This is a genomic window from Nostoc sp. NMS2 (genome assembly GCF_017115105.1).
GTDB lineage: Bacteria > Cyanobacteriota > Cyanobacteriia > Cyanobacteriales > Nostocaceae > Nostoc.
On sequence record NZ_JABXKH010000159.1, the window covers coordinates 1 to 57671 of the forward strand.

At 42.3% G+C, this 57671-nt stretch carries 46 protein-coding genes; 20 read left to right on the plus strand and 26 right to left on the minus strand.

The genetic code is table 11. From position 1 onward, the window contains the following. Positions 1-436 precede the first annotated feature (436 nt). From HWQ36_RS28680 to HWQ36_RS28690, 3 genes are all read right to left on the minus strand, one after another. The gene (locus tag HWQ36_RS28680) at positions 437-1792 is read right to left on the minus strand and encodes a Rieske 2Fe-2S domain-containing protein (RefSeq protein WP_292709160.1); all 1356 of its coding nucleotides are present in this window, start codon (positions 1790-1792) and stop codon (positions 437-439) included. A 72-nt stretch (positions 1793-1864) separates the two neighbouring features. Beyond that, positions 1865-2008 carry a hypothetical protein gene (locus tag HWQ36_RS28685; RefSeq protein ID WP_292709162.1) on the minus strand — a complete coding sequence of 48 codons (144 nt, stop codon included), beginning with the start codon at positions 2006-2008 and terminating at the stop codon, positions 1865-1867. 113 nt (positions 2009-2121) lie between these two features. After that, the gene (locus HWQ36_RS28690; protein WP_292709163.1) at positions 2122-3021 is read right to left on the minus strand and encodes a LysR family transcriptional regulator; all 900 of its coding nucleotides are present in this window, start codon (positions 3019-3021) and stop codon (positions 2122-2124) included. 109 nt (positions 3022-3130) lie between these two features. Between HWQ36_RS28690 and HWQ36_RS28695 the strand changes: the two genes are divergently transcribed. Then, complete coding sequence (locus HWQ36_RS28695) at positions 3131-3994, plus strand: NAD(P)-dependent oxidoreductase (protein WP_292709165.1); 864 nt, start codon at positions 3131-3133, stop codon at positions 3992-3994. Positions 3995-4071: 77 nt separating this feature from the next. Here the strand turns inward: HWQ36_RS28695 and HWQ36_RS28700 are convergent, their stop codons facing one another. Beyond that, on the minus strand, positions 4072-5127 hold the full coding sequence (locus tag HWQ36_RS28700; protein WP_292709167.1) for a helix-turn-helix domain-containing protein: 1056 nt from the start codon (positions 5125-5127) through the stop codon (positions 4072-4074). Between the two features lie 131 nt (positions 5128-5258). On the opposite strand from HWQ36_RS28700, the gene HWQ36_RS28705 reads away from it, so the two are divergent. After that, complete coding sequence (locus HWQ36_RS28705; RefSeq protein WP_292709169.1) at positions 5259-5570, plus strand: antibiotic biosynthesis monooxygenase; 312 nt, start codon at positions 5259-5261, stop codon at positions 5568-5570. A gap of 75 nt (positions 5571-5645) precedes the next feature. Continuing rightward, positions 5646-6752 (plus strand): calcium-binding protein, encoded by a 1107-nt coding sequence (locus HWQ36_RS28710; RefSeq protein WP_292709171.1) that lies wholly within the window; start codon positions 5646-5648, stop codon positions 6750-6752. A gap of 385 nt (positions 6753-7137) precedes the next feature. Here HWQ36_RS28710 and HWQ36_RS28715 read toward each other — a convergent pair whose 3' ends face one another. The 12 genes from HWQ36_RS28715 to HWQ36_RS28765 form a co-directional block, all read right to left on the minus strand. Continuing rightward, positions 7138-7743: a nucleotidyltransferase family protein gene (locus tag HWQ36_RS28715; RefSeq protein ID WP_292709173.1), complete on the minus strand. Its 606-nt coding sequence runs from the start codon at positions 7741-7743 to the stop codon at positions 7138-7140. After that, a complete protein-coding gene (locus HWQ36_RS28720) occupies positions 7725-8084 on the minus strand; it encodes an XdhC family protein (protein ID WP_366829891.1) in 360 nt (119 codons plus the stop codon). Before HWQ36_RS28720 ends, HWQ36_RS28715 begins: the two co-directional genes overlap by 19 nt. A 62-nt stretch (positions 8085-8146) precedes the next feature. Continuing rightward, positions 8147-9304: an amidohydrolase family protein gene (locus tag HWQ36_RS28725; protein WP_292709175.1), complete on the minus strand. Its 1158-nt coding sequence runs from the start codon at positions 9302-9304 to the stop codon at positions 8147-8149. A 1-nt stretch (position 9305) separates the two neighbouring features. Beyond that, positions 9306-9743 carry an SRPBCC family protein gene (locus tag HWQ36_RS28730; RefSeq protein WP_292709177.1) on the minus strand — a complete coding sequence of 146 codons (438 nt, stop codon included), beginning with the start codon at positions 9741-9743 and terminating at the stop codon, positions 9306-9308. A 62-nt stretch (positions 9744-9805) separates the two neighbouring features. Next, a complete protein-coding gene (locus HWQ36_RS28735) occupies positions 9806-10327 on the minus strand; it encodes a DMT family transporter (protein WP_292709179.1) in 522 nt (173 codons plus the stop codon). An 82-nt stretch (positions 10328-10409) separates the two neighbouring features. Beyond that, on the minus strand, positions 10410-11507 hold the full coding sequence (locus HWQ36_RS28740) for an NAD(P)-dependent alcohol dehydrogenase (protein WP_292709181.1): 1098 nt from the start codon (positions 11505-11507) through the stop codon (positions 10410-10412). A gap of 174 nt (positions 11508-11681) precedes the next feature. After that, positions 11682-13856 (minus strand): xanthine dehydrogenase family protein molybdopterin-binding subunit, encoded by a 2175-nt coding sequence (locus tag HWQ36_RS28745; protein ID WP_292709183.1) that lies wholly within the window; start codon positions 13854-13856, stop codon positions 11682-11684. Between the two features lie 14 nt (positions 13857-13870). Then, complete coding sequence (locus HWQ36_RS28750; protein ID WP_292709185.1) at positions 13871-14341, minus strand: (2Fe-2S)-binding protein; 471 nt, start codon at positions 14339-14341, stop codon at positions 13871-13873. Positions 14342-14751: 410 nt separating this feature from the next. After that, a complete protein-coding gene (locus HWQ36_RS28755) occupies positions 14752-16182 on the minus strand; it encodes a hypothetical protein (protein WP_292709187.1) in 1431 nt (476 codons plus the stop codon). Further along, a complete protein-coding gene (locus tag HWQ36_RS28760; RefSeq protein ID WP_292709189.1) occupies positions 16124-17476 on the minus strand; it encodes a hypothetical protein in 1353 nt (450 codons plus the stop codon). The genes HWQ36_RS28755 and HWQ36_RS28760 overlap by 59 nt, the downstream gene beginning before the upstream one ends. Positions 17477-17795: 319 nt before the next feature. Continuing rightward, positions 17796-17930, minus strand: coding sequence for a hypothetical protein (locus HWQ36_RS34465; protein WP_366829893.1), 135 nt, complete (start codon positions 17928-17930; stop codon positions 17796-17798). Between the two features lie 711 nt (positions 17931-18641). Continuing rightward, positions 18642-19883: an ISAzo13 family transposase gene (locus HWQ36_RS28765; RefSeq protein ID WP_292709191.1), complete on the minus strand. Its 1242-nt coding sequence runs from the start codon at positions 19881-19883 to the stop codon at positions 18642-18644. 538 nt (positions 19884-20421) lie between these two features. On the opposite strand from HWQ36_RS28765, the gene HWQ36_RS28770 reads away from it, so the two are divergent. Next, on the plus strand, positions 20422-22242 hold the full coding sequence (locus HWQ36_RS28770; RefSeq protein ID WP_292709193.1) for an asparagine synthase-related protein: 1821 nt from the start codon (positions 20422-20424) through the stop codon (positions 22240-22242). A 263-nt stretch (positions 22243-22505) separates the two neighbouring features. Then, positions 22506-22754: a hypothetical protein gene (locus tag HWQ36_RS28775; protein WP_292709195.1), complete on the plus strand. Its 249-nt coding sequence runs from the start codon at positions 22506-22508 to the stop codon at positions 22752-22754. Between the two features lie 55 nt (positions 22755-22809). Here HWQ36_RS28775 and HWQ36_RS28780 read toward each other — a convergent pair whose 3' ends face one another. Continuing rightward, positions 22810-23841, minus strand: a complete 1032-nt coding sequence (locus HWQ36_RS28780; RefSeq protein WP_292709197.1) for a VOC family protein — start codon at positions 23839-23841, stop codon at positions 22810-22812. A 489-nt stretch (positions 23842-24330) separates the two neighbouring features. Between HWQ36_RS28780 and HWQ36_RS28785 the strand changes: the two genes are divergently transcribed. The 5 genes from HWQ36_RS28785 (at position 24331) to msrB (ending at position 30447) form a co-directional block, all read left to right on the plus strand. After that, complete coding sequence (locus HWQ36_RS28785) at positions 24331-24954, plus strand: DUF3859 domain-containing protein (protein ID WP_292709199.1); 624 nt, start codon at positions 24331-24333, stop codon at positions 24952-24954. 5 nt (positions 24955-24959) lie between these two features. After that, entirely contained in the window at positions 24960-26783 is a 1824-nt protein-coding gene (locus HWQ36_RS28790; RefSeq protein ID WP_292709201.1) for an asparagine synthetase B family protein, read from the plus strand. Positions 26784-26826: 43 nt separating this feature from the next. Next, positions 26827-28158, plus strand: coding sequence for a decarboxylase (locus HWQ36_RS28795; RefSeq protein WP_292709203.1), 1332 nt, complete (start codon positions 26827-26829; stop codon positions 28156-28158). Positions 28159-28337: 179 nt separating this feature from the next. Continuing rightward, the gene (locus tag HWQ36_RS28800) at positions 28338-29489 is read left to right on the plus strand and encodes a hypothetical protein (protein WP_366829879.1); all 1152 of its coding nucleotides are present in this window, start codon (positions 28338-28340) and stop codon (positions 29487-29489) included. A 463-nt stretch (positions 29490-29952) separates the two neighbouring features. Next, a complete protein-coding gene (gene msrB, locus HWQ36_RS28805; protein WP_292709207.1) occupies positions 29953-30447 on the plus strand; it encodes a peptide-methionine (R)-S-oxide reductase MsrB in 495 nt (164 codons plus the stop codon). Positions 30448-30669: 222 nt separating this feature from the next. Here the strand turns inward: msrB and murI are convergent, their stop codons facing one another. The 5 genes from murI to HWQ36_RS28830 all read right to left on the minus strand — a co-directional run bounded on the left by murI (position 30670) and on the right by HWQ36_RS28830 (position 38254). Continuing rightward, positions 30670-31536: a glutamate racemase gene (gene murI, locus HWQ36_RS28810; RefSeq protein ID WP_292709209.1), complete on the minus strand. Its 867-nt coding sequence runs from the start codon at positions 31534-31536 to the stop codon at positions 30670-30672. 106 nt (positions 31537-31642) lie between these two features. Next, positions 31643-33529, minus strand: coding sequence for an N-acetylmuramoyl-L-alanine amidase (locus HWQ36_RS28815; RefSeq protein ID WP_292709211.1), 1887 nt, complete (start codon positions 33527-33529; stop codon positions 31643-31645). Positions 33530-33846: 317 nt separating this feature from the next. Then, positions 33847-35745: an N-acetylmuramoyl-L-alanine amidase gene (locus tag HWQ36_RS28820; RefSeq protein WP_292709213.1), complete on the minus strand. Its 1899-nt coding sequence runs from the start codon at positions 35743-35745 to the stop codon at positions 33847-33849. 649 nt (positions 35746-36394) lie between these two features. Beyond that, a complete protein-coding gene (locus HWQ36_RS28825) occupies positions 36395-37855 on the minus strand; it encodes a cation:proton antiporter (RefSeq protein WP_292709215.1) in 1461 nt (486 codons plus the stop codon). 222 nt (positions 37856-38077) lie between these two features. Then, positions 38078-38254, minus strand: a complete 177-nt coding sequence (locus HWQ36_RS28830; protein WP_292709217.1) for a hypothetical protein — start codon at positions 38252-38254, stop codon at positions 38078-38080. A gap of 29 nt (positions 38255-38283) precedes the next feature. Here HWQ36_RS28830 and HWQ36_RS28835 point away from each other — a divergent pair, with 29 nt between their 5' ends. Beyond that, a complete protein-coding gene (locus HWQ36_RS28835) occupies positions 38284-39024 on the plus strand; it encodes an SIMPL domain-containing protein (RefSeq protein ID WP_292709218.1) in 741 nt (246 codons plus the stop codon). Positions 39025-39135: 111 nt separating this feature from the next. Here the strand turns inward: HWQ36_RS28835 and HWQ36_RS28840 are convergent, their stop codons facing one another. Next, positions 39136-39498: a single-stranded DNA-binding protein gene (locus HWQ36_RS28840; RefSeq protein ID WP_174711502.1), complete on the minus strand. Its 363-nt coding sequence runs from the start codon at positions 39496-39498 to the stop codon at positions 39136-39138. A gap of 363 nt (positions 39499-39861) precedes the next feature. On the opposite strand from HWQ36_RS28840, the gene HWQ36_RS28845 reads away from it, so the two are divergent. From HWQ36_RS28845 to mreD, 3 genes are all read left to right on the plus strand, one after another. After that, entirely contained in the window at positions 39862-40869 is a 1008-nt protein-coding gene (locus HWQ36_RS28845) for a rod shape-determining protein (protein WP_041565291.1), read from the plus strand. Between the two features lie 99 nt (positions 40870-40968). Continuing rightward, a complete protein-coding gene (mreC, locus tag HWQ36_RS28850; protein ID WP_292709221.1) occupies positions 40969-41778 on the plus strand; it encodes a rod shape-determining protein MreC in 810 nt (269 codons plus the stop codon). Between the two features lie 25 nt (positions 41779-41803). Then, positions 41804-42421, plus strand: coding sequence for a rod shape-determining protein MreD (gene mreD / locus HWQ36_RS28855; protein WP_292709223.1), 618 nt, complete (start codon positions 41804-41806; stop codon positions 42419-42421). 804 nt (positions 42422-43225) lie between these two features. Here the strand turns inward: mreD and HWQ36_RS28860 are convergent. Further along, positions 43226-43423, minus strand: a complete 198-nt coding sequence (locus HWQ36_RS28860) for a hypothetical protein (protein ID WP_292709224.1) — start codon at positions 43421-43423, stop codon at positions 43226-43228. Between the two features lie 947 nt (positions 43424-44370). Between HWQ36_RS28860 and sds the strand changes: the two genes are divergently transcribed. Continuing rightward, positions 44371-45342, plus strand: coding sequence for a solanesyl diphosphate synthase (sds, locus tag HWQ36_RS28865; protein WP_292709226.1), 972 nt, complete (start codon positions 44371-44373; stop codon positions 45340-45342). Positions 45343-45633: 291 nt separating this feature from the next. On the opposite strand, the gene HWQ36_RS28870 is transcribed toward sds, so the two are convergent. Beyond that, positions 45634-46107 (minus strand): hypothetical protein, encoded by a 474-nt coding sequence (locus HWQ36_RS28870; RefSeq protein WP_292709228.1) that lies wholly within the window; start codon positions 46105-46107, stop codon positions 45634-45636. A gap of 204 nt (positions 46108-46311) precedes the next feature. Here HWQ36_RS28870 and hetZ point away from each other — a divergent pair, with 204 nt between their 5' ends. From hetZ to HWQ36_RS28895, 5 genes are all read left to right on the plus strand, one after another. Next, positions 46312-47517: a heterocyst differentiation protein HetZ gene (gene hetZ / locus HWQ36_RS28875; protein WP_292709230.1), complete on the plus strand. Its 1206-nt coding sequence runs from the start codon at positions 46312-46314 to the stop codon at positions 47515-47517. Further along, positions 47510-48487 carry a PatU gene (locus HWQ36_RS28880; RefSeq protein ID WP_292709232.1) on the plus strand — a complete coding sequence of 326 codons (978 nt, stop codon included), beginning with the start codon at positions 47510-47512 and terminating at the stop codon, positions 48485-48487. The genes hetZ and HWQ36_RS28880 overlap by 8 nt, the downstream gene beginning before the upstream one ends. Before the next feature lie 797 nt (positions 48488-49284). Beyond that, positions 49285-51603 (plus strand): DUF3488 and DUF4129 domain-containing transglutaminase family protein, encoded by a 2319-nt coding sequence (locus tag HWQ36_RS28885; RefSeq protein ID WP_292709234.1) that lies wholly within the window; start codon positions 49285-49287, stop codon positions 51601-51603. A gap of 1001 nt (positions 51604-52604) precedes the next feature. Further along, positions 52605-54224 (plus strand): tetratricopeptide repeat protein, encoded by a 1620-nt coding sequence (locus HWQ36_RS28890; protein WP_292709236.1) that lies wholly within the window; start codon positions 52605-52607, stop codon positions 54222-54224. A 776-nt stretch (positions 54225-55000) separates the two neighbouring features. After that, the gene (locus HWQ36_RS28895) at positions 55001-56509 is read left to right on the plus strand and encodes a UbiD family decarboxylase (RefSeq protein WP_292709237.1); all 1509 of its coding nucleotides are present in this window, start codon (positions 55001-55003) and stop codon (positions 56507-56509) included. A gap of 205 nt (positions 56510-56714) precedes the next feature. On the opposite strand, the gene HWQ36_RS28900 is transcribed toward HWQ36_RS28895, so the two are convergent. Beyond that, positions 56715-57596 (minus strand): TauD/TfdA family dioxygenase, encoded by an 882-nt coding sequence (locus tag HWQ36_RS28900; protein ID WP_292709238.1) that lies wholly within the window; start codon positions 57594-57596, stop codon positions 56715-56717. Positions 57597-57671: the final 75 nt, after the last annotated feature.

Consider the following 57671-nt stretch of genomic DNA (forward strand, 5'->3'; position numbering starts at 1 on the left):
CATGAATCAATTCCCGTAATAACCGATTGTGACAGTTAAGGGTGCGGAATGTGGGATATTAGGCTGACTTTTCCACATAACGTGAAAAGTCAGACAAAAACCTAACCCCCTAACCCCCAACCCGTGGCGGGAAGGGGGAAAATTCAAAGTCTCTCTCCTAAAAGGAGAGAGATTTAGAGAGAGGTTTTCCGGATGCCGTGAAAAACCAAGTATATTACGAAACGTAAATAGGCTTAAAACCCTTACTAATGACCCTTACGGGTGAGCCAGTCACTCATGGGGGAAACCCCCAAGACCGCGCCGCGCTGGCTCACCAATGACAACTTGCACTGAGCGGAGCCGAAGGGAGGACAAATGACAACCTTAGCCATTTAGCTTTAATTGCGCCAACCTACTTAGAAGGAGAGAGATTTTGAATTTCTCCCCAGTCAGGATTTTAGTGACGAGTGTAAGAACGCTCAAAGTGAGTTTTGAGTGTCTGAGCCATAGCGGATATCATAATTGCTGTTAGAGAAGCCGATATTGCTGCTATTCTGATTCTAGAATCATCTGCAAGTATCGCTACAGCAGCTAAAGCGATCGCTACCCCTATACAACTTTGTCTAACTTTATTTGTCACTTGATAAGCTTGATTGCAAGAATGACAAATAATTGTATGTTGCGAAAATCGGTCTAATGTTATCAACTTTTCATCGGATTCACTATTCCCGACATTTTTTGAGGTGGAATAACCTTGATAAAACGGCAAAGATGATCCAAATTTATCTAGCCACTTGCGATACTCAACCACAAAAGTATCAGATGTTTTGAGCGGTAAATACACTTCTTTGAGATTTTGTGCCAAACGTTCAATTTGTGCCTTTTGTTCAACAACTAATTGCAAATCACCTTCCAAGATTTTGTTTCTTATTAAGATGTGATCTAACCAGGGAGGCATCAGCTTGATTTTTTGGGTAAAAGAGTTACTATAATTTCTGATGAGAATCCGACATCTATTCTTACCTAGTGGAATTGAGTACAAGGCTGTGCCCCCAAACTTACCTTGCTGTCCATCAGCAAATTTGTAAAGAATCAAATTAGGAGCAATGAAATCTAAGGAAATCCAAGGCAGATTAGGTGTCCGTGTTCGTCGCCACCTTCCCTTAATTCCCTGAATGTTGCTCTCAATGACTTCTAGTTCCAACGCTTGGGCATCTTCTCGACTTCCCATGATGCCATCATGACTAATTGGAACATGAGCTGGGTCAATAATATTTTCAATAAAATAGCTTTGGTCGTAAGGTAGATCGCGTACATAGTCTAAGTTGAAGCATTCCGGCTTGCTCCAATCTGGCAGAGATGAAATCAGTTCATCAATAGCTGTTTCGGCTTCACCTGCCCACATCCAAATGATACCTTGACGTTCCAGAACTTTAAAGGATGGCACACAAGCATTTACCGGAATTTTTACATTGCTTGGTAACTGGGGAATGTGTAGACATTGACCATTATTTCCAAATTGCCAACCGTGGTATGAGCATTCTATTTTGCCGTCAATAATTTGTCCATCAGAAAGTCTAGCTGCACGGTGGGGACAACGGTCTGTTAAACAAACAAGCTGTCCATTCTGGTCTTTGAACAAAACGAAGGGTTCTTCATATAACGAAAAAGTATAAGGACGATCTGTAGGCAAATCTTGCAGAAAACAGACAGGATACCAAGATTCTCTCCAGTTAAATTCCTGCTGATTCTTAGGTGCTTCAAAGGTAGAAGTTGATGATGTCGCCTGTAGTGTCTCTGTTTCTAATGTCATCGTTTTCTCCAGGTTTATATCATTCTAACTTTTACTACAGATGGTTCTAGTACCGCAAGGCGGAAGTAAAAATTAAAAATTAAAAATGAATACAGCGTAAGCGTTTCGTTGATTTGGAATGGGTGGTTTATTTACGCCGTGTTGTACTAGTAGTATTGGTAAAGCGATCGCCACAGCTATAGCTGAGTTATACCAATTTAATGTAAAGTTGCACATATCTTGATCCCCCTAAATCCACGCCACTTGCTTCATTACAGCGCTTCGCGCATCCTGCGACTGGCGTGGGCTAGGGGGGATCGAATTCTATGCAGCTTCATAAAAAATTGGTATTAGGTAGCAAGGCATTTTTGTTTTAGAAAGTCAACCATGACTCGCACCTTATTTGGTAAGTAGGTTTGACTAGGATATAAAAGCCATGCGGCTGTCTCGAAATCCGTCGCAGTCACATGATACTTTGGAAACAAGTCAATAAGCCTTCCCTGAGCTATATCTTCGTCAATCAGCCAATTGGCTAACAGTGCAGGTCCCATACCAGCCAACGCACAATCACGAAGTCCTAAAGCATTTGATATCACCACATCGCCTTCAATAAATACTTCGCTGACTATTCCATTACCGTCACGGAATAACCACCTTGACCGGAAGTCTGGTAAAGTGAAAAGCAGGCACTTATGAAATCTAAGATCGTCTGGAACGTACAAGTACTTCTCACGCTCCAGGTAGGAAGGGTTAATGCACACTCGGTAATGCGTGTTAAACAACTTTACGCAGATAACACCAGTCTGAATGTTTGGCCCGAGACGGATCGCTAGATCAATGCGTTCAGATACTAAATCAAGATTTGTATCTGTTAGTAGTAGTTCGAGTTTGAGATCCGGAAATAAACCCCGAAATTCTGGAAGTAAGGGCACAAGATATTTATGACCAAACGCTACTGAGGTAGTGAGTCTCAAAGTACCGATAGGTTCAACACTGACTGCAAGGGCTTCATTACGTGCTTGCTCTAGCTCATCTAACAAGGCATCAACACGACACAGATAGACATTTCCGGCCTCAGTTAGGGTCATGTGCCTTGTTGTTCGCTGGAATAAGCGTATGCCTAATTCTTCCTCAAGAGAGGCGATGACTCGAGATACAGATGAAGGATCTATGTTATGGTCTCGGGCGACGGCAGCAAAACTTCCCCGGCGGGCTACTTCAATGAAAATACGTAAGCTTTCCAAATCCATTCTTGTATATTACGCACGAATATGATGCAATAGCAACTATTGATAGCATTTGATATATAGAGTAAGCTGATCTCCAAGAAAACAATCATGTCTCTAAGGAAATAATATTATGTCTATAGTTGCCGTACTTGGTATGGGTGCAATGGGGTCACTCATGGCCGCAGCACTCTTAAAGGCAGAGCATGAGGTCAGGGTATGGAACCGAAGTCCAGAAAAGACAGTTCCTCTTGTAGAGATGGGAGCTAAAGCTGCCGATACACCTCGTGCAGCCGTGAAGGACGCAGACTTTGCTATTTGTATGGTGCGAGATGACGACGCTTCAAGGGATGTATGGTTAAATCCTAATACTGGCGCACTGGCTGGCTTGTCTAAAAACTCCGTAGCTATTGAAAGCTCAACAATAACTATTGCTTGGGCAAGGGAACTCGCAAAGCACTGTTCTCAGGACGGAATCACCTTCTTGGATGCACCTGTAGCTGGCTCCCGGCCGCAGGCAAAAGCAAGCCAGTTAATTTACTTTGTTGGTGGTGATGCCGATGCTGTTGCAAAGGCAGAGCCAGTTTTAAAAGCTATGGGCAACGCCGTACACCATGCTGGGCCAAGTGGGAGCGGAGCAGCCGTCAAACTTGCTGTCAATACGCTGTTCAGTGTGCAAGTTGCAACTGTAAGCGAGTTGATCGGACTCATACAACGTTGTGGACTAGATGAAACCAAGGCGATCGAAATTATGTCCTCGACTCCGGTGTGTAGCCCGGCAGCTAAAGCAGCAGCGAGTGGAATACTGGCTCACAACTTCGCCCCAATGTTTCCTGTCGAGCTTGTAGAGAAAGACTTAGGCTATGTGTTCGATACAGCCAAAGTAAATGGTGCGTCGGTGCCGATGGCGGAAGCAGCTTGGCGTGTCTTTACGGAAGCTATCAAGCAAGGTCACGGTGATGAGAATATCACTGCTGTATCTCATCTATATCTATAGTTCTGTATTGCATAATAACGGGAAGCGCTGTAAGATTTATTTTCCCGATACTTTGACCCCTAACGCTCAACCCTTTGTCAATTGTTAAATTTAGAATTGCTGACTTGTTGCTGCATGACTTTATGATTCACGCCTGCATTTAGCAACGCTCGATAACCTGTTGGTGTCAGTCCAGTATAGCGGCGAAATAAACGGCGAAATACAGTTTCTTCTGAGAATCCTAATACCATAGCAATACTTTTTATGGGTTGATCGCTAGCTTGAAGTAATGTACAGGCACTCTCAATTCTTAAGCGGTCGATAAAAGCTTTTGGTGCTTCACCTGTAAGCTCCTTCAATCGACGATGTAACGTGCGCTCAGAGACTGCCATAGACGCTGCTAAATCTTGTACGACCAAACGTCGGTTGAGTGCATATCGAACAATTTGTTCAGCCTCAGCTAGGAATGGATCAGTAGCCATTAAGTAATCTTGTGGCACGTAAATACTTTGAAATCTAGGGACAGTATCTACAACTGCAAAATCAGCAGCAATCCTAGCGGTCTGAGCGCCAGCTAGGGAACGAATAACATGCAACGTAATATCTATCCAGGATAAAGGACCACCTGCGGTGATCACACGATCTTCAACCACAAACCCACTGCCCCAAGCGATATCAGTGGAGGGAAATCGTCGCTTGAACTCATAGTATAACCACCAAGTTGTGGTGCATCTCCGACCGTCGAGTAACCCTGCTTCACCCAATGCAAATGCACCACTGCAAGAGCCACAAACTAATGCACCGTGATGATGTTGATCGGCAAGCCATAACTGTGTAGTCTTGTCAGTTAGGCAGTATGGCAGATGCCCTTTTGAATCTGGTAAGAAACCAGGAATTAGCACTGCATCGCAATGGGAAATATCTCTCAGCGCAGCATTTACGTGGAATTTCTGCCCTTGACCATCCTTTATTGGAGACCCATCATAACTGGCAGTCAGGATTGTAGGTTCCCAAGAGTCCATTTTGACTTGCCCATCTTTGATACATTTAGCGAAACCAAGTTTAACCAGAGCTAGCATATCCGCAATTCCAGTCAAACCAGAAGGAAGAGCGCTATCAATTGCAGCAATGACAATAGTGTGTGCTAATACCATTGAAGGATATGGCGAGATACGTCCTTATTTTGTCTTAATTTACCACTTACTCAATACCTTTGTGGCACTTACAGTTATATACAACTGGCGAAAGAACGCCGATCGCTACTAAGGTAGACACGGAGAAAATAATGACACAAGTAAAGTTAGGAATTCTGGCACACTTGGAAGCCAAGCCAGACAAAGTAGAAGAGGTTCAAGACTTATTGACAGGAGCATTGCCCATGGCCTTACAAGAGGCTGGTACAAATACATGGTTTGCAATTAGGTTAGGTCCAACAACATTTGGTATTTTCGATACCTTTGCTGACGAGGGCGCACGCCAAGCTCACTTGAGTGGCAAAATTGCAGAAGCCTTAATGTCTCAAGCAGATAAGCTTCTAGCTTCCCCTCCTGATATCAAACAAGTTGAGATCCTGGTATCAAAATTACCAAAGATATAGATTTGATTTCTATTACTCACATATTCTTGTCCATGTGTTCGTTTTGAAGTTGTAGTTGCATTTACCGGAGTGATTATGTCCAGCCTTACTTTGTTCGGTACAGATGGTGATGACACATTTGTTCGGGTGATTACAGAAGTTAGAGATTTGACTATCTTTGGACTTGGGGGTAATGATTTAATTTTTGGAGGTGCTGGTAATGATCTGCTGAATGGAGGAGATGGGAATGATGTTATTCCAGCTCGCGCAGGAGACGATACTCTGCTCGGTGGTAAGGGCGATGATCTCCTCGCTGCTCAAGATGGAAATGACTACCTTGATGGTGGCGACGGAAACGATAATCTGATTGGAGATAATGGTGACGATACCATCATCACTGGTAATGGTGTTAATACTGTATTTGGCGGTAATGGTAGAGATGTTGTCTTCACATCTGGCACACTGAACACAGTCGCAACTGAAGATGGCAATGACCTTCTTCAAGGTGGTGATGGAGTTGACCTTGCAGACGGTGGAAATGGTAATGATACCCTCTTCGGTGGTGGTGGTGATGATGCAATAACTGGAGAGGGGGGGAACGATTTCGTCGATGGGGGACTTGGTAACGATATCTTGATTGGAGGAATTGGTAACGATCGGATTTTTGGACGAACAGGAAACGACCAGATATTCGGCAATGAAGGTAATGACTATCTTGACGGAAACTCCGGGGATGACTTTATCGATGCTACTTCAGGAGACGATTCCTTAGTTGGTGGTTCGGGGAATGACAGTCTTTTGGGGGGTCAGGGCAATGATCGGCTTAATGGAGGAAACGGGAATGATATTCTTACCGGGGTAGAACCTACTAATCCTGAGTTAGGTTTCGGTTCAGGTGAGTTAGACATTCTCACTGGTGGTGGAGGTAAAGATGTTTTTGTTCTAGGAAACGAGCTTTCTGTCTTCTACGATAGTAAAGGATTTACAGACTATGCTCTGATCACTGACTTTTCTAAGACGGTTGACTCAATCCAGCTTAGAGGGAATATCTCAGACTATCGTTTAGCTGATATAAATAACGGTTCTGTTACTTCCGGTGCAGGAATATTTTTCGGTGACAATGAGTTGATTGCAGTTCTCAAAGATGTTTCCTCTTCAGGGTTAGATTTAGCGAACGCTAGTCAGTTCACATTCGTTAAGTAGGTTGGCGCAATTAACGCTAACTGGCTAAGGCTGTCATTTGTAAGGGTTTTAAGCTTATTTACGTTTCGTAACATACTTGGATTTTTTCGCGCCAACTTACTTAGCTAGATATGAAAGGAATGTTAGTGCTTTGTGCATTTCTTAGCTTAATCGGGCAGAAGTCCCATATTCTATGCGTACTCAGATGAATATGGAATAGACATCTCCAGAAATTAATTATGCGTTGTCTGAAACCCTTGTAGAGACGTTACAATGCAAGGTCTCTACATTTTTTTGGAGATGTCTAATGAATGACCAAACGAAAACGGAGCAGTCCAAAGGTCTGCTCCGTTTTTGTCTACCTGCAATCTGCTGTATTATAAATGCTAAAATCCCGTCCCATTTTTTATCGAACAGAATTCTTCTTTAACAAAAGCTGCTCGTAATCATCTGGAGTATCTAAGTCGAATACACCTTCTGGGAAAGGAATTGCTAAAACTTCTTGAAGATATTTTTTAATTATATGTCTTGCACCCTCTGTACCACTGAGTGTAGTTAGTTTTGCAAATAAAGTGCGGTTAAATAATGCAGGAACACCTAGAGTGTTTGCATATTGTGAAGCAACGATTGGCTTAAGAGTAGTTTCGTGAACTTCAACAAGTTGATTGATGAGTTGAGATGAAATAAAAGGTTGATCGCATACCATCAAAACAACAGCTTTTACTTCTTTGTTGATTACATTCAGGGCTTCTATGCCAACACGAATAGAGGTACTCATTCCCTGACTGAAAAGTGGATTTTCTACAATATGTACTTGTTCTGAGTTAATCTCTGGTTTGATCCGTTCTGCGTATGACCCTAATACAATGATAATTGGGTGGCAAACTGAAGCGATCGCCACTTGAACTATATGCCCAATCAAACTCTGTTCACCGTAACGTAGAAGTTGTTTTGGCGTTCCCATGCGAGTGGATGCACCAGCAGCAAGAATAATTAGACCGACATCAGACATTTAATTTCCTCTCCATGAATTGAGCCAAGTTTTGCCCTGAGCATTCCACCAGCGCGATTTGCCAGCACTGCTTGAATTTCTGCGACGATTGAGAGTGCGATCGCTTCCGGTGAATCTGCACCAATATCAAGACCCACAGGAGCATAAAGACGTTGCAGTTGTGCATCTTTTGGGGCAAAGCCCTCAGATTTGAGGTCTTGTAATAATCGCTGAGTGCGGCTTTTAGGGCCGAAAATACCAATGTAGGATACAGAAGATGGTAACAAGGTTCGCAGAAAAGGAAAAGAGACAATGGAGACAAGGAAGAGGGGGAGACAAGGGAGAGACTTAATTTTAATAATTCCCCATTCCCTCTGCCTTTCTTCGGTAAATGCTTGTAGTGGTGATTTGTCTTTAGCAGTTTTTAAGAAGAGGTTTTCAGTTTAAACAAATTTTCCGCGTTCAGATGGTATATTTTTTTTCTATCGAGATCGCTCATAGGTGTATTATCTATACCTTCGACTGCTTTGGCTGTCGATTCATACGGATAGTCAATCGCAAACAATATACGGTCGGAACCTAATACTGAAAGCGCAAACGTCAAAGCTGGAGTCCAATTTACTCCGCTAGTGGCAACAACGAAGTTATCCATGAAATATTCGCTTGGTTTTTTTTGCCGCTTTTTTACTCGACTTGAATCATCCATTTTTGTCCAAGTTTCAGTAGCAAAACGATTGTCAATACGAGAAAGCCAAAATGGTATCCCTTCGCCCAAATGCCCTAGAACAAACTTAAGTTTGGGAAATCGATCAAATAAACCGCTTAGGATTAAACGCATCGCGTGGGTGCTAGTCTCCACAGCAAAGCCCCAACCAGCACCTTCAAGACCGTAGGAGAGAAAAGGTTTGATCATCTCTGGAGAAGGTGTCCTTGGATGCAAGTAAATTGGTATATCTAATGCTTGGGCAGCTTCAAACAGTACCCAATACTTTGATTGATCCAAGTACTCCCCCTGAGTGTGGGAATTAATTATTGCACCTTTCATACCCAGAGATTTTACTGCTCTTTCTAACTCGCGGGCGGCCTCATTTGGTGCTTGGGGTGCTACTGCGGCAAGTCCGGCATACCGATTTGGGTAAGCAGAGATGAATTCAGCTAGTTGATCGTTGCTCTTTTTGGCAAGATATACTGCTTTGTCGGCACTAAAAACTTGAACCCCTGGCGAGGTAATTGACAATATCTGCATATCAATTCCATATTGATCCATGTCACGAATGCGACTAGCTCCCACATTCAGGAGGCGATCGCGGATCTCTTTAGTTGCAGGGCTACTCAGAAACGGTTTGTACAATTTTTGGAATCCGGGTTCTTTTTCGGCATCGGTGACAAGGAGTTTGCGCCACTCGTCGAATAATTCTGGTGTTGCAAAAGCCTCCTCAATGGCAATTTTTTTGAAAGCACTTTTGCTCAACTTAGTAGTATCGTTAGTAACTGGGGATGCGGCTGTCGCCAACGGACTTACCACCGCACCGATGGACAGATCCATTGCTGTTTTCAAAAATGCTCGTTTGCTAAAATCCATATTACCTGCTGAAAGTTTTGTTCAAGGCATCAAAACCAACTTGGAATACTTGTTCTAGATTCTGCCGCAATTTGGGTTCTTCTTCAGGCAAGCATTTAAAGTCGGCGAACCATTCGATATAAGTGCGATCGCCATCTGTGATTGGTAATAGCCGGATAGTACAAATGTAGTCTTCCATAGGCTGATTAGGCTCTAACAGCAAATAGGTGCAGATATGTTTTTGATCGTCAAGTCCTAGCAATTGCTCCCGTAGGGTCAGCTTATCTTCACCATTAAAACTACGGATACAGCCTATTTTGTCGCTAGGCTCACCATTTTCTATCTGGCTGTCGATTACAGACGGATACCAATCAGGTAGGCCATTAAAGTCCCGTATTTTCGCCCATACCTGTTTAACCGATGCATTGATTACAGAACTGGTTGTAACGTTTACTAGCATTTCATTCCTATACTAACTCTGCGGTTGATGGATAAGATTATTGTTACTAACGGCTATGTTCCTTAAAGACTGGCACGAAAGGTTTTAAGGACGCTAGGTAGCCAACTGATTTCTTTAACATTAGAAAATGTGACTAGCCCTACACCTGCGATCAAGAAGATGATACCGGCAATTTTTTGGAGCGAAATCGGGTCTTTAGGAGATTCTAAGATACCTAGATGGCTGACCACTGCTGCCATCACCACTTGACCCAACACAAACAAAACAAAGAAAGTACTAGCTCCTAAACGGGGAATCAAAGTGGTGGTTCCGAAGACTAACAAAGCACTAAAGACACCACTGAGATATAGATGTATGGGAACATTTTTGAATTTTGAAGCGATCGCTAACCCATCTGTATTTGATGTCAAAAGCAAGGTTATGGACAAAGCTATCAGGGTGGTGGCCAGACCCATGAAAAAGAAAGCTATATTGGCTAGAATTGGCGAACCTACATACCGAGCCACTGAGCTATTCATTGGCAGATAGATTGGGGTAATGGCTCCCATCAAGAAAGCACCTAATAGAAATACTATAAATTGCATGACTTAAATTTCCTTTTCTTTGTTGTTAACTTCAAAAGCCGTAAACGACAGAGGATTATTGAACAGGAGTCAGAATTCTTCTTCAAGACATTTTCAGGACTGGCTTGATCGCCTTACCCGCTTTAGTATCTGCGACAGCTTTGTTGATATCCTCAAAATCGTAAACGGTAATTAAACGTTCAAAGGGAAAGCGCCCTTGCTGATTTAATTCCAGCAATGTTGGCAAAAACGTATTTGGTACAGAAGACCCCTGAATAATTCCCCGCAAATTTGCTGCACGTTTAAAGATTTGCGTTGGTGAAAACGGATATTTCTCGCCAAAATGGGGTGCGATTACCATGCCACATTCGCCACCAGTGGCTAAACAGTCAATGGCATCATTGAGCGCTTGCTCATTTCCAGAGGTTTCCAGGGTATAGCGAACACCGTGAGGCGCAATTTCCTTGATTCGTTCCGCAACTCTGCCATCTTTGGCATTCAATACATGGGTTGCACCCAACTCCAGCGCCAGATTTAAGCGTTCTTCCACTACATCGATCGCAATCAATGGCCACGCACCGACTAGTTTGCCTGCCATAATGGCACTCAAACCGACAGCACCAGCACCGAAAACCGCCAGTCCGTCTCTGGGGCCGACTTTAAAGGTATTGAGAATAGAACCTGCCCCAGTTTGCACTCCACAGGGAATGGCTGCCAACATCTCGGCAGCCCAATCGCCTTTCACTGGCACGATATTGCGCTCCACTGTAATCGAGTGGGTAGCAAAGGAGGACTGCTGAAAAAATGCGCCGGAAATACTTTTTCCGCCCAACTTAATGGTGTGAGAGCCGTCTAAGCGAGTGCCGCTAAATCCCAAGGGAATGTGACGATCGCAAAAATAAGGCTGACCCTCCAAACACCCATGACAAGTACCACACCAGGGATAAGAGATAATTACGCGATCGCCTGGTTTAACTCGGCTAACTCCCGATCCTACTGTTTCTACTATCCCTGCACCTTCATGACCCAACACAATCGGCATTTTCATGAGATTTTGTGCCACAAAATCTGTATGGCATATACCGCTTGCTTGATTACGAACCAATATTTCGTTGCTGCGTAAATCGTCGAGTTCAATAGTCTCGAATGTAAATTGCCCTTGGGGTTCGTGGACTACAGCAGCAGTTGTCGTTGTGGTCATTTTGCCTCCTGGTTTGTATACATCTAAGTGGGTTGGCGCAATTAAAGCTAACTGGCGGAAGCTGTCATTTGTCCTCCCTTCGGCTCCGCTCAGTGCAAGTTGTCATCAGTCATTAGTAAGGGTTTTAAGCTTATTTACGTTTCGTAACATCCTGATTTTTTCGCGCCAACTTACTTATGCTTGCTTTAAAATTTCAGTGTTAATCGGTAATCGCCGAATTCGCTTGCCTGTTGCCGCAAAAATCGCATTACATACCGCAGGTGCGATCGGTGGCGTGGAAATTTCACCCACACCTTTAGGTTTTTCAGTGTTATTAACGATATAAACTTCCACCTTTGGCATTTCATTCATACGTAATGTAGGATAATCATGAAAATTACTCTGCTGCACACGACCGTTTTTAAACGTAATTTCTCCATACAATGCGGCGGATAAGCCATAAACAATGCCCGATTCCATTTGCGCCCGCACAGTGTCGGGATTGACTACAATGCCGCAATCAACCGCGCAAACTACTCGGTGAACACGGGGCTGTCCGTCGGCGGTGACGGATACTTCGGCAATCTGGGCAACAGTGCTGCCAAATGATTTATGTAGGGCCAGCCCTTGGTAAACACCCGTGGGCAACTTGCGTCCCCAACCAGCTTTTTCAGCAGCGAGTTCTAGAGTGGTTCGGTGTTGTGGCTGATCGGCCAGCATGGAAAGCCGGAATTCTACTGGATCTCGCCCAGATGCGGCGGCCAATTCATCCAAAAAAGACTCGACAACAAAGGCAGTGAAGCTGTGACCAACAGAACGCCACCACAGCACTGGCACACCATTATCAACAGGGTGATGGTCTACCAGTTGGTTGGGAATTGCATAAGGGTGATCTGCTCCTTCAATGGAAAGATGATCGATGCCTTCATGAATCAATGTCTTCTCAAACGGAGTACCTTTGCCAATTGATTCACCAATCAATCCGTGAGACCATGCAGTAATGTTGCCATTTTGATCTAGTCCGGCTGCAATTTTGCTGTAATGCAATGGACGGTAATAACCCCCACGGATATCGTCTTCCCGAGTCCAGATCACTTTTACCGGCTCACCAATAGTTTTAGATAGTTGCACTGCTTCTTTGACGTAATCTCCGTGGGGATTAGAGCGTCGTCCAAAGGAACCCCCTAGTAAAGTTGTATGAATCCGAACTTGTTCGGGCTTCAGTCCGGTAATTTCACACGCTGCTTGTTGATCGGTTGTCTGCATCTGTGTGCCAGTCCAGATGTCGCAACTATGCGATCGCACATCAGCAACACAGTTCAATGGCTCCATCGGAGCATGGGCCAAGTAAGGTGTTTCGTAGACTGCTTCCAGCTTTGTAGCTACGGCATCAAGTGCTGCTGTTACTTCGCCTATCTTTCTGACAACCAGCCCTGGACTGTTTGCTAGGTCGGCATATTGGTGCAGCAGTCCTTCTGATGAAAGCTCGGCATTGGGACCTTCATCCCATCCGATTGTGAGGGCATCACGCCCTTTTTTAGCCGCCCAGAAGCTATCAGCCACAACTGCTACACCCATCTGGAGCGCTACTACATATTTCACGCCCGCAACGGCTTTGGCTGCCTCAGCCTCAAAATGCTTCAAGCGACTGCCAAACACCGGCGGACGCGCAATCAAGGATATTAGCATTCCGGGAACTTGGACATCGATTCCGAATACCGCTTTCCCCTTAACCTTGTCAGCAGTGTCCAAGCGCTTTATTGGTTTACCAATGAGTTTGAATTCACTCGGTTTTTTGAGTGTAACGTTCTCTGGCACTGGCATTTGCGCGGCGCGATCGGCTAATTCTCCAAAAGATAAGCGGCGATCGCTAGGTGGATGTAAAATATAACTTTTTTCAGCAACACAACTCCTTGGTGATACATCCCAGGTTATGGCAGCCGCAGCAATCAACATCTCTCGTGCTGTAGCACCAGCAAGCCGCAGTTGATCCCAACTAGAACTAATGCTAGTGCTAGCGCCGGTGGCTTGATAATTTTTCCACACTGTATGGTCATAGTCGGGATGCAGGGGGGCAGATTCAATGCGAATTTTGTCCCAATCGGCTTCGAGTTCTTCAACAAGTATCATGGGTAAAGAAGTATAAACCCCTTGCCCCATTTCCGCTTTATGCACAATAATCGTCACGGTATTATCCGGGAGGATACGGATAAATGCGTTGGGCTTTGACAGGGGCTTTGTTTGATTAACTGGAGAGGTGGCGGCTTGCACGCGGCTAGTTGGTGACAGATAAAACCCAAGAAACAAACCTGTTCCCACTGCACCAGATGCTTTCAAAAAACTGCGCCGCGTAGTTGTATTGTTTTCCATCCTGGCAAACCTCCTTAACTTTCGTGACTCAAAAACTCGGAAGCTCTATGGATGGCGGCTCGTATGCTTTGATAAGTACCGCAACGACAAATATTACCAGACATCGCATCATCAATATCGGCATCCGTAGGTTGGGGATTTTGAGAAAGCAGCGCCGCCGCAGCGAGTATCTGCCCCGACTGACAATATCCACATTGTGGTACATCAAGCTCCGTCCAAGCTCGTTGAACTGGGTGATCGCCGAACTGCGAAAGTCCTTCTATAGTTAAGATATCTTGATTGATACTTGCCGACACTGGTGTAACACATGAACGAATAGGAATACCGTTGAGATGTACTGTACAAGCACCGCATTGAGCCATACCACACCCGAATTTAGTACCATTTAGCCCAAGATGATCCCGAAGCATCCATAGAATTGGAGTGTCTTCTGTGACATCAACCTCTCTATTTTCTCCGTTCACTTTTAAATTGATAGTTGCCATATTAATTATTAGCCTCTTTTTAACTATCTATATTTCTATTAGAAATTACGCACTGGACAAAGAATTCTGTTATGTATCAACGTAATTTAAGAAGAATTCAGGAGCGGAGCCTGAGACGCTCCGCCTTTGATCGGAATTAATACTTCAGCTACGCTCAGTAACCATCAGTTGGGGATTCAGACCGGCGCAGGTCTTGTTGACCACCAAATTTTCTTGTTTTATGGGGGTGCAAAACGCCGATGATTCATCCACTTTTCAGTCAGAATTCTGACTCCTGAATTCTTTTTTCATAGGAAATACAGTCCTGCTATAGGGGCAATTCATGAATTTCCCCTACAACAGATGTGGTTTTCAAATCATCTATTGAACTTTACCAAAACTGTGAACCATGAATATGATTTTCCAAGCTGTTACTTGTCAATGTGAACCTTTTGGAAAAGTGGCGTATCACAAGACCCAATAGGACGCATTCGCAACCCAGCTTCAATCAGCGCAAACACGGTCTTTGGTGAATTTATTGCGGTTGACTCAGGATTATCTTGAAAACTACCGATCGCATTTGGCAGTCCGATTTCTGGACTAAACAACATATCCAATTTGCCTATTCTATCGAATGCAGATAATGAGTATGCCGCCACCATATAACTGGAGCCATAAGTACTTTTGAGATAATGGTCTGAACCGAATATCTGTGCTGCACTATTCGAGAATATTGACAAAATACACGGATGAAGTATGTTAAGGCATCCTAACTGACAAGCCAAATGAATCAAGTAAGTGCATCGTAAATAAGCATCAACTCGGAAGCCATCTGTTGATTGTATATATCCTTCCATACACTTATGAAAGAATGTGATTACATCAGGCACATAGACATCAAGCACTCCGAGATTATCTAATGCATAGATAAAAAATGTTATTTGCGAAGCCTGTGAAGCAGGCGAGAGCGCATGATAAAGCGATACAGCTTGTTCTACCCAGTCTCTCTTATAAGTTAGATAATCAGGACAATCTAACACGGCAATTGCATTGAGGATTAGCGAGAGTGGAAATAGATAGTAATCTGATCCCTCATGAACTCCATCTGAATCTCGTGTCAATGATTCATTTAACTCCGAATCAAAGATATCTAAAAGAGTCTGAAGATGATTTTGCTCTCCAGTACATACTTGCTCTCTGCAACCGATGATAGCCAGGACGGAAAAAATAATCGCGGAACCTCTACCACGGTAAAAGATATCAGAGATAGTTGTAGCCAATTGCAAAGCTATATCAGTATAGATATCCCCATTTTGCTGCTGTAATCCTAGCAAGTCGGTAAACTCTGCCTGCCCTACGGCTAAGAGCAGATTAGCGAACAGCTGTAATTGCTCATAACGAAGCTTATCGCTGGATAAATTCAATTCTGCGACTTGCTGTAATGCTCTTTTTAGATGCCAATGAACAAGATGTCGATAGGGTTCAAGCTGACCAACCTTAACTAAACTTTCCGTTAATAAAGCACAAGCACGTGCGTACTGCCAAGGTTCGCTGGGTAACTGGTCGATCGCGTTTTTAAACTCATCATGCGATCGCTTATCTAAAGATACAGCTTCACATGTTGCAAGGATGCCATTAAGCAAATGATGTGCAAATCCATGATAACTAATGTTGGTTTTTCGAGATAGCGCCAGACTTATTTTGAGCAACCGCTCTGATTTATCTGGTTCAAAGCCTGTTGCTTCCTGCCCAATCCCTAAGCCGTGAACGCACCAGTGCCAAGGGGTTGGAAAAATCCGTCGTTCATTTAGCAGCCCTTTGAAACGCTGGCGCTGACCGTTCATCTGACTGATTTTCGGCATAATCTAAAGGTAGTTTTCCTGTTACTGGTTCGTGGTTGAAAATCTTTAAATCAGGAACCGGGATGCCGTGGAATTCATCTATCTTTCCTTCGAGCATATCTAGAGTTAAATTCAGCCACTTAATGCCTTCAACGTAAATTGCTAATGGACGCTTTTGCTGATGTGCATTGTCGATCAAAATACCATCGTTGTTCTTACTGAAGTGGTACGGGGGCATTGCCATAAAGTGGGTACCCATCAGGAAAACAAAACGTATGAGCCAGTTGGGATCGTTCTGATTTACATCTGAATCTGGATTGTCCAACTTCCAAGCAGCAGTCATAACTTCGCTGAAATGTTCTTCTATCCCACTGTATGCAAGTTCGTATGGGTTTTCCTCATCAAACGCGAGCAAAATATGGGGTATTTCTCTGTGGAGTTGGTAGGCAAGATCAAAATGCTCACCGTGAATCTTATCATAGTTGCCGAGACTATTGTGCCAGGGCTTGTTGTCGTACATCGGATCGTCCGCATTAGTATCAACACCGTTCTCATAAAATCCAATAGCACGTGGATCGAGAAAACGAATCTCTATATCTTCAGCAGTAAACGGAGGGTTTGTGACAGAGAAGTTGTCATATTGTCTCAACAATGGCTCGATATTGCCAATTTTGATATTCTCCGTATTAGTATCGCCCATAACCAGAGAGTGGAACTTCGGCTCTAGAATCGAATGGTAAATTGGATTTTCTCGAAACTCTCTGAGCAGACGAGGCAAGTTACGCATTCTCTTGCCGTTAATCATAATGTCTTCGCTTTTTAGCAGGCTGTCACTGAAAGTTATCGGTGCTGTCTCCTGCGCGAGAGCTAGACGCTTTTCGATTTTGGTGAAATACGATTGCTCTAAAGTAGGCTGCGACATTTTGCGCCGATGCTGACTGTGAATCTTTTCATTCAGCAGCCGGAAGATTACGCAATAGAGTGCGGCTACAATTTCCTTGGACGGATTACATCTTCTGACAAACTGGCTAACTTCAATGCCAGCAACAAAAGTCATGTCGTAAATATATTCGTAGATTGTAGATCCATCCTCTGTTACTGTTTGTTCGCGCTCAATCACATTCAATACTTGAGGAAAAAGAGGCTTAACTAAGTCTGGCAGATTCATCAAGTATTGAGTCTGACTTTTAGCTTTCGCACAAGGAGGCAACATTACATTAGTGCCTTCCCGTCCCCATTTTGGGGTAATCAGACGTTCACTTAACACCTTACGGACAAATTTTCCACTACCTGGTTTTTCTAAAAAGAGGGTCATAGATTCGCTTCCTCCATATCCAAATCCGAAAAAAGTCTCATCAGAATTTAGATAATTAGTAAGCTCATCTGGAGTTAGATGCTTAACAAGTACATCGCAATATTCAAGTAGATCGCAATGTTGTTGAGAAAGACTCAAAGTATCACGCATAACTTCTAACTTGTTCGCTTCACGATTGTGTTTTGGTTTAGTCTTTTGAAAAGACTGATTTTGGTCTTTCATAAATCTTTATGTGTTATGGATTGCAATAACTAATTTGCCTTTACCACCCTTTGGTCTGTCTACTTCCGTACCACCATTCAAGGCGTGATTTCCAGCATCACCTTCCAGGTCTATCATTGCCATCACCACCATTTAAAAAGTCTATGCCATCAACTCCAAACAGTAAGTCTTTACCTGCATCTCCAAAAACCCGATCATCTCCTGTACAACCAACTATTAAATCGGTAACGATTTCACCATAGAGTGTATCGTTACCATATTCACCAGTAAAAAGTCATCCTCACCACCACCATAAACAAAGTCATTACCGACTTAAAACTATTGCTTTTGGAAAGCTAATAATTAAGAAATTACTAGCGTTACAGGATTTCTAAATCGGGAATTGCTCTCATTAAATGGAGCTATTTGGTTGAAAAGACAAGACTGATAATCAGGACTAGTAGTAAGCAATGCTAACCGTGTAATTTTGGTTTAACTATTGTTTACTATTGCGAAGTTCATGTTTACAATACTACAGTAGCACAACTAAATATGACTATTCAAGCAAGATTGGTCTATTAGTAATCGCGCAGAAATAACTTACTTCTTTTAGAAGCTTGTTATTTTTTTTAAAAGATGTTCAGGTTAGATATGTATAGAAATATCGGTAGATTATAATTGGGTTGAGATTGCCAAAAATGACATTCAAGAAACCGAACAGTTTTGCATCCGTAAAAAAAGAGTAGTCTATGATATACTCTTGCAAGAGTCTAAAAAAGTTCATCGCTTTTGATAACTTATAAAGTAAAATTATGAATCAGCCAGCGCAAACACATCTAAATATTCACGGATCTGATAAGAGTCTAATTCACCAAGGCTCTTATTAAATATGACTTCCAGGAAACTAAATTTTATTTTCTACAGGAATAATAATCGTTATAAGGAGAAGTTATAACCATATTTATTAGGAGTTAGAGAAGTCCAAAGAATTTTGAGGTAAAAATCGGTAGTTCCAATCATCATGAAATTCAGATTTTTGTAGATGTACTTTTGACAATTCTTTGTCAATGACGTTCATGTCTATCCGATCATTATTTTCATCAGGTGGATTTTCAAGTATCAATTCTTTATTGGTGGTAGTAGTACTAATCAGATTAATTACTACTTCTTTAATAGTTAGTGGTTTACCTCTCCAGTTTTCAGCGATTAGATAGAACATCCGATGTTCTATTTTGTTCCACTTACTTGTAGCAGGCGGAAAATGTGCAAACTGAATGATCCGTCCAAATTCGTTAGCAAGTTTCTGGAGTTGGGTCTTCCATAACTCTAAGCAATACTTGTCGGCCTCACTACAGTCTGCTGTAATCAACAATTCTGTAGCATTTTTGTAAATTTCTTTGCCCATATCTTGCCACCATCGATGAATTGACTCAACAGCAATTTCTACGGTTTCATTATTGATGCTTACATTTACCCACTCCTGGTTTGTAGTCAAATTATAAACTTCATCTGGAAGAACTTTTAACAGTTCTTGCTCAGAAAAATGATCGGTTTCATACTTGATAAATTGTTTTTTTAATTGCCATTCCTGGGCACTGTTATTATAGTTTTTAATAGCTTTTCTTTTATTGACACCAAGTGAAATTATGAGTTGGTCACGGGCTTGAAAATTTTCCACTTGATCGGAAATATATTGAAATTGAATATTCCGGTCAGAGTGAGAGTCTCTTTCTTTAGTTTTACGCTTATTTTGTAGCTCGTAACCAAGTTGATACAATAAAGAAGCAACTTTTCTAGCACTTATTACATGACCCTTATTTCGCAATTTTTCAGCTATTTTTGTGGTGCTTTCACAAGTCCAACGTAGAGGTGATTCTGAATGTCCACAACTCACTGGTTGAATTAATGTCTCCAGGTCTGGAATTAAGGTTTGGTCAGTATCTAGCAGACGTTTTCTACCACCTCCTTTAGATCGGATTTTCTCCTTAAATGGGGGGTTTTTTGTTTGAGTATCTGGCTCAATTTCAAGTTCACGGATTCCAACTCGAATCGTTTTTGGTGACAGACCTGTTGCTTGAGAAACTTGCGTAATCCCACCTCTACCGAATGCAGTGGCTTCTGCCGCAGCCCACAGACGTATTGATCTTTCATTCAGATGAGGATAAAGGGAATCAAACTTACGTTTGAGAAACTCTTTTGCTGACATATCATCAATCCTCATATCTTAAACAGCTAGAAACTTATCAGATATTGTTTAAGAATTTATGCAAATTTCGTCAGTCAATGGACGAATGCCACTAAAAAAAGTTGAAAATTCAAACAATTTGTAATGCTTGCATAATTGATGGCAGAGTTTAGCGATATTTTATATTTATGAACAGAGAAAAATAAAATGTTGACCGAAATGCTTATTGAGAAAAGCTATAAGCTTGTCTTCATAAGCATTCCAGGTATTTTTGCTATTAAGTAGTGGATGGGTTAGGCGATCGCTCTCTCTTACAGAGATTGTCCGAATATTTATTGTAGATATAAAAAGCTTACTCGTTTATAAAATTCCTATATTATCTTGGATAGCAACACAAATTATGTGCATTAACTGACATTATCGAACAAAATTCAGGAGTCAGGATGGGCTAAACGCCCTGCTACCGGTAACAGAATAATGCCTCCGACAGCTCGCTTCTTTCCCATGCCCCATGCCCAAAAACTGCCTAAAATGACTAATTATGCGTTGAAAATTTCCCATGCTATTTGATGCGTTTAAAAACCGTAAATCTCCTAAAATCGAATCCATCAAAACCAACCCAACCTGGCGTGTAGCTTGGGGAACAGTTGATGAAAGTTATGAAAATATAGCTTGGCGAGATGAAAAAATTTCTGTAGTCATACCACACACAGCTTCTGGATTTATGACGGAGAAATTAGCAATCAGTTCTGGAGAACGATTTGTTGTTGTTGGTGATGTTTGGTTAACTAACCAAGTGCAGTTGCTGCAAAAGTTAGGGATTGAACCGGATAGCTTTAGAGAAACTTCTCTGCAACTAGTTGCCAATCTTTGGGAACGATGGGGCTTTGAATGTCTTAGCCAACTTGTGGGGATGTTTGCGCTAGTGGTTTGGGATAGAGAGAAACAGGTGTTGAGATTGATTCGCGATCGCATCGGTGTTCGGACTCTCTATTACACTACCACTGGTTCGGTTCGTTGGATTGCGCCTCAATTGAGAACTTTATCACCTCATCGTTCATCCGATTTAGATTTGGTAGCGTTGCGAGATTATCTTTGCTGTGCCTTTGTTCCAGGAGAAAGAACGCTTTGGGAACAGGTGCGCGAACTACGACCTGGAACCGTTTTAGAATTTCCTGACCACAAAGTTGAAGCTTATTGGCAGCTTCAAGAAAAGATTATAGCAATAGATCAACCTTTAGGATGGCATGGCGATCGCTTGCGAGAACTTCTAAACCAAGTTGTTCAAGAATATTTACCACCAGCAAATGAACCCGTTGGTGTTTTTCTTTCTGGTGGTTTGGACTCTAGCGCTATCACTGCTTTAGTAGCGAAATTCCACAAAGCACCAGTTCACACCTTCTCGATTCATTTCGGTTCAGAATCTCCCAATGAGTTAGAATTTTCCAGTCTTGTTGCTTCTCATTGCCAAACGCAGCACCACATTTTAGAAATTACTTTTAAGGATATGTGGGAACGTCTGCCAGAAACAATGGCCTATTTAGATGACCCCATTGGCGACCCACTGACTGTTCCCAACCTATTGCTCGGACGACTGGCGAGAGAAAGCGTAGAAGTAGTTTTAAATGGTGAAGGTGGCGACCCCTGTTTTGGTGGGCCAAAAAATCAGCCAATGCTCATCAATAGTTTATATGGCTCTGTCACCAATCAGGATGCATTGCAAGCTTATTTAATTTCCTTTCAAAAGTGCGCTGTTGACTTACCACAACTTTTAAAACCAGAAGTTTTGACAGCAGTCCAAACAGCACCTTGGGTTTTTGAAGAAGATTTATCTTCCCAAGCCAGCTATCTGAATCGTTTGATGGCAATGAACATCAAATTTAAAGGTGCTGACCAAATTCTGACAAAAGTCAGTAACTTGACTCAAGCAGCCCTTTTACACGGTCGTTCTCCCCTATTTGACCAACGAGTCGTAGACTTAAGCATGGAAATCCCTCCAGAGTATAAACTTTCTGGAGTGGAAGAAAAAGCAGTCTTGAAGCAAGCAATTACCTATGGTACGTCTTCTCTACGAGACGCTGCGCGTAGCTTGCTTTCCCGTAGGGGTACGACGAACGCAAATATTCTACCAGAGGCAATTATTCATCGTCCCAAAAGTGGCATGATGGTTCCTGTGCAGTTAGGATTTCGGAAATATTGGCAGCAAGAAGCCAGAGATTTATTACTAAATCGGAATGCAGCTATCACTCCTTACTTGAACCAGTTGCCAATTCGTAATTGGTTAAACTATCAAGGAGATACTTGGAGTCGTTATGGAGTAAAGCTTTGGTTGCTTGTGAGTTTAGAAATTTGGTTACAGGTGAATAAAAAAGTGCAGTAGTGAAAGCAAGAAATTAATACGCGATAACTAGAGCAAACTTTGGGTAGTAAATAAGTTTGTAGTAAAAACTTGAGCGCCTGTATCAATAAGCACTATAGTGCTTAATATGCACCAGCAGATTTCTGCCGTACCGTACTAGTCAATAAAATATTTTTTTTACTACAATATGAACTTCTTCTGGAATTGGAATTTTCTGCTGTGTATTTACACGTAGATAACAATCAAATCTAGAACTCTAATAAAAAATTACAGACAGCAAATTAATGACACAACCTAACTCACAAGATAAAAATAACTTTCTTTACCCTCGTAGCCGATATTATGGTAAATTTCAGCCAGAGACTTTAGCATTTAATGCCAACCTCCAAGAATTTGCTCAAAAAATTACTTACATCTCTTGTCTAGAAACAGGCGGAAAACTATCACCAGAAGAAGCTTACGAGCAAATTAAGGTGCTTTGGAAACAGTTGAAACATAGCAAAAAGGAACTGTCTATTGGCGTAAATAAATGAAAACTAGCTTTTGGGCATTGGGCATGGGCAATAACTACCAATGCCCCATGCCCAGTTAATTAGCTTCTAGCAAAGTCCAGAAGTAGCCATCTGGCGCAACGAAGGAGAAACTCGTCTCGCCAAACTCATTACTAATAATATCTGTAACTTTTTGTGCAGTAGTGGCTTTGATGCGATCGCAATACTTCTGTATTCCCTTAACCCGATAGGTATATAAAGACATACCCAAGCTACCTGGTTGGGCTGCCTCAAAACGCGATTCTAAATTAATAGATTCTGGGAATCGAACAATATAAAGTCTACCACTGCGTGCAGCCATCAGGTCAGACTTAGAAGAACGCGGATCGTCAAAAGTAGTCACAATAAACTTTTCACCAGGGTTAAGGTCAAAAATATCTCGACCTGCTGGCGAAGATTCATAGCTAGTTTCGACATCATCACGCACACGCAGCAAACCTAAAACTTCCTCATAAAACTTGAGGGTTTCTTTGCTGTCATCTTGAGAAATGATTCCTATATGGGTAAACTGACTAGCCTTGAGAGCAGCATTATGATTAACTTGTCCGTAATGCGGTAGTGTATAGCCAAAGCGTTGAAATAAAACTTGTCGAGCTAAAGGTTGAAGTAGCAGCATTTCTCTTACACCGACTGCTGGCTCAATAAAAGGACGGCTTTTCCTCTCTTTGTTGTAGATGACTTCCCAATAAGGGTTAGAGTGCCTAATAGGAAAACCTGCGGCTTTTGCATCCTCTATATGATTTAAGATACTTAACACATCTGTAGTTAAGCTTGTCGCCCAGCGATTTCCCTTAATTTTCATCGATGCTATTCCCAAACCTTCATGGGTGGGGTTTTGCCAAACCATCAACCGAATCAAACCATGATCTGAATTTTGATGGTAGAGGCGAATTGAGCGTAAAGAAGAATTTACTCCATATAATTGATAGGCTACATCTGCGGTTAATTCACCCACTTGACCAATACGATAGCCAAATTGCTCCCAATATTGAATTGCAGAAATTGGTTCCGGGATGCCTATACAGACTTCATAGATACCTTCAATTGCGGTTTGTTGTTCTTGAGCCATAACAATTTTGGATTTTAGATACTTCGACTTCGCTCAGTACAAGTTTTAGATTTTAGATTGGTTAAATAAATAAAGCTTTCGGAAAGATATCTCAGAAAGAATCCGAAAAGCAACAACTTTAGGTCGTAGCTTATGATGTACCTAGAAAAGGAGTATAGAGTTCTTCTGATTGCACCTAAGTAAGTCGGCGAGAATAAAGCAAATTATGTTACGAAACGTAAACAGGCTTAAAATCCTTATCAATGACAAAGGACAACTTGCACTGAGCGGAGCCGAAGGGAGGACAAATGACAGCCCCCGCCAGTTAACTTTAATTATGCCGACTTACTTAATCAAGAATTGCCATCAAGTTTTTTTAACATTTTTGATAGGTCTAAATCCCTCGCTTCTAAAGCGCGACAAGTTTTGCGGTGGGATTTTAACCCCACCGCAAAACTTAATTACGAATTACGAATTACGAATTACGAATTATTTAACAGGAGTTAAGCGATGATGCAGCGACTGACTCAAGAGCAATTAGCACAAATAGTCACAGAAGTACAAGGTCTGCAAGTGCGTCGAGAAGCCGAACTAGACCAACAGCAGGTTAGAGAAATTTTACAGGAATTGAATTTACCGCCTGAGTTACTAGATGAAGCGCTGATTCAGTTAAATCGCCGCCAAGCGCTGGAGGTACAGCAACGCCGGAATCGATGGATTACCTCTGGAGTTGTGGCATTCTTAGTGATACTGAGTGCATCTACAATATTTTTCATCCAGCGACAGAATTCTGCACTCTCTCGCGTTTCTGCTCAACAAGACCGCATCACCTTGGTATCAAATACTGGCGGTGACTTGAAGACAGTTTCCCGCCAAACCAATCCAGAAATTTTTTACCATGTCACTTTAAAGGATGCACCCTTGGGTAAAAAGCTGGCTCTTTCCTGTAATTGGATTGACCCCAGTGGTCAAATTGTCAAGCAAAACAGTTATCAAACCCGCGAAATTAATACGCCTGTCTGGGATACCCAGTGTCGCTACACTATTAATCCGGCTGCAACTGTTGGCAATTGGAAGGTGCAGATGTTGCTGGAAGGTCGGCAGATTAGTGATGAAACCTTTGAAGTGAAATAGTCTAGATGGGTAACATCCCGCATCATTTTCTTGGCTATTGGGGTTACGGCGCTCAAGATGAGTTGGAGGCGCTGTTAAATATTCTGAAAAACCTCTCTCCAAACCTCTCCCCTTCAAGGGGAGAGGCTTTGAATTTTCCCCCTTCCCGCACTTCGTGCCGCTGCGCGAACGCAGGGAAGGGGGTTAGGGGGTTAGGTCTGAAAATCTGGAATGTTGCTTATATAGGACTTGATGGAAATTCCCCACCGCTAGAAAATCAAATTGCTGCTATTTCGGCATCAGGATTATTCACTTCACCCGATGCTTGGGTAAGTCTCCAAGAAAATAACTGTCTGATTTTGGGTAGAGAACCTTTCGGAAAGATGCCCTTGTATTGGACTCAACAAGGACAAGTTATCTGGTTTGCATCACAACTGCAACTACTCTTACCGATTTTGCAACAGTCAGAAGTTAGCATTTCTGGGTTATATGGCTATAGCTGTTTTTCTTACGTTCCCACACCCTTAACCCCTGTTAAGGAAGTGTTTGCAGTGACGGCAGGAACTGAATTAGTTTGGCAGAGTGATTGTCAATCAGGCAAGCTACAAACACCTAAATCTAAGCACATCTACTCGTGGCGGGAAGCCCCAGAACAGTTAACAGATGAAGCTACAGCAATTACCGAATTGCAAACTCTCCTTAAAGACTCCATAGAACGACAGATTGCCGATTTAAAGGATGAACCTGTTGCGGTATTTCTCTCTGGCGGACTCGATTCTTCAGTAGTGGCGGCGCTGCTGGTGCAAGCAGGGGTGAAAGTCCGCGCCTACACTCTAGATTTTGGTGACGTAGGTATTTCAGAATATCCATACTCTGAACAAGTCGCCCAGTTTCTCCAAATTCCGCTTATTAAAGTTGCAGTAACGCCAAGTTCCATCAAAAATGCCCTAATTCCTACTGTGCAAGCATTAGATTTGCCCTTTGGAGATGGCGTGTGTGTGCCGTTGTATCTCCTATCTGAAAGGGCGAGTCAGGAAACTCAGGTAATTTTTAACGGCGAAGGTGGAGATCAATTATTTGCCGGTTGGACAAACAAACCTTTAATTGCCGCAGGTGTTTATCAGGCAGAAAATCCCACCGGACAGGAAACTTTTATTCAGCAATATCTCCGCACCTTTCACCGTCTTGGGGGATACGAATCTCAAGTTTATCAGCCAGAGGTCTATGCACAGATCCAAAATTTGTATCCTGAAGATTGGCTGTTGGCGGCTCTGAATCGTGATGAGTGTCCATCGTTGCTACATCGCCTCCGTCGTGCCAGTCTGATGCTCAAAGGAGCGCAGAATATCCATCCCCGTGCGACTGCATTGGGGTTTGCTCATGGGTTGTGGGTGCGATCGCCTTTTTGTGATTTACCTCTGGCAGAATGGACATTCCGCCTCTCTGGAGAACTCTGTTTGCAAGGAGCCTGTGAAAAATATATCCTCAAACGGGCTGTAGAAAATTGGCTCCCGCCTGAAATTGTTTGGCGACAAAAGCGGGGGATGGGGGTTCCCTTAACTTCTTGGTGTTTAAATGATTTTTGGCATCAGCTAGGCATCTGGCTCAATCCAGAAACACTTCGCACCAACAATCACTTTTATCCTCACATTGCGGCCCAAATCGTTGAAGGCAAACTAGGAGCAGCTATTCAAGGCCGTCGGATTGGTGAGACTCTCTGGTTACTTATTATGTGGCAACTTTGGCGATCGCACGTCTTAAATGAAGAACCAAGTAAAAAATCCTTGGATCATCCTTTTTGGTTACATCGTCGGCTATGGAGAAACTACAAGATAATTCGTAATTCGTAATTCGTAATTCGTAATTGATAGATGGAGCAACTAACTTGAAGTTATGGAGAGCAAGAAATTTTATGACTTTCAAAATTCCCTTAGTCGGCCATTTTTTGGGGAAGTTGCTCAGGAGTTACTGAGTATTTATGGTTCTCCTCTTTATGTTTATAATGGCGATCGCTTGCGCGAAACTATTGAGCGCATTACTAAAGCAGTCAGTTATCCCCGCACACAATTTCGGTTTGCAAGCGTTACTAATGGCAATATTGCATTGTTAAAAATTTTTCGCTCATTTGGGTGGGGACTTCACGCTAATACCCCAGGAGATATCTACCTGGGATTGCAAGCTGGTTTCGATCCTAGTGAGATTGTTTACAGTGGCAGCAATTTGAATCAGGCTGAGATGCTACAAGTCTTAAATTGGGGAGTTACAACACTCAATCTCGATAGCCTCGCTCAGTTACAATTGTGCTGCGAAGTTTTCGCTAACAAAATTAGCAAAAGTACACCAAAACAAAATAATCCCCCTCATCTCCCCCATCCCCCCATCTCTTCACTCCGGCTAGGTTTACGCCTCAATTTGCCAGAAATTACCGGAGATAGCCGAATTGGTGTGCGTCCTGAAGAATTTGGTGATGCGATCGCTAAAACTCGTGAGGTTGGATTAAAGCTGAGTGGTTTACACTTCTATCGAGGGACGGGAACTAATGCTACAGAAGCTTTCACCCAAGTAATTGATACAGTAATCGCCACAGCACAACTATTATCAGATTGGGAATATTTAGATTTTGGTGGCGGCTTTGGCTACCCGTATCACCACAACAAAACAGCTTTTGACTGGGAAATATTTGGCGCTGAGTTAACCGAGAGAATTACTCATTTAGGGCGGAAAATTGATTTGGTGATTGAACCGGGACGAGCTGCGATCGCTGGATGTGCAATTTTGCTTGCTCAAGTTGTTTCTGTAAAATGGCAAGGAGAAAAACAGATTGTCGGAGTTGATACCACCGTTGCCAATCTTTCAGTACCCTCAGTACACGGTGGCTACCGAGAAATTATCACCTGGAAGCAAGCAGACAAATCCGCCACTCCCTACTCCTGTACAGACGCGATTAATCGCGTCTCCCTATTCAAAACTGATATTTGTGGTAACACTACCTATTCACGAGATTATCTAGGGAAAAATTGCCAACTCCCAGCACTAGAAATTGGTGATATCGTTGCCATTCTAGATGTCGGTGCTTATGGTTATGCCATGTCGTCTCACTTTTTACACCGTCCCAAACCTGCGGAAGTCTTGCTAGAAAATGGTACACACCGCTTAATTCGCCAACGAGAAGACTACAGTGTTTTGCTAACAAATCAGGTTCCTGATAATTCCCCCCTTTTTTAAGAGGGGTTAGGGGAGATCAACCCTGACATTAAGCGTATTGACTAACAATTAATAACTAACATCAAACAACCATTATGAAGTGTATTAACTGCGGAACTGACAATAAACTAAAAGACCGGATAGCTAATCAAGGTCGGTGTCTAAAATGCAATCATCTCTTTGCTTTTGAACCGGTCAGTATGAGTAATATTAAGATTACTGATCCTTTTTTTGCAAAGGCGATCGCTGATATTTCTGCAAATAATACCTTATTTTTCACACCCAAACAACTGCTTTATTTTCTAGATAATCGTCTAAGAAAAAGCTCAAAGTCAATTTCACGATTTGGCTGGCTACTTCCCTTTTTATTTATTAATCTTATTACATCAATAACAATTTTTATACCGCTAATAGTAAATCTTGCGTTTATTAATTTCTTTTATGCAAGTAGCAAATCAACTAAACTCAATCTTGTAAGTCGCAAACAGAATGCGAGGAATTTACAAATTATAGGAGGAATTATCCTTTCTATAGGAATTCTTGCTTTAAAGTCATTTCCCCTCTTTGTCATTGTTGTGATTATGGGAATGTTGCCCATATATTTAGGAACTCGACAGCTAGGACGAATTGAATTTTTAACACAAGAATTTTTATTTCCTGAATCTCAGGTTAAAGATTGGCTAGCTCGTTGGCAGCAAATCAATGGTTCAATTCTCAAAATTCTTCCTTCTCCAAAGCAAGAAAATACACCAGCCACAGTTAATCCTGATGTGACTGCTTACAGTTTTGATAGATTAGTAGTTTGTGATAGTGCTAACATTGCTCAATTATTAATTGCTAATAATTTTCACTTTGAAAATAACTGTGCAATTCTCAGCATTACTGGATATCCCCAAAGCATTTTTGACACCACAATGCAAATGCTGCGGCGTAATTCCGATTTGAAAGTCTATGCAGTGCATGATTGCAATCCACGAGGAATTGGTTTAGTTCATAATTTGAGAACCAATGCTAATTGGTTTCTCAATAGTGAAATTGTGATTATTGATATCGGATTAACGCCAAGTCAAATTATTGCTACTAAACGCGGAATGTTCATTCAATCCTCTCCAGAGTCGGCGCAAGCAGCTAAACAATTATCTCAAGAAGTTCGTCAAAGTTTATCTGCTGAAGAATTAGCATGGTTAGAATCTGGAAAGTTTGTGGAATTAGAATCTTTCACTCCCCAAAGACTGATTAAAGTCCTGCAAAAGGGTATCGCTGGCAGTCGAGATATAGAAAGTAATGACAGTAACTTGCTTTTAGTAGGGGATACGGGTAATGATATGTATGTTGTTCAAAGTTTTGGTTGATACAAGTAGGTCGCCGCAATTAAAGCTAACTGGCAAAGGCTGTCATTTTTCACTTGTACTGCCCTTCTCTACGAGACGCTGCGCGTAGCTTGCTTCCACGAAGTGGTACGACTACGCTCAGGAACCGCGAAGCCGTTCGCGTAACGTCTCGCAGAGAAGTATTGGTCATTAATAAGGGCTTTAAGTCTATTTACGTTTCGTAACATACTTTGGTTTTTTCGCACCAACTTACTTAGCCAGAATGCGACACCGAATAGCCCGTCGCAGACATCGCATCTAAAAATATACAGTTGATTTCGATTCCTTACAGTGTTTGATTGCAGAATAATTTTTGGTTTCTTAGCTAATTTTAATCAGTTTATCAGCGCTAATTCAGGGCGATCGCTGATTATAGTGATTAAGTAGGGAATTCCGTACTGGAGTTGATTGACCAGTTAACCGGAAAATAGAAAATAATAGATATATGGACAAACGGTATTTTTTACAGGCTAGTGCAGTAATAGTCGGCACAGCATTGTTATCAAGGTATATCAACTGGGGGTCAAAAGCGATGACAACTTCTAATAGTGGATTTGAAATTACCAAACCAGAAGAAGAGTGGCGCACAATTTTAACGCCAGAACAGTTTAATGTATTGCGTAAGCACGGGACTGAACGCCCTCACACCAGTCAATTAGATAAGGAGTACGACAAGGGTACTTATTATTGTGCTGCGTGTGAACTGCCACTGTTTACCTCTGATACCAAATTTAACAGTGGTACTGGCTGGCCCAGCTTTTTTAACCCGATTGAAGGTGCGATCGCTACTACTGTAGATAAGTCGTTGTTCATGACCAGAACTGAAGTACATTGTAGTCGTTGTGGTGGTCATCTGGGTCATGTTTTTGATGACGGCCCTGCACCCACAGGCAAGCGCTACTGTATGAACGGTGTTTCGCTGAAGTTTACTCCTGCCTAAGGGGGGCAGGGGGGCAGGGGAGCAGGGGGAGCAAGGAGGACAAGGAGGACAAGGAGGAATTATTAAAATTAAGTCTCTCCCTTGTCTCCCCCCTCTTCCTTGTCTCCCTTGTCTCTTTTCCATGCCCTGTTTGGCCAATGCCCAATACTTCGACTTACCTCGACTTCGCTCGGCACAAGTCGCTCAGTACAAGTGCCCAATTCCCCCTTCCCCCTTCCCACTTCAATGGAGTTGGGAAATGGCAGTATCAGTGAAGCAAACCTCTTCAACCATTGGGGTATAGCCTAGCCACTGTACTCCCGACTGGGAAAATTGTTGTGGACACCCGCTAACGGCGAAGCGAGTTGGTAGTGGAAGGTGAGTATTTTTTAAGCCTAGCAAGTCTAACTCTTGGGCACAAGCTGCCACGACATGAACAGCTGGGTCAACTAGCTTGACTTGAGAGGGGAGGAGCGATCGCAATACTGGTGTAAGGTGGGGATAATGGGTACAGCCGTGAACTAAGGTGTCGATTTCTTGCTCTAGTAAAGGCTCTAAGTAGGCTCGTGCCACTTCAGCAGTATAGGGGTCATGAATCCGGTTTTGCTCAATGAGTGGCACAAACTCAGGACATCCAACTTGCCAGACTTGAACATCAGGAGCAATTTCGAGGATGGCGTGCTTATAAGCGTTACTCTTCGCCGTCGCTGGAGTGGCAATTACACCAATCCGCTTTCCTTGCTGCACCGCAGCTTTGGCACCCGGTAGAATTACCCCCAAAATGGGTATGTTGAATTCTTGACGGACGGTTTCTAGGGCTAGGGCAGAACTGGTGTTGCAAGCCATAATTACCATTTTTACCTGCTGCTGTTGTAGCCAGGTAAGAATTTCGCGCGTAAATTGTAAAATTTCTGCTTGTGAGCGAATTCCATAAGGAAGTCGGGCTGTATCCCCAAAGTAAACAATTGATTCATTGGGGAGTTGCCGATATATTTGTCGCAGTACCGTCAATCCACCCACACCACTGTCAAAGATGCCAATTGGGGCACGTTGGGGTTCAAGAGCCGAAAAATCGTCCAGATTCGCTTCAAAGATCGAAGATGAATACACAGGCTGATATTAATTTAGGTTTTGGGATTTAAAATACAGAATTTAGCAGACAATCGGCTAATTGACCACTAAATTCTGCACGCCAAAGGATTCTAAATATCACCTTTTACCTCTGTAAGTATTTTAGGATGCCACGAGCGATTGCTTCTGCCATCTGATTTTGATACTCTCGTGTTGCCAATCTGGGATTGTCTTCTCGACCAGTCATATAACCTGTTTCTACTAAAATCGAGGGCATAGAGCTTTTCCTGAGAACGTAGAATCTGGCTTTGCGGGTTCCCCGGTTTTTGATTGTACCGATGTTTTGCAGAATGGTATTGCGAACTACTTCTGCTAGATCGTAACCACTATCGTAATAATATACTTCTAACCCATTCACATCAGGGCGATTATCAACAGAATTAGCGTGAATGCTGACAAACGCAGTTGCATTAACTCGCTCGGCAATTTCTACCCGTCCCGGAAGTTCTACGAAAAAGTCAGCATCCCGCGTTAGTACTGCTTGTACACCATGTTGCTCTAAAATTGCTGCTACCCTTTTACCAATAGGCAGAATTACATCTTTTTCTAAAAGTCCACCTATACCAGGAGCGCCTGAGTCTTTTCCACCATGTCCTGGGTCAATCACAACTAGTAGTTTCCCTCTAGGAACAGAGGGGCGAGGCTGTGGCCGGGATATCGGACGGGGATTATCTATGGGGTTTGGTAATTGACCTTGGTTTGGCGATAAAGGAGGTAAATCAATCGGCTGCTGTGTAACGCTACCAGAACGTTGTAATTCTAGAGCCAAAAGTTGGTCGCCAACTTGGTTAAGTTCACCAATTTGCACTCCGGCTGCTGGTTGAACCAAGACGGTGACTGTATTAGATTCTTGGGGTTGCAGGCGGACTCGCAGGATAGGGCTATTAGGATTAAAAGTCGGGCCTGTAACTTTGGGAGCTAACCGAGCATTGTTGATGGTAATGCGGTACAGACCAGAGGTTCTATCCCAGGCTCCTGTTGCAGATAAAGCAAGGTCTGCTCTAATCAGCAGTTGTGTGCCATTATTAGCCAGTTGCACAGACTCAATTGTCGCTGTACTAGATGGTATGGGGCGTGGACTATTACTTCCAGGCAACTGGGCAATGCCACGACTGGGCAGAAGCACAAAACCACTATTGTTACTATTAGTTGCTCGCCAATTTTGACTATTTTCATCCACCTGTAAAGTCATGCGAACAACAGATGGGCTTGTTTGTAGTTGGCTGAACTGAATACGGCTGACACCATAGCGATTAATCGACAAATCGCGTTGCTCTAGACTTGGTGATAAAGTAGCGCTGGCAATATCGATGTTAATTGCTCTTTGATCGTTGCTACGATTTACTTGAATTTGGGGATTACCACCATTGGTACGGATGAAAAAACCATCGCCTGTAACTTGTAAGTTCTCAATTTGAGTCACCCTGGCGGCAAGCATTCCGTTTCTAGGTGGATTAACAGGGCTTGTTCTCACCACGTTGTAAATATCTCTTGGAGAGAAAACTGATGGAGATGTTCTCGGTGAAGGTTGTGTGGCTATAGCTTGTTGTTGCCCACCAGTATTTGTTGAGGGGGCATTTTCGGCTACTGGCGTAGGTAATTGCACCAGCCATCGGTCGCCAGTTCTACCAACAAATTGTACTCCCTTGGGGTCTAAAGTATAACCAGGAGTCAGTTCAACGACTATGCGCGTTGTTTGTTCGTCAAACTGCCCAACCCGGATAGCTCGAATTGCACCGCCCACCTGTTGGGTTAGCTGTGGACGGCCAAATGTCGTTCCTGGTAAATCAATTACCAAACGAGTGGGGTTAAAAATTAATTGTGCTTGGGGTTGAACATTCCCTAGAGTATTTATTTCCAGCTTGTTTTGATTGACATCAAAACGCCAAGATTCAAGTTTCGCAGCCATTGCTGGCGACGATAGCATGAAGATAGTTCCAATAGTACTGGATAGTAACCAGCGTAATTTCACAGTCTTTTCTCCTGATTCACATTCATGGGAGCCGTCAACATTTCAATATATTGGCAAATCCTCACACCATCACCGCACACACTTGAGTATTACGCTGTTATTAAGACAAAGCTAATGGCGTAAAATATAGCACGCTCCTCTGATTTTGCCATGCCATCCATTAGCCCAGATAAATTTGACTTGTAAAGCATCAGATGACAATAACAAAGATGCTACTCTTGTCCCGCCGCAATAATACTTAAATTGGTTTTACTACTAAATTGGATAAACATGGTTAAAGATTAGATGTATTGACTCAATAATTTCGACTAAATTACTTATCTTCTCTTTAAATACTGAAGAACGCCACGAGCGATCGCTTCTGCCATTTGATTTTGGTAAGCTGAGGTTCTGAGCCTAGCCATATCCTCTCGACCAGTCATATAACCCGTTTCCACGAGAATGGAGGGCATAGAACTTTTTCTAAGGACATAAAACCTGGCTCGCCGGACTCCCCTGTCTTTGAGAGTACCAATACTTTGAAGAATGCTACTACGGACAACGCGAGCGAGATCCAAACCAGTGTCGTAATAATAGACCTCCAAACCATTCACATCGGGACGACTCGCACCTGCTGAGTTAGCGTGGATACTAACAAACACATCAGCATTAGCTCGCTCTGCTAATTGCACTCTTCCCGGAAGGGTAACAAAATAGTCAGAATCCCTGGTCATAATCACTTGTACACCATTTTGCTGCAAAATCTGTGCCAGCCTTTTACCAATAGGCAAGATCACATCCTTTTCGCGTGCCCCTCCAATACCAAGCGCTCCTGAGTCTTTACCGCCATGTCCTGGGTCAATAATGACTACCACTCGTCCATTGGTAACTCGGCGCTGTGGTTGGAATAGGGGCTGGGGATTGGGATTGTTTGGGTCTGGGAATGGCCCCCGGTTTGGTGGTGGTAGCCCAGGTAAAGCAAAGAGCGGTCTTTTGGGGAGGGCGACAATTCGACGAGAACCTTGTATTGGTATAGCTAAAAGCTGGTCGCTGATTTGCTGGGGTTGCTCAAGTTGCACTCCGGCTGCTGGTTGAACTAAAACAACAACTGTATTGGCTGCTTGGGGTTGCAGACGTACCCTGAGAATGGGGCTATTGGGGGCAAAAGTAGGGCCTGTAACTCTCTTAGCTAACTTGGCATTGTTAATTGTGACGCGGAACACACCGGAGGATCTATCCCAGGTTCCCGTAGCAGATAAAGTTTGGTCTGCTCTAATCAGCAGTTGTCTGCCATTATCAGCCAGTTGCACAGACTCAATGGTTGCAGGGGAGTTGTTAGTAGCAGATAATCTGCTAGGGAAAGAGGGTGGTTGTGATTGATTGTCCGAATTACTACTTCCAGGCAATCTGACAACGCGACTAGGCAGAACCACCAAACCACCACTGTTACTATTAGTTGCTTGCCAATCTGGGCTATTTTTATCTACTCGCAAAGTCAAGCGAACGATAGGAGTTTGGTTTTGTAGTTGGGTGAATTCGACGCGGCTAATACCATGTTTGTTAACAGGCTGATTATTCTGTTGCGCCAGACGTGGTGATAAAGATGCGTCAGAGACATCTATGAAGATGCTAGCGCGATCGCGGCTGCGAATTGTCTTAATCCCTGGATTGCCACCACTGGTACGGAGGAACAACCCATCGCCTGTTACTGTCAAGCCCTCAATTTGAGTCGCCCCTCGTGTAGTACTGGCAACCCTTGAAATACTAGGTTGAGGGTCAGAGTCTGGGGTAACGACAGTGTAAGCAGTTCTTCTGGGAGATAAGGTTGGGGATGAGGCTACTCTATCAACTTCTGGTCTAGGTAATTGCACCGTCCAGCGATTGCCAGTTGTCCCAACAAATTGGACTCGTTTGGGGTCTAAAGTATAACCAGGTGTCAGTTCTACAACTATGCGCGTTGTTTCTGTATCAAACTGCCCAACCCGGATTGAGCGAATTCCACCGCCCACCTGTTGAGTTAGCTGCGGACGGCCAAATGTCGTTCCTGGCAAATCAATTACCAGCCGAGTCGGGTTGAAAATTAGTTGTGCCTGGGGTTGAACTGCTCCCACAGTATTAATTTCCAGCCTGTTTTGATTGGCATCAAAGCGCCAAGATTCAAGTCTCGCAGCCATTGCAGGCGACGATAGCATGAAGATAGTTCCAATAGTGCTGGGTAGTAACCAGTGTAATTTCACAGTTCTTTCTCCTAATTCACGTTCATGGGAGCCGTCAATATCTCAACTCATTGGTAAGTCATCACACCGTCACCACCTAACTTGATCTTTGATGCCTTGTTTGATTTTTAAGCTGGTATAAAGACACGCTTAAATCAGTTATCAGATTTTATATTGGTTTGAAATCCCAAGATAAAATCTTCCACCTTTGGAGGTGGAGGAATCTGACTCCCAAGGAAGCTAGAAAACTAATAACTGATAACCGTTAACTGATAACTGTTTTTTGTTTTTTGCCATCAATGGACTAAGTAGATAATTCCCATTACTGTCAAACGATCTAGCAAAATTTATGGGTGTTACTCCCCAATTACCTGGAAAATATTCAGATAATGGCTCACAAGCCAAGGGAGACTGGAAATAAATAACATTCCGAATGCTGGTAGAAATTATAAACAGACGATTATTCTACAATCAGATGGGACGGAAATTTGGAGAGAGAAGTTTCCACTGCACAATTGGGAGATGAGGGAGTGGGGGGACAAGGGGGACAAGGGGACAAGGGGACAAGGGGGAATTATTGAACAAGTATCTCCCTTGTCTCCCCCCTCTCCCTTGTCTCCCCCCTCTTCCTTGTCTCCCTTGTCTCTTCTTAATTCCCCATTCCCAATAATTAGCGATCGCCAGATTCTGGAGTTACTTCTGATGCTGGCACCTTCGACTTAGGTGGTTCAATTACCAACGAGTTTCCAGAGGAACCATCTAAAACCAGTTGCTCTGAGCCTGCACCCACGGTTTTTGGATCTGGGAACACAAATCTTAACAAAGGAGGAGCTAAAAAGGTTGTCAAGATAACCATCATAATGATTGCCGCCCCTAGTGGTTTCGAGAGAGCGCCACTGGCTGCGCCGACACCTGCAAACACTAATCCAACTTCCCCTCTCGGAATCATCCCCACACCGATCGCTAAACGGTTGATTTCCGGTTGACCAAACACGCTTAAGCCTGTGATTACTTTACCGAGAATGGCTACTGTAATCAGGAAAGTTGCCATAATTAAACCTTCCCGATTGTCGGGAATTGCTGGGTTTAACACTCCCAAATCAGTTTTTGCGCCAACAGTCACAAAGAAAATTGGCACTAACATATCGGCAATTGGACAGACTTGCATTTGCAATTCTTTGCGCTTCTCTGTCTCTTCTAGGACTAAACCAGCCGCAAAAGCTCCCAAAATCGCTTCTAAGTGGATGACGGCGGCAAGGTATGCCATCGCAAAGGCGAAGATGAATGCTGGTATTACCAATCCACCGCGTGTTTTGAGTTGATCAGCGATCGCTACAAAGGACTTATTGAAAACATTCCCTAGTAGGATTGCTCCCAAAATAAAACCAGTGGCGCTGATAATCAAGTAAATGACTTTGCTGACATCCACTACGCCATCTTTAGCTAGACTAGCAACTACCGCTAAAACGATGATTCCTAAAACATCGTCAATTACGGCAGCACCCAAAATAATCTGCCCTTCTTTAGAATTGAGTCGCCCCAACTCTGACAGCACTTTGGAAGTAATGCCAATACTAGTAGCAGTCAAAGCTGCCCCAGCAAAAATTGCGGGTACAGCAGCAATTCCAAATAAAGTCATTAGTCCCACAGTCCCAGCCGCAAAGGGTACTACTACCCCCACTACTGCGACAACGGTGGCTTGGATACCAACTGCCATTAAGTCTTTTAAGTTCGACTCCAAGCCGATTTCAAACAGCAGGATGATCACACCCAATTCTGCCAAAACGGAAATGACCTCAGACTGGGCTGCAAACACGGCTGGAGTGGCTTCAGGAGTTAAACCAGCAGTGATTTGAAGGAAGGACACGATCAAAGAGTTAGAACTGTCTGTGCTGCCTTCTGGAAACACTAAAAGGTGGAAAACAGAGATACCTACTACTACACCACCTACTAGTTCGCCTAAGACGGGCGGCAAACCCACTTTGTTTGATAACTCTCCACCAACTTTGCTGGCGAGGTAAACCACTACTAAGCTTAGTAGCACTGCGGCTACTACCATTGAACTGTCTGCGGCTTCTGTTGCAGTAGCCAGCAGAGGAAAAGAGAAGTTAATTGGATCTAACAAATGCATGGGTTCTGTGAAAATCCTTCTCTTTGATTTTGACGTGTTTCTGAAAAACATCTATCTGTAGAGACGCTATTGGCAGGTTCAAAAACTTCATTTGTCCGATTTATCTACTTAATCAAGGGCTGTCAGAAAACTTCAGAAACCTTGACTACAGACACTCTAGGAAGTCGGAGCAAGTCAAAGTTGGTGAATTAATTTCTGATCGTGACAAAATCTTTAAAAAAGTTAGTGTAATTTTTTAGTTTCAAAAAATGTAACCATTTCAGCTTTTGACGATCGCAGTGTCAAAGTAAGAACATACAAATCGGATCTAGCGATCGCACTTAAGTTGTGAAAAACTTGTGGTGACTGTTGACTTTTAACAGCCACCAGAAGATTGCTAAATACGCTTATTAAAAACATCTGTGGATACTTTGAGGAGTGCAAATCTTATGACTAGAGCCGCTTTACCCGGTTCTCAGTTTCCATCTGGAAACTTGTGGAAAATACTGCCTTTAGCTCTGCTAGTATGTGCAACTTTTGTACTACCGGCATTGGCACAAGAAAAGGATAAATTGTGGCGAACTCTCAGTGTCAGTGGTCGGGGAGTGGAAACAATTCCGACAACCCTGGCACAAGTTAGCTTAGGAGTAGAGATTCAGGGGAAAACAGCACAGGAGTTACAGCAAGAAGCCGCTCGGAGGTCATCGGCTGTAGTTGCGTTCCTCAAAAGCCAAAATGTCGAAAAATTACAAACTACTGGTATCCGACTGAATCCAGTTTACAGCTACACCAATAATGTGCAGAGGATTACAGGCTATGCTGCCAATAACACCGTGAGTTTTCGCATTCCCACCGAGAAAGCTGGTACATTATTGGATGATGCAGTGAAAGCAGGTGCAACGCAAATTAATGGTATTAGTTTTGTTGCGAATGATGAAGCGATCGCAGCTGCTCAAAAACAAGCATTAAAAGAAGCCACACAAGATGCCCAGCAGCAAGCCGATGCTGTTTTCAGTGCCTTGGGTTTCAAATCTAAAGAAATAGTCAGCATTCAAGTTAACAATGCCACCGCGCCTCCACCACCGATGTTTTTACGGGCTGAAGCTGCCAAGGTAGCTGATACTTCCACCCCTGTAATCGGTGGTGAACAGGAAGTAGAAGCATCAGTAACGTTGCAAATTAGTTATTAGTCATTTGTCATTAGTCCTTTGTCATTTGTGAAGGCAAAGGACTAATAATTAAGCCCAATGCCCAATGCCCAATGCCCAATGCCCAATGCCCAATGCCCAATGCCCAATTAATTAAAAATGTTCTGAAGACATATCTCCTGCACCGCCCTCTCCATCACGCTTAGAGCCTAATAATTCCAGTTGGTCTACTCTAATAATTGGTGTAGAACGGTTTGCTCCTGTTTGGCGATCGCTCCATGTGTCAAACTTTAGGGAACCTTTGATGCCAATTAAGCTGCCCTTACGCACATAATTACCTGCTACTTCAGCCGTTTTATCCCATAATTCCAGAGTGAACCAGTCAGGTTCATCACTGTTGCGCGATCGCCTTTTTACCGCTAGTGTCAATCTACACTTAACACTACCAGACTCAAAATATTTTATATCTGGGTCGCCGCCTACACGACCAACAAGGGTGACAATATTGATACTCATACGTGTTACCTTTCAGTACAAGTGTACTTGTGAATTCCGACTTTCATCATAGCGAATTGTGAAACACTTGAAAATAATGTGTTAAACAGTTAACAATATAGTTGACTTGAAAAATTATACATAACTACTTGGAGAAACACATAAAAGTATACGGATATACTAAGCAAACCAGAGAATATCAAAACATAGATGCCTGAGACATAGTAAATATTCCTGGGAATCATATAAAAATATAGTTTAGTTTGCTGAACTCAGGATACAAAGATAATCGAATCCACTCTTACCGTTGTAGACAAGAAGTATCGCACATAGGGGGCTTAGAGAAGCGTGGGTATTTTTAGGAACTTTCGCACATCATGGGATATGGGTATCGACCTTGGTACTGCTAACACCCTGGTTTATGTATCTGGTAAAGGTATTGTACTGCAAGAGCCTTCTGTAGTTGCTATCGATGTCAACGAAAAGGTAGCACTAGCAGTAGGAGAAGAAGCCAAAAAAATGCTCGGCCGCACACCTGGAAATGTGATTGCCCTCCGCCCCTTGCGCGATGGTGTAATTGCTGATTTCGATATAGCCGAGCTAATGCTGAAAAGCTTTATTCAGCGTGTAAATGAAGGTAAATCTCTGATTTTACCCCGAATTGTCATTGGTATTCCCAGTGGTGTCACAGGAGTAGAAAGGCGAGCAGTGATGGATGCAGCCCACCAAGCAGGAGCAAGAAAAGTTTATTTAATCGATGAACCTGTAGCTGCGGCCATTGGTGCAGGACTACCTGTAGCCGAAGCAACTGGTAACATGATCATCGATATTGGTGGTGGGACAACAGAAGTTGCAGTGCTGAGTCTTCAAGGTACTGTGATTAGCGAATCAGTACGCATTGCTGGAGATGAACTGACTGATTCAATCATTCAGTATATTAAGAAAGTTCATAACTTAGTCATTGGTGAACGTACTGCCGAAGACATCAAGATTCGGATGGGTTCTGCCTATCCTACTCATGATGATAATGATGCCATGATGGAAATCCGAGGCTTACACCTGCTTTCTGGCCTACCGCGAACTGTAACCATCAAAGGCCCAGAAATCCGTGAAAGTATGTTGGAACCACTATCAGTAATTATAGAAGCTGTGAAGCGCACACTGGAACGTACACCTCCAGAACTAGCAGCAGACATTATTGATAGAGGGATTATGTTAGCTGGTGGTGGTGCTTTGCTCAAAGGCATAGATACCTTAATTAGTCATGAAACGGGGATTGTGACTCACATTGCCGCCGACCCTCTATGCTGTGTGGTGCTGGGAACAGGTCGGGTGTTAGAAAACTTCAAACAGCTAGAACGAGTTGTCACCGAAAGCTCTCGCAATATGTAGCAAAAAAATATCATACTTGAGTTCTATTTGAGTTCTATTTGGGTTCTATATAAATAGAATCCAAATAGAACTTAATTGTATAAGTAGACTCAGGTATATATGGTTACAATACGGCGCTGGTGGGATCGTAAAGGCTTACAAATCGGGTTGTTAGCTGTAGTAGTTAGTAGTGCTTGGGTATTGCGACAGACTCAAGGTGAATTGGTACTTGAGACATACCAGGCAATTACCCGTCCATTAGAGATGTTGCAGTCAGGGCCAACTCCAGAAGAACGGATTAGAGATGCCCGGATATTGGAATTGCAAACCCGTATAGTAGATTTGGAAAGTCAAAAGACAAAGCTACAAGATTTATTAGGCTATGTGGAAAAAGAGCCACTGGCATCACGTCCAATTCTAGCTAGGGTAGTAGGACGTAGTGCTGACCAGTGGTGGCAACAAGTTACTCTAAATCGCGGTGCGAATGAAGGGATTCAGGAAGGCTTTGTAGTCAAGGCCGATGGCGGATTAGTAGGTTTGGTGGAGAGTGTAACTCCCAATACTAGCCGCGTGTTGTTAATCAGTGACCTCAAGAGTCAAGTTGGTGTATCAGTTAGCCGCACAGCAGCTAAAGGCGTTTTGCGAGGAGATTCTTCTGCCGAAGCTGTGCTGGAGTTTTATGAAAAAGTCCCAAATGTCAAGATAGGAGATTTAGTTTCCACATCTACTTATAGTCAGAAATTTCCATCTGGCTTGGCAGTAGGACGAATCAAGTCGCTGGATTTAAAGAAACTTCCGGCATCAGTGGCGAAAATTGAGCTTTTTCCGCCAATCCGCTCTCTTGATTGGGTAGCAGTTTATCCAAAGCCAGAAAACCAAGAGCCGGAAAACGAAAAGTCGGTAAATCAACTGCCGCAAAAGTCTAAGTAAATCATTCGATAAAATCCATAGAAAAATGAAGATTCCTGCATTTGGTATTAGCAGGCAGAAAAAGCCAAAATCGTCAGAACGAAAATCGAAATTCCGAATCCAGCCGCTTTCTCGTTGGCATCCCGGTGTACGGCAATTGTTTAGTTGGATAGTGACGGCTAGTTCTGTACTGTTATGTTTACTATTATTGCCAACCCGCCTGCCAGGTATGGAATTATTGGGAATTGGCCCTAACTGGCTGTTGATTTGGGTGGTAGCTTGGAGTGTGAAGCGCACGGTATTTGCCGGAGCCTTGGCAGGTATAGTTTTAGGGCTACTTCAAGATTCCATGACAGCACCTAACCCTACTCACGCCATCAGTTTAGGAATCGTGGGAATTTTAACTGGCCTGCTCCAGAAACAGCGTTTTATTGAAGAAGACTTTATTTCGATTGCTGTAATTGTCTTTGTGATGGCAGTTTTGGCAGAAACTATCTTTGGATTGCAATTAACTTTAATAGGGAATCAGCGCAAAGTAACAGATATTTGGACATATTACCAGCGTGTTGCCCTCGCCTCTGCCATTCTTAGTAGTCTGTGGGCACCCGTCGTCTATTATCCCCTCAATCGTTGGTGGCAACGGATGAAATTGTTGGAGCAATAGTTATGATAGGATTTACGTAAAACCACACGCGGTAGAGGCAATTCATGATATTACGCCTACCGCGTGTGGTTTTGGCTATTATTTGCGTAAGTCCTGCAAACCTTTAATTATTTACGCCGGTTTACTTAGGTTGTAAATATTAGGAAACAAAATTCTCCTCTGTAACCTAAATCTTGATGAAATTTGGGCAACCTCTAGCAATATGGATTCAAGCTACATTAAATCAAACAACACCGTATCATAGTAGTTAGTAGCACTTATGTTTGATAGTTTCTTTTTTGCCTTAAAAGAAGATTGGGTAAGTCATCTCCTGATTGACTGATGGCAGAATGTGGAAGCTTTCACTGAATAACCTAGTTGGAGAAAGCTAATGTCGAAAGAAAGAAAAAGTAATAAAGAAGTTAAAAAACCTAAAAAAGATCCCAAAGACAAAAAGGATAAAAACGACCCAAACAAATAGAACGATTTAGACCAAGGGCATTTCTAATGTTTTTTATATTTTTTGGCAGAAAAACCACAGGTTTGGAGCTAGACGAGGTTTATACCAATTCTTTGTGAAACTTTACAGAATCAAGCTAGTGAGGCAAGCGGCAAAATCCCCTTGTCTGCAAGCAACCTCAGATGTAATCAGTATGAGGAGTTAAAAGTTTTGAATTAATAACTCATAATTCCTAACTCCTCAGTAAGTAAGTTGGCGCAAAAAAAACCAAGTATATTACGAAACGTAAATAGGCTTGAAGTCTTTACTAATGACAAATGACAGCCTTTGCCAGTTAGCTTTAATTGCGCCGACCTACTTACCAACTACTGACTATTAACAGCTTCAGTCACCTTTGCCCTTACTGATATCTCCTGCTTGTGTTTTCCTTCGGCAGATGAAGGAAAACTTGTAGGAACAGTCTTTGTACCCGTTCGCTTTGCCAATGCTAATAACAGGTAGACTGTGAACAAATATCCAGACGCTAAAATAAAAATCATCATAGGTATACTTCCGTAAATCATTGTTCTACTAGCACCGTTTCAAACGAATATAAAATTCCATAAAATTAGTAGAACCTCAGCCAACCAAGTACATTCTTGGTTGCTGTAGCTTCCTATGGTAAAACTACCTATAGAGATAAAATTCTCTACGGACAAAGAATTTATTGTCTAATGAGACTTTTTGCAGACCATAGATCCACAGCAGTTAGATTGCTGTTTAGCAATCTAAAACTACGATTCTCAGCGGTCTACTTGATCTGCGTTATTTTTACTCACACTGCTGTGAAAAGAGCAATGCTTGCGCTCAACGTGCGCTGAAGACGTGTAGCGGCTTCCCATAGGGATATAGCATAGCTCCAAACCAGGAGTTTTGCATATCGTAGGAAAAATCAAAGGGATTATTCCCTTAATCTAGGCTACGACTAATTATTTTAGACTCACATCACCGAGCCAGTAAAATCACTTAGTAAGTAACTTACTTTGGAGTGTGAATATCTGAAAAATTTAAAATTCCTATATTTTAGCGTAACACAACGACCCAGAATTTGAAGCCCATTCGACTGCTAAATTTCAAATTTTTTGAATAGCTACACTTCAGTTCTGAAGAAATTTAGTTTTATCCATTGGCAATTTAATTTAGATTTTATCCATTTTGTCAATAAGTAATATTGCTTGAATTTTGCTTTTATCTGTGGCGGTAAACATGTACTGGTGAACTACTTAATATAATTAGATTTAGTATTTGTTCCCCTGTACTGGGAAGTCATGTTTTAAGTTCGTTTAAAACCCGAACTTCTCCAAAATTAAGCATAATTGCTTATTGACAAATGCACTACTAAGTTTAATTATCACCGATAGACTGATGAAAATGGGATTAACTTATGAAAACTTTGCGCTGGCACAGGGTTATCTTAAAATGAGTGTAGGATATGTAAACTTTCGTAACCTAAGTCAGAGTCCGCCCATCCATGACCCCAGCCACCTCCCTGTTTACCCCTGTGGAAGCAGACCTGCGACTACTAGCAGATAACCTAAAACAGCTAGTTGGAAATCGCCACCCCATTCTGTTTGCAGCAGCCGAGCATTTATTCGGTGCTGGGGGAAAGCGTATCAGACCAGCAATTGTCCTGCTAATATCGCGGGCAACCATGTTAGAGCAAGATATTACACCGCGTCATCGCCGCCTAGCTGAGATTACAGAAATGATTCACACAGCAAGCTTGGTACATGACGATGTGGTAGATGAATCAGACGTGCGGCGAGGCGTTCCTACCGTTCATAGTTTGTTCGGTAATCGGATTGCCATATTAGCAGGAGATTTTCTTTTTGCCCAATCATCCTGGTATTTAGCAAACTTGGACAATTTGGAGGTGGTGAAACTCCTCTCAGAAGTCATTATGGATCTGGCTACTGGGGAGATCCAACAGGGACTAAATCGTTTTGATGCTGGTATCTCTATTGAAACTTACCTCCAGAAGAGTTATTACAAAACAGCTTCGTTAATCGCCAACAGTTCTAAAGCTGCTGGCTTACTTAGTGAAGTCTCGCGGGAAACTGTTGAGCATCTGTATAGCTATGGTCGTCATTTTGGTATAGCATTTCAAATTGTTGACGACATTCTAGATTTCACCAGTACAACAGATACCTTGGGTAAACCAGTAGGGTCTGATCTGAAAAGTGGTAATCTAACTGCACCTGTTTTATTTGCTTTAGCCCAAAAACCATCCTTGGAAGTGCTAATTGACCGGGAGTTTGCTCAAGAAGGGGATTTAGAGCAAGCACTAGCACTAATTCAAGATAGTCAAGGCATACAGCAGGCGCGAGAGTTAGCTGCTCACCATGCGAAGTTAGCAATTGAACATCTTGCAGTTCTTCCACCCTCAGAATCTCACCAGGCATTGATTAACATAGCTGAGTACACACTGAGTCGCCTCTATTAAATCAGTTATCAGTTATTAGGTACAAAATGGGGCTTTAGATGCCAAGTTAAACCTACTAGATGTTCTTAGGTGGAGAAATTTGGCTCAGTTGTCAGCTAATTTTTGAAAAATGTTCACTGATAACTGTTTGTTAACCAAATTTAGATTAAGCCGATCGCCTGGTTCTTTAAAGAACTAAAAGGGTAGTAATTGGCATTAATTTCTTTTCATCAAAAACTTTTTTAAAAGAATTTGAGATTTAAAATTTGGGATGTGGGATTGTATCTAAAAAATCCTACATCCCAAATTTTTCTATGCAATATCAGGGGGTATCTGTTTAGGCGATCGCTGCTCTCGCAACCTTTGTTGCATGAGTTTCTCTAGATCGGTTCGCCGAATTTCAACGGTATGAGTGGTCTTACCCGGCGTTTCCAAAAAAAGGATACTATCTACGGGTTCCAATGCCACCAATTGGAACAAAATATGGGTGACAGGAACAATTTTAGCTAGCATTTGAGGGTCAAGCCCAGCAGGGGAAATTAGAGAGACATCCTGTATGGTAGGGAAAGCGTAAATAACGCGCTTTTCCAATCCTGGATTAGCACGATTGCTCAAAGTAGTTAAAACCCAGCTTGCCTCCGAATTTTGGAGAATATAGTACTGGGAGTGACGTAATTTTTGAGCGATCGCTCTAAGGGCAGGAGCAATTGCTGCAATCAGATTTGGTGTTATACCATCGCGGGGTGCATTGTCAATCAGCAATTGAATTTGTGTTTCTAAATCCATAATGACTTGTATACGGCTCCTGGGTAATGGCAATAACATCTATCAAAGTGTGAACAATCCCATCCAAGTTGGGAATAATAAAATCAGCCATATCCTTAATGTAGGATTTGTCTGCGTTTAGCTTATACGTAAAACCAAAAAAGCCAATACCCACAGTCGTACAGGTTGTATTTAAATACTTAGGGTCTTTTGAAAACTGAGACTATGAATTCAGCCGCAACCGCAACTATTCCATCTGCAAATATTCTGGGAGAAAATTCTAAAGGCGTGGAGGTGATCTTTCAACTCCTATCCAAGGAGTTTCAACAATCGACCAAAGCTTCGGAACAGAATTGCCATGATGTAGCAACACGTATTACCACCGAAGTATATCGGATTTGCCATGAGAGCAAACGTATTCAAGCTTCTGGAACTGTAGAAAGCTCGGCGATGACCCTGGCTCGGCATCGGCTACAACAGTGTCTCAGGTACTATCAGTTGGGTTCAAATCGGGGCAGGGTAGAATTACACAGTACTCTGAGTGCAATTGTTTATCGATACATTAATCCGCCTCAGAAGCAATTGAGTTATCAAGGGCGACTGACTATAATTGAAGATTTTTTACAAAGTTTTTATCTGGAAGCATTAAACGCTTTCCGGCGAGAAAATCAACTTGGTGCTACTTATCGCCCTCAGACGCTTCTAGAATTGTCCGAGTACATGGCATTTACCGAGCGCTACGGCAAACGACGCATTCCCTTACCAGGCCGTCAGCAGCAGCTAATTATTCTGCGGGCACAAACTTTTTCTCAACAGCAGCCCCCAGAAACCAGCGTAGATATAGAACAAGCCGCAGAAGGCAGCAATAACGAAGGCGATGGTTCTTGGGAAGAACCAGCAGTGCATCAATTGCGCTCCACAATGGCAACGCAAGCCGAACCCGAACCCGAAGAAGATACCTTGCGTTCCGTTGTGGTTACAGAATTAATGAATTATCTCGAACAACGACAACAATCTGACTGTGCTGATTACTTTTCCCTCCGCCTCCAGGATCTCTCAGCACAAGAAATTGAGTCAATTTTAGGTTTAACCCCTCGTCAGAGAGATTACTTACAGCAGCGCTTCAAGTATCATTTAATTAGGTTTGCTTTATTACACCGTTGGGAATTAGTTCACGAGTGGCTGGAAGCTTCTTTGCACACCAATTTGGGCTTAACTCCCCAGCAATGGCAAGTATACACAGCACAGCTGGACAATAAGCAACGGTCTTTATTAGAGTTGAAGCAACAAGGACAAGCCGATGAAAAAATCGCCAAAACTTTAGGGCTGTCAATGGCACAACTCCAAAAACGATGGTTTAAGATTCTTGAGCAAGCTTGGGAAATTCGTAACTCATTAGTGTCCGGATCAGGTGCATCTACTCATGAATAGTGACTCAGAATCCTCACAATACCAGTATCTCGGTTGGTTATTGACAGATGATGTCAAAAATAACGAGCAATCGGTAGAATGTGAGGAAAATGACGGGGTAAAAAAACTCCTCAATGAAGCCACTGCTTCAAAAAGCAGTGAGCCAAAATTGGGAGAAACGCCCCAGACCCTTCAATTGGGAGAAATTCCTACTGTGCAAGATCGTTTCCAAGCCGTCATTAAACGTCGGTTACAAATCCAAGTCCAAGACCACCCACCTTTGTTTCCCTGGGAAACACAATTAATCGACTATCCCGATTTTGTTGATGAGCCGTCAATGACGCTCGTTCCTACCTGGGGATGGATGGTACAACAGTCGAAGCTGAAACTGCCGTGTCCCTTGCCGGAGAGAGTTTTCCAGCAATTGCTGGAACAGTGTCAAGCATTGGTGACATCTTCAGTCCCACTGGGGGCAAAATTAGTTCAAGTGGTGGAGAACTTTTTTCCCAACGAGTCTCAAGCATTAAACGATATAGCTGGATTGGTGCTAAGAAGCACCTATCGGTCTGTCGGTACTCTGGAGACTATGCCCAATATTCAGAGCGATTACTCAGATTTACAGCCGCGTCAACAGATGGCTTTGTCGTTGCTGGCTGCTAAACAACTGCTGGAAAATTTGACTCTACCACTTTCAGCAAGTAGTCCAGTGGTAGAAAGACAATGGCTAACCACTGTCGGTAATTTGAACATCAGAGTAGAGTATCAGTCTGTAGGTAAACTTACGAAGTTACTTGTTCAGGCTGAATTACCTGTTAAAGGAACTTTGATCCTTCGAGGAAGTGGCACTTTAGCAATGGCAACATCTTCGACTTCGGGATACTTAAGTGTAGAGTTAGGTTGTGAGCAACTTAATCCAACTTATACTCTGGAAGTTGAGTTTCCAGAAATAGACCAACAGCCGCTTTTGTTTGTCATTAATCCCACTGTGTAATCTTAATTGCCACCGCTAGTACGTAATGCCGAATATCTTAAGGTAACTATTCCCTAGTTGTTGCCTTGGGGGTTTTTCAGTCTCTAGATGCTACTAGCAACAGGGTGCTTACTTATACTTAGGCGTGGTTAGAGTTAACCAGTGGGTGTAGACTCACCCTCCATCGCATAAATTGATTGTTCGTGGGTACTCGTCAGTCCACTCGGTTACTAGCAAAGCCTGGGGAACGAGTTAGTTTGTTGTGCTGATTTCGCCTCTATTTTACCAAGCTACCAATTTTTCACAACGAATTTTTTCGATTGTGTTGTTTTTTTATACAAAATTATGTTCACTCTTGGCGTTACAGTTCGCGGTAACGTCATATCATGTTCGCTTGATTACTTATTAAACCCGAAGAACCCCACCCCCAACCCCCTCCCCGCTCTTCGAGAGGGGACTATGATATAGCTCATTGTCGCTATAAAGTCAATTTTTTTTACGAACCGCAGAGGCGCAGAGGACGCAGAGAGAACAAAGAAATGCTTAACTCAAGGCTATTGCGTTATGTACTTCTAAGGGAAAGTAAACTACCTATAGCTGTTCTTTTGGCGTATAGTCTCCGTCAGAAAAAGGGAAGCAAAGATTGATAACAGGATTTTCAAACTTCCGCGAGGAATTTAACTTTTAAAATAGGCGCTAAACCTTGATAGATGAATGAAGACAGGATAAGAAAGCTTCTTCTAACGGGAATACTTTAAAGTAGGGCGAATAGTTTCGTCTTTAACATTGTTTCCGTGAAATTTTCACTTAGACTCGAAATGCTCAACTTATCCAGGATGAATCGGTTTTGGCGTGTCCCTATGGGTAATTTCTGGCGGCAAAATTTGCAGCGATCGCCTTTAATAGAAGTGGAAGATTCAATTTCCTTGCGGGTACTGGTGCTAGCATTGGTTATTTTGGGAATTGGGGCGACGGATATCGCTGCTGAAACTTCATTCAGTTTTTGGGCGTTCCCCCTAAGTGTATTGGGTGCGATTTGGAGTTACTATCGTCGCCGCGATGCCAATGTCGCAGTTAAGTATTGCATCGCTATTGGAATGTTAGTAGCACTGGGTGCTTTCTTTGGGCGGTTAGTGGGAGAGTTGAATGATACGCGGTTGGGTTTGGCGGAGTTATTAATTCAACTCCAGGTGTTGCACAGCTTTGATACACCCCGCCGGAAAAATTTGGGTTATTCGATTGTTATAGGACTAATTTTATTGGGTGTGGCGGCAACGCTAAGTCAGACTTTAGCATTTGCACCTGTATTGCTGTTATTTTTAGCGATCGCTCTGCCAACTTTAGTATTAGATTATCGCTCACGCTTGGGTTTGCAGCCATTAAAAACTCAAAAGGAAAAATTCAACCAGAAGAATTCCTCAACTCTTAATTTTAAATTTTTTACTCTGACTTTTTTACTAATTGTCGCTCTGGGACTGGCAATTTTTGCTGTTTTACCCCGATTTCCTGGCTATAAGTTACGGAATTTTCCTGTAAGTTCTTCTATTCCAGTAAAAGGTAATTTCACAGGACGTGGTATTATTAATCCCGGTTATGTCCGCCAAGGTAAAGGTGATAATCAAGACAGTGGTACGGGACAAAACCAAAGTGGTCAACCAGGTAAGGTAGATAATAACTTTTATTACGGTTTTAATAGCCAAATTAACCAAAATCTGCGCGGTGAGATGAAACCTAAAGTTGTGATGCGGGTGCGATCGCAAGCTGAGGGTTTTTGGCGAGTTCTAGGATTTGACCGTTATACAGGTAAGGGATGGGAAGTTTCCCGTAATGAAGATGTTACAACTCTCAAGCGATCGCCTTGGTCTTACCAAATTTTCCTAAACCCACCTCTGACTACTGCTAAAACCCAAGAAATAGTACAAACTTATACAGTAGTGGCGGATTTGCCTAACCTTATTCCGGCGATGGCTTATCCCAAAGAGATTTACTTTCCGACACCAATAGTCGCGGTTGATACAGAAAATGGATTGCGATCGCCTGTGGAATTATCACAAGGACTCACATACACAGTAATTTCTGAAGTACCATACCGCGATCGCACTTCATTAGGTCAAGCTTCTACTAATTATCCGCAAGATATTAAGAAGCATTATCTGCAAATTCCTCCCGAAATTGCCGAAAAAGTCCGGCAACGTACCAAAGAAATTCTCGCTAATTACAGTCAAGAAGGAGTCACAAAGTCTTCTAAAAGCCTAGATTCAGCCTATGAAAAGACTCTCTACCTAGCTCAATATTTAAAGCAACGCTACTCTCTTCCCCAAAATCCCTTAGATTTGCCTTATTTGGGAGAAAAAGATGACTTAGTAGAAGCTTTTTTATTCAAATATAAAGGCGGTTATCCAGACCACTTCTCAACAGTTCTCACGGTGATGCTACGTTCCATTGGTATCCCAGCGCGGTTAGTGGCTGGGTTTAGTTCAGGAGAATTTAATCCATTTACAGGGCTATATGTTGTCCGTAATACTGACGCTTATGTGATGACGGAAGTATATTTTCCAAAATATGGCTGGTTTGCCTTTGATCCGATTCCCAATCATCCCCTCATACCTCCATCAGTAGAAGATACTCAGACTTTTAGTGTCTTGCGTCAGTTATGGCACTGGGTTGCTGGATGGCTACCATCTCCGGTGACAGGTTTGTTGAATAATATATTTGAGACAATATTTAGGTGGGTGATTAGAGCGATCGCTTGGTTTTTAGCTTTATTTTCTCAAGGTTGGTTTGGTATATTAACTGGCTTAATCTTGGCAACTACAGCAGCTTTCTTCGCTTGGCTGGCTTGGGGTCAGTGGCGAGAGTGGCGCAACCGCCGATGGTTAAAGAAATTGCCAGCAATGGAAAGCCTTTATCAACAAATGCTGCAATGGACAACCCAAAAAGGTTTAGGTAAACATCCAGCACAAACACCTTTAGAGTATGCCAGAGGATCGTACCAGCATCATGCCCCAGCAACTGCTGAGGTAATAGATGAAATTAGCCAAGCCTATGTTGGCTGGCGTTATGGTGGCCATACGCCTAACTTGAAGCAACTACAACAAAGATGGCAAGAACTGAAAAAGGGGACTCGCGATCAATAATAGGTAGGGTTGCGGGGTTTTTATCCTGGGTCATTTGCGCTCTTGGTGGTTAGCTAATTAATATTTCATTATTGCGATCGCACTCTTACACCCCTCCTTAGCAGTCAAAACTCTGGCATAATCAGATATTACTGCACTTTACTTACACATTTCCTACATCGGCGCTACACAGAATTATGATATAATAGTTATTACTGGATGGGTGTTGTACCGCTGTTACCCATTATCGTGTACCGAAGGAGAGCGACGACAGATACACGGACAGTAACAATATTTGCTAGGAATGGTGTGGAGTTTTTGTCGCTTCCTCCACTTAGTTAGTACGTACAAAAGGTTAAACCCTTTATCAGAGCGGTCGGGCGTAGTAAACTTCCAGCAATATTGTAGTATCTTTTGATACTCAAACTGCCTTGGCTCACTAGTTGAACTAAGGTAGTTTGAGTGTTTATAATTGCTAACTTTACGGAAATATAACTAGCCCTTTCAAGGTGGGTAAAATTGTTGGGTAAAAATTCCTCTTTTCTCTGTGTTGTTTACACCTCTATCGTTCAATAAATCACTCTTAAACCACTCAAAGCACGGAGAAAGCAGAGATTTTAGGAGTAACCTTGAAAGAGCTAGCTTACACACTGTACAAATTAACCATAATATGGATTATGTTAGTCGTTTTAGGTGCTTCGCATAACCCTGTTTTAGTCGTATATTTGCGTAGGCATAGCCCGTCGTAGACATCGCTGGATGCTAAAGATGGCTGAAATACCCAAATGGCGTGTAGTATCGACCTACGATGCGTAAGTTTTAAGAATTAGATAAAAGTTTTTACCAAAAAGTAACTCACTATGAGGAGGAAAAGAAAATGCCGTATATTACCAGCATCGAAAGAAGGGGAAGGCATTGAAATCTTGGTAGTGAGGGGGAATATGACCCAAGCTAATTAAAAGGTTTACGGCGACTGGATATTTTAATAGAATAATCTCATCAAAAGATTCGCAGAAATATAAATGGACTGGATTACACTACTGCGATCGCTACAGTCTGATTTTATTAAAAGGTTAACATCTGGTTGTCTGCTTCATTGTGAAACCGAAGGTCAATATAGTGAATTAACTATAATCTCTGGAGAGAGATTAAAGGCACTGCGGGAATTTTGCTGGTTGATGGCTGAAAAATATAAACGTGTTTCGCCAGTCCGTGACGTGTTTATTAGCTATCTTAAAGGGAAGTTGGGTGAGGAAGTTGTCAAAGAACGTTTAGCAGATTTTATTACCGAAGTCGATTATGAAAAGCGATTCGGCGGCGATGGCAATATAGATTTTACCTTGACTTCTGACCCATCTATTGGTATTGAGGTTAAATCTCGTCACGGTAGTATTGATAGAGTTAGATGGTCAATCAGTTCTGAAGAAGTTGAAAAAAATGCAGTTGTAGTTTGCATTTTGATTCAAGAAGATGTGAGTGAAGCACAATCTCAGTATCACCTTTTTTTGGCTGGGTTTCTTCCAACCCGGATGATTAAGTTAAAGACTGGTAAAATTTCCTTTGGGATAGACCAATTGTTGTATGGTGGTGGTTTATGGTGCTATCTAGAACAGTTACAATCTTCTCTAAATAATTCTTCTAGACAACAACCATCAATTTTCAAATATCTTCCGAAGCAAGAAATTTTATCTAAGCCAACCAATAATCAGTTGATCAAATCTTTCTTTCAACCTGAATATAATAATGAAGATTTAAATACACTTTATATAAAATTGGGAGATGAATGTTTTGAGAAAGGAGAATACACAAATGCGATCGTTAACTATAGTAAAGTGTTACAAGTTAAACCTAGCGATATTGATTTATATTATAAACGAGGTTTGACTCACTATCAACTAGGAGATTATGAAGCTGCGATCGCAGATTATTCTCAGGCAATCCAGATGAATATTCAGGATGCTAAATCTTACAATAAACGAGGTTTAGCTCTATCTCAGCTAGGGCGATTAGAAGAAGCAATCAATGATTACACTCAGGCTATTAGAATTAATCCTAATGTTGCCGTAGCTTATAAAAACAGGGCTGAAGCTCGTTCTCATATAGGAGATAATCAAGGAGCAATTGAGGATTATACCCAGGCTATTAAAATTAATCCTCATTATGCTGATGCTTATAAAAACCGTGGAATTGCTCGTTATTTATTAGGTTCTCAACCGGGATTTCCTCAAGCAATCAAGATTAATCCCAAAGATGCCATAGCATATAAAAAACGTGGTAATGCTCGTTCCGATTTCGGAGATTTTGAAGGAGCAATTGAAGATTATACTCAGGCAATACAGATTAATCCTAATTATGCCGATGCCTATTATAACCGTGGTAATGCTCATTCTGATTTAGGGGATTTTGAGAGAGCAATTGAAGATTATACTCAAGCAATACAAATTAATTATAATTATGCCGATGCTTATTACAATCGTGGCAATATTCGTTTAGAAATGGCAGATAAACAGGGAGCGATTGAAGATTTTCAGAAAGCAGCAGATATATATCGTAAAGAAGGTAAGCTAGAAGCACTCAAAGATACACGAGAAATAATATTAGATTTAGAAATAGAAGAATCATTAGATATTTTAAAATTCTAGAAAATTTGTGAATTCATATCTATGTTTCAGATATTCAAATTATCAGAGGATGTTTTATAGCGGTTCTCGCTTGGGTGCAGTACAGTTTTGACCTCACTTCCATTCCTCTCTCCTAAAAGGAGAGAGGCTTTGAATCTTACTCCCCTTCCCTTGAAGGGAAGGGGCTGGGGGTTAGGTCTGTATTCCATGCAATCGGGAACCGCTATAAAAGTCTCCTTGTCAGTATCAAAAGTTAACGCTGTTGGCGATGCTTGGGTTGGACGACACTAACGCAAACTCATAAAAATTCAGAAAAATTCCAAAACAAGGCACTGTAGAAGCTTTTAATAAATAAACCTAGCAGGGGCCATATAACAAAACCGCCTGCCAGGAAGGTATAGTATATTCCGGCCATGTTTGATTAGGTTAGCGCTTATTTATCAAAAATAATTGCGTATCCCTAGATACAATAACTAAATACTTTGGAAAAGACAGTTAAGAAAAGTGACTAAATAGGTTAATTTCCAATTAAAACCAACAAATTCCCAAATTTAAGTAGGCTGGCGCAATAAAAGCTAACTGGTAAAGGCTGTCATTGGTCATTAGTAAGGGCTTGAAGCCTATTTACGTTTCGTAACATACTTGGGTTTTCTCGCGCCAACTTACTTAGAGATGAGAGGACAAGAGAGAGCTATTGAGCAAATTCCTTTTTTGTCTCTTGCCAATGCCCAATCCCCAATACCCCATAATATAAGAAAGCGCTTCACACTTCTTAAATAATCAGTTTTATTAGAACAATGGCGAGAGACTTGCGGGGATTCATTAAAATTCTGGAAGAAAAGGGACAATTACGGCGAATTTCAGCTTTAGTTGACCCAGATTTGGAAATTGCTGAGATTTCCAACCGGATGCTGCAAAAAGGTGGACCAGGGTTGTTGTTTGAAAACGTCAAAGGCGCTTCCTTCCCAGTGGCGGTAAATTTGATGGGAACTGTGGAAAGGATTTGCTGGGCGATGAATATGCAGCATCCAGAAGAGTTGGAAACTCTGGGGAAAAAATTAAGTATGCTGCAACAGCCAAAACCGCCGAAGAAGATTTCCCAGGCGATAGATTTTGGAAAAGTGCTGTTTGATGTGGTGAAGGCGAAACCAGGACGAGACTTTTTCCCTGCTTGTCAGCAAGTTGTGCTTCAAGGTAATGATTTAGATTTAAATAAGTTACCTTTGATACGTCCTTATGTTGGTGATGCTGGCAAGATTATCACGCTGGGACTGGTAATTACCAAAGATTGTGAGACGGGTACACCAAACGTAGGTGTGTATCGCTTGCAACTACAATCTAAAAATACGATGACGGTTCACTGGTTATCGGTGCGGGGCGGGGCGAGGCATTTGCGAAAAGCAGCCGAACGTGGGAAAAAATTAGAAGTAGCTATCGCACTTGGTGTAGATCCTCTAATTATTATGGCAGCTGCCACACCCATCCCTGTAGATTTATCAGAATGGCTGTTTGCTGGACTATACGGCGGTTCTGGTGTGCAGTTGGCGAAGTGTAAAACTGTAGATTTGGAAGTTCCCGCCGATTCAGAATTTGTCTTGGAAGGAACGATTACACCAGGAGAAGTTTTACCAGATGGGCCTTTTGGCGACCACATGGGTTATTACGGCGGTGTGGAAGATTCGCCCTTGGTACGCTTTGAGTGTATGACGCACCGGAAAAATCCGATTTACTTAACAACATTTAGTGGTCGTCCACCGAAAGAAGAAGCGATGATGGCGATCGCACTAAATCGCATTTATACACCCATACTGCGCCAACAAGTATCTGAAATTGTCGATTTCTTCCTCCCAATGGAAGCTTTGAGTTACAAAGCGGCGATTATTTCCATTGATAAAGCATATCCCGGACAAGCGCGACGGGCGGCTTTAGCATTTTGGAGTGCGTTACCACAATTTACATACACCAAATTTGTAATTGTTGTGGATAAAGACATAAATATTCGCGATCCGCGTCAAGTTGTGTGGGCGATTAGTTCCAAAGTTGACCCAGTGCGAGATGTGTTTATTTTGCCAAATACACCTTTTGATACCTTGGATTTTGCCAGTGAAAAAATTGGCTTAGGTGGACGCATGGGAATTGATGCGACTACAAAGATTCCGCCGGAAACAAACCATGAATGGGGTTCGCCTTTGGAATCTGACCCAGATGTGGCGGCGATGGTAGAGAGACGATGGGCAGAGTATGGTTTGGCAGAGTTGCAGTTAGGAGAAGTAGACCCGAATTTGTTTGGCTATGATATGAAGTAACCCGTTATAGATCAATACAGTTCAGATAGAGTAACAAAACCCTGATGTAGAGACGCGATTTATCGCGTCTTGAAAGACCAATTATCTACACCAATAACCCTTAACTAAAAAGTATTGTGTTATAGATAATGCAGTAATAGCATAGTAATGCTGTACCCTGACGACAGATATCATTTAAATAAATGAAAACTGCTGGAATCAAATATCAAAATGAAAAAGCTGGAGAACACAGCCTGATATAAATATCTCTTTGATCGTCAGAAAATGACCTTCTCCCATGAAGTATTCTTGTATTATCAATCATTAAAATATCGCTTTTCTGCCACGAAATTTCCGTAGTTATTTTTTCAGCAATTTCATTAAGTTCAGATACAACCTCTTCAGGAATTTCTGAATCATCTTCAAAATTAAGAATCTTTGGGCTTAACTGCTTTGTGGGCAATAAACTATTAATAAATACCTGAGATTTTCCACATCTGCTGGGGATAATGGCTGGAGAAATATATTCAAGCAAAATCGATTGATCGTCATTTACTGTCAGATGCGTATTATTCTTCTGACACATTTCTTCTAAATGATTCAAATCATCTGTTTGATATTTTTTCTGCCAGTCCTCTTGAGATATCCGAACAGTGAACTTTAACTTCTTTTGGCTGAATAACTCTTTAGTTGAACTACTAATTTCATGAAAAAATTGTCTGCCATCACACACCGTAGTTTCACCATCTTCTAATGGCGGATTAGCACAGAAAAACCACAGCATAAGTGGGATGTTTTTCTGATAATACATTTCTCCGTGCAATTTAATCTCAGACTTAAAATCATTTACACTTAAAAGAGTCTCATCTCCATTAATTACCTTCCTACTGAATGCACCACCAGCATAATTTATAAAATTGGTACTCAAGAGATTGGTAAATTCTTTAAAGATTTCAGCATCAACATCAAACCCTCTAAAAAGTAAGATTCCATAATCTTTAAATAGACGAATAATTTCTTCTTTGTCTAATTCTAAAATACTGCTATTCTCAATATTAATAATTTCTTGACCTATGCCATCTGATATGGGCTGTATTTTGTGGTTCATAAAAATTAATGAATTATTAAGATTTTAACATTTTTGATGGGTCTAAGTCCCTCGTTTATAACAAGCGAAAAGTTT

What these genes read in the sequence shown, in the direction of transcription:
- mreD (WP_292709223.1), top strand. Translation starts at nt 41,804, where the DNA reads ATGAAGATTCCTGCATTTGGTATTAGCAGGCAGAAAAAGCCAAAATCG.
- HWQ36_RS28680 (WP_292709160.1), bottom strand. Translation starts at nt 1,792, where the DNA reads ATGACATTAGAAACAGAGACACTACAGGCGACATCATCAACTTCTACC.
- HWQ36_RS28750 (WP_292709185.1), bottom strand. Translation starts at nt 14,341, where the DNA reads ATGGCAACTATCAATTTAAAAGTGAACGGAGAAAATAGAGAGGTTGAT.
- HWQ36_RS28715 (WP_292709173.1), bottom strand. Translation starts at nt 7,743, where the DNA reads ATGTCTGATGTCGGTCTAATTATTCTTGCTGCTGGTGCATCCACTCGC.
- HWQ36_RS28790 (WP_292709201.1), top strand. Translation starts at nt 24,960, where the DNA reads ATGGGTAACATCCCGCATCATTTTCTTGGCTATTGGGGTTACGGCGCT.
- HWQ36_RS28885 (WP_292709234.1), top strand. Translation starts at nt 49,285, where the DNA reads ATGCTCAACTTATCCAGGATGAATCGGTTTTGGCGTGTCCCTATGGGT.
- HWQ36_RS28760 (WP_292709189.1), bottom strand. Translation starts at nt 17,476, where the DNA reads ATGACCCTCTTTTTAGAAAAACCAGGTAGTGGAAAATTTGTCCGTAAG.
- HWQ36_RS28835 (WP_292709218.1), top strand. Translation starts at nt 38,284, where the DNA reads ATGACTAGAGCCGCTTTACCCGGTTCTCAGTTTCCATCTGGAAACTTG.
- HWQ36_RS28735 (WP_292709179.1), bottom strand. Translation starts at nt 10,327, where the DNA reads ATGCAATTTATAGTATTTCTATTAGGTGCTTTCTTGATGGGAGCCATT.
- HWQ36_RS28860 (WP_292709224.1), bottom strand. Translation starts at nt 43,423, where the DNA reads ATGATTTACGGAAGTATACCTATGATGATTTTTATTTTAGCGTCTGGA.
- HWQ36_RS28685 (WP_292709162.1), bottom strand. Translation starts at nt 2,008, where the DNA reads ATGTGCAACTTTACATTAAATTGGTATAACTCAGCTATAGCTGTGGCG.
- HWQ36_RS28800 (WP_366829879.1), top strand. Translation starts at nt 28,338, where the DNA reads ATGAGTAATATTAAGATTACTGATCCTTTTTTTGCAAAGGCGATCGCT.
- HWQ36_RS28705 (WP_292709169.1), top strand. Translation starts at nt 5,259, where the DNA reads ATGACACAAGTAAAGTTAGGAATTCTGGCACACTTGGAAGCCAAGCCA.
- HWQ36_RS28740 (WP_292709181.1), bottom strand. Translation starts at nt 11,507, where the DNA reads ATGACCACAACGACAACTGCTGCTGTAGTCCACGAACCCCAAGGGCAA.
- HWQ36_RS28825 (WP_292709215.1), bottom strand. Translation starts at nt 37,855, where the DNA reads ATGCATTTGTTAGATCCAATTAACTTCTCTTTTCCTCTGCTGGCTACT.
- HWQ36_RS28895 (WP_292709237.1), top strand. Translation starts at nt 55,001, where the DNA reads ATGGCGAGAGACTTGCGGGGATTCATTAAAATTCTGGAAGAAAAGGGA.
- HWQ36_RS28710 (WP_292709171.1), top strand. Translation starts at nt 5,646, where the DNA reads ATGTCCAGCCTTACTTTGTTCGGTACAGATGGTGATGACACATTTGTT.
- HWQ36_RS28900 (WP_292709238.1), bottom strand. Translation starts at nt 57,596, where the DNA reads ATGAACCACAAAATACAGCCCATATCAGATGGCATAGGTCAAGAAATT.
- HWQ36_RS28795 (WP_292709203.1), top strand. Translation starts at nt 26,827, where the DNA reads ATGGAGAGCAAGAAATTTTATGACTTTCAAAATTCCCTTAGTCGGCCA.
- HWQ36_RS28840 (WP_174711502.1), bottom strand. Translation starts at nt 39,498, where the DNA reads ATGAGTATCAATATTGTCACCCTTGTTGGTCGTGTAGGCGGCGACCCA.
- hetZ (WP_292709230.1), top strand. Translation starts at nt 46,312, where the DNA reads ATGAATTCAGCCGCAACCGCAACTATTCCATCTGCAAATATTCTGGGA.
- HWQ36_RS28770 (WP_292709193.1), top strand. Translation starts at nt 20,422, where the DNA reads ATGCTATTTGATGCGTTTAAAAACCGTAAATCTCCTAAAATCGAATCC.
- HWQ36_RS28690 (WP_292709163.1), bottom strand. Translation starts at nt 3,021, where the DNA reads ATGGATTTGGAAAGCTTACGTATTTTCATTGAAGTAGCCCGCCGGGGA.
- HWQ36_RS28785 (WP_292709199.1), top strand. Translation starts at nt 24,331, where the DNA reads ATGATGCAGCGACTGACTCAAGAGCAATTAGCACAAATAGTCACAGAA.
- HWQ36_RS28745 (WP_292709183.1), bottom strand. Translation starts at nt 13,856, where the DNA reads ATGGAAAACAATACAACTACGCGGCGCAGTTTTTTGAAAGCATCTGGT.
- HWQ36_RS28755 (WP_292709187.1), bottom strand. Translation starts at nt 16,182, where the DNA reads ATGCCGAAAATCAGTCAGATGAACGGTCAGCGCCAGCGTTTCAAAGGG.
- HWQ36_RS28765 (WP_292709191.1), bottom strand. Translation starts at nt 19,883, where the DNA reads ATGTCAGCAAAAGAGTTTCTCAAACGTAAGTTTGATTCCCTTTATCCT.
- HWQ36_RS28700 (WP_292709167.1), bottom strand. Translation starts at nt 5,127, where the DNA reads ATGGTATTAGCACACACTATTGTCATTGCTGCAATTGATAGCGCTCTT.
- msrB (WP_292709207.1), top strand. Translation starts at nt 29,953, where the DNA reads ATGGACAAACGGTATTTTTTACAGGCTAGTGCAGTAATAGTCGGCACA.
- HWQ36_RS28695 (WP_292709165.1), top strand. Translation starts at nt 3,131, where the DNA reads ATGTCTATAGTTGCCGTACTTGGTATGGGTGCAATGGGGTCACTCATG.
- mreC (WP_292709221.1), top strand. Translation starts at nt 40,969, where the DNA reads ATGGTTACAATACGGCGCTGGTGGGATCGTAAAGGCTTACAAATCGGG.
- HWQ36_RS28890 (WP_292709236.1), top strand. Translation starts at nt 52,605, where the DNA reads ATGGACTGGATTACACTACTGCGATCGCTACAGTCTGATTTTATTAAA.
- HWQ36_RS28830 (WP_292709217.1), bottom strand. Translation starts at nt 38,254, where the DNA reads ATGTTTTTAATAAGCGTATTTAGCAATCTTCTGGTGGCTGTTAAAAGT.
- sds (WP_292709226.1), top strand. Translation starts at nt 44,371, where the DNA reads ATGACCCCAGCCACCTCCCTGTTTACCCCTGTGGAAGCAGACCTGCGA.
- HWQ36_RS28870 (WP_292709228.1), bottom strand. Translation starts at nt 46,107, where the DNA reads ATGGATTTAGAAACACAAATTCAATTGCTGATTGACAATGCACCCCGC.
- HWQ36_RS28730 (WP_292709177.1), bottom strand. Translation starts at nt 9,743, where the DNA reads ATGCTAGTAAACGTTACAACCAGTTCTGTAATCAATGCATCGGTTAAA.
- HWQ36_RS28845 (WP_041565291.1), top strand. Translation starts at nt 39,862, where the DNA reads ATGGGTATCGACCTTGGTACTGCTAACACCCTGGTTTATGTATCTGGT.
- HWQ36_RS28880 (WP_292709232.1), top strand. Translation starts at nt 47,510, where the DNA reads ATGAATAGTGACTCAGAATCCTCACAATACCAGTATCTCGGTTGGTTA.
- HWQ36_RS28725 (WP_292709175.1), bottom strand. Translation starts at nt 9,304, where the DNA reads ATGGATTTTAGCAAACGAGCATTTTTGAAAACAGCAATGGATCTGTCC.
- HWQ36_RS28780 (WP_292709197.1), bottom strand. Translation starts at nt 23,841, where the DNA reads ATGGCTCAAGAACAACAAACCGCAATTGAAGGTATCTATGAAGTCTGT.
- HWQ36_RS28775 (WP_292709195.1), top strand. Translation starts at nt 22,506, where the DNA reads ATGACACAACCTAACTCACAAGATAAAAATAACTTTCTTTACCCTCGT.